The organism is Streptomyces sp. NPDC094448, assembly GCF_044763775.1.
Classification (GTDB): domain Bacteria; phylum Actinomycetota; class Actinomycetes; order Streptomycetales; family Streptomycetaceae; genus Streptomyces.
In genome coordinates this window covers 805,691-860,644 of the sequence record NZ_JBIWGU010000001.1, presented here as the reverse complement: position 1 = coordinate 860,644, position 54,954 = coordinate 805,691, and the positions used below count along the sequence as shown (strand labels likewise).

Below are 54,954 nucleotides of genomic sequence, written 5' to 3'. Positions count from 1 at the left end.
CGGGGCCGGTCTCGCCCGCGGCTACGCACACCGGCCGGACCTGACGGCGGAGCGCTTCGTGGCCTGCCCGTTCGGTGGTCCCGGCAGGCGGATGTACCGCACGGGCGACCTGGCCCGGTGGAACCGCCAGGGGCAGTTGGAGTTCGTGGGCCGGGCCGACGACCAGGTCAAGATACGCGGGTTCCGGGTGGAGCCGGCGGAGGTGGAGACCGTCATCGCCCGGGCCCCCGGGGTCTCGCAGACCGCCGTGGTGGTACGGGAGGACGTTCCCGGTGACAAGCGGCTCGTGGCCTATGTGGTCCCGGCGGCCGAGCCCCGGCCCACCCCGGCGGAGCTGCGCGACCGAGTCGCCGGGGTGTTGCCCGAGTACATGGTCCCGGCGGTCGTACTGATCGACTCCCTGCCGCTGACCCCGAACGGCAAACTGGACCGGGACGCGCTGCCCGCTCCACGCCGCGCCGAAGACGGCGGCAGCAAGGCCGTCACCCCGAGGGAGCAGATCCTGTGCGAACTGTTCGCCCAGGCGCTGGGCCTGGATCAGGTCGGCACCGACGAGAGCTTCTTCGCCCTCGGCGGCCATTCGCTGCTGGCCACTCAGCTGATCGCGGGCATCCGCAGGGCGTTGGGCCTGCGCGTGTCGATCCGCGACCTCTTCCAGGCACCCACGGTTGCGGGTCTGCTCAAGCACCTGGACGCGGAGGGCAGCAAGGACGCGTTCTCCGTACTGCTGCCGCTGCGGGCGGGCGGTGGGCGCACCCCGCTGTTCTGCCTCCACCCGGCCCTCGGCCTGGGCTGGTGCTACGGCCGTCTCACCGCCCACCTGCCTGCCGCGCTCCCGGTGTACGCGGTCCAGGCACGCGGTCTGCTCGGGCAGGACGCCCCCGCCGCAAGCCTCGACGAGATGATCGACGACTACTGCGCCCGGATCCGGGAGGTCCAGCCCGAGGGCCCGTACCGGCTCCTGGGCTGGTCCATGGGCGGTCTGCTGGCCCACCGGGTCGCCACCCGGCTGCAGCAGGCGGGACAACAGGTGGACGTCCTGGCGATCGTGGACGCCTACCCGGTCGCCTCGGTCCGTAAGGACTGGGACTCGACGGAGATGCTGGCCCGGATCAGCGCGGACCTCGGTTTCGACGTCGAGCGGATAGGTCCCGACCAGGAGGAGGCGGTGCTGACGGACCTGCGGTCCAAGGGTCACCCCCTCGGGCATCTGCCCGGCGGCGATATCGGCGCGGCGGTCCGCGTGTACGTCAACAGCTCGCGGCTGACGAGGAACCTCCGGCCGGACGTCTTCACCGGAGATGTGCTGTTCTTCTCGTCCGGTGCGTCGTTCCCCGGAGACGACCCCGTCAACAGCGCGGCCGCCTGGCAGCCGTACGTCTCCGGTGAGATCACCGAACACGTCGTCGACCACCTGCACGAGGACCTGCTGACCGAACCGGAGTCGGTGACGACGATCGCCAAGGCCCTGGTCACGCAACTACGGGCGGCCGGACGGCCGCGGCGGTAGGGACCGCCGAAGCCGAACCGGCATCCCGGCACCCGGGCATCCCGGCGCAGGAGAACGACCGCGGTGCGAACAGCTCAACCCGCGGAATCCCCAGGAGAGGAATCACCATGAGCAGCAACCCGTTCGAAGACGCGGAAGCCGGCTACGTCGTGCTGGTCAACGACGAGGGCCAGCACTCTCTGTGGCCGTCGTTCGCCGAGGTACCGGCGGGCTGGTCGGTCGCCCTGCCGGAGACGGACCGTCAGGCCTGCCTCGACTACATCAATGAGAACTGGACCGACATGCGGCCCAAGAGCCTCGTGGAGGCGATGTCGGCTTCCGGGCAGGACATCGCTTGAGCGACGGGGCCATGATCAGGGCCGTCGGCGTTCGCAAGAGCTTCGGCGATGTCCACGCCCTGAGGGGCGTGGACATCGAGGTCGCGCGAGGCAGGGTACTCGGGCTGCTCGGCCACAACGGGGCGGGGAAGACGACCCTGGTGGACATACTCTCCACGGTGTCCCCTGCGGACGCCGGCACGGTCACCGTGGCCGGTCACGACGTGGCGTCCCAGGGTGCCGAGGTCCGTGCCCGGATCGGCGTGACCGGCCAGTTCGCCTCGGTGGACGAGTACCTCAGCGGATTCCGCAACCTCCTCCTCATCGGCCGGCTCCTCGGCGCGGGGCGGCGGGAGGCGACAGCCAGGGCGAACGAGCTGATCGAGCTGTTCGGGCTGACGGGAGCCGCCCACCAGCGTTCCGGCACCTACTCGGGCGGTATGCGCAGACGGCTCGACCTCGCGGCCAGCCTGGTGGGCCGGCCGGATGTGCTGTTCCTCGACGAGCCGACGACCGGACTGGACCCGGCGACCCGGATCGCCCTGTGGGAGACGGTCGAGAAGCTGGTAGCGGACGGCACGACCGTCCTGCTCACCACCCAGTACCTGGATGAGGCCGACCGCCTCGCCGACTGGATCACGGTACTGGCGAAGGGCAGGGTCGTGGCATCGGACACCGGCGACCGGCTCAAGGGGGAACTGGGGCACCGGGCCGTGCATGTGGTGCTCGACCCCACGGCCGATATGTCCGCCGCGGCGACGGCCCTCACCACCGCCGGGTTCCGCCCACGGACCGGCACGGAACCGCATGCGCTGTCCACCCCTGTGGACACCTCGGCCGATATCGCGGGTGTCATCCGCGCACTGGACGCCGTCGGAACGCACGCTGTCGAGCTGACCGTCAAGGAGCCGTCCCTCGACGATGTCTACCTGGCACTCACCCAGTCCCCCGCCGCCGTCGACGACGCGGCCTGATCCCCGGGAGTCCCGTTGGCCATCCAGGAACGCACCGCGAGGGAGGTGACGGACGAAGCGGGTGCCCCAGCCGCCTCCGGGTGGCGTGGCGCCGGTGCCACCACTCAGCTGCGGGTGCTCACGGCACGGCAGATCCGTTCCATGTACGGCGACCGCCGCCTGGCCCTGTTCAGTCTGATGCAGCCGGTGATCATGCTGCTCCTGCTGAGCGAGATCTTCGGCAGCATGGCCAACCCCGGCGACTTCCCGCACGGCGTGCGCTACATCGACTACGTCGTGCCCGCCCTGCTCGTCACCACCGGCATCGGCTCCGCCCAGGGCGCCGGAGTGGGGCTGGTCAGGGATATGGACAACGGTATGGTGGCGCGCTTCCGGGTACTGCCCATCAGGCTCTTCCTGGTACTCGTGGCCCGTTCCGCAGCCGACCTGGTCCGTGTCCTCACCGAACTGCTCGTCCTGCTGGCCGTCGGCGTCGGCTTGCTGGGCTTCCGCCCCTCCGGGGGCGTCCCGGGCACGCTGGCCGCCCTGTTCGTCACCGTCTTCGTCATCTGGTCGCTGATCTGGGCGTTCATCGCTCTCGCGGCCTGGTTGCGCAGTGTGGAGGTGATGTCGAGCCTCGCGGTCCTGGTGATGTTCCCGCTGATGTTCGCCTCCAGCGCGTTCGTTCCCTTGGACGCCCTTCCCGAATGGCTGCGCGTGGTGGCCCGACTCAATCCCGTGACGTATGCGGTCGACAGCGCCCGCTCCCTCGCACTGGGCTGGGACCCGGGATGGAGCGTCACCGGGGCCGTGGCCACCAGTGCCGTGCTCATGGCCTTGGCGATGTACGTCGCCGCACGTGCCTTCAACCGGCCCCCGAAGGAGTGAGAGGCCCTGGCCCCGTCTGCAGGGAGCGAGTCGTGGGGGTACCGGCCCAGGCTCTCGGTCCGCAGCCACAGGCGGGCGCGGAAGCAGGATCGGACTCATCGGAACAGTGTTGCGAGCCGAGAGGCGAAGACCGCCTACGGGTTACCTGCCGAGGTCACCGAAGGATGATGCTGACACCTCGTTCCTCGAAGGTCTCCGGGAACAGATCGAACAGCACAAGCTCGCGATCACCGACGGGACCGGCGCCGTCGGCGGAGGGCTCGACGTCGATGACGGTGACCTCGTTGACGAAGTAGGACCCCATGGGGGCACCGTCACGGCCGAGGAGCCCGATCCAGCCGTTCCCCGCCACAGCACGACGACTGCCGAGGCGGTCAACGCACCTCAGCAGGCCACCCTGCGGTGGACATCCCGCGAAGTGCACTCGGCGCGCGCCCTCCTCGCCCGGCAGGGGTGTGAACAACCCCTCTGCCTCGTGGCGGTCAGCGGCCCAGCCGGGACTGGAGCCACGTGCGGATCTCGGGGGTGGCGGGATCGGTGATGTCCGCGAACTCCCGGTGTTTGGTGAGGAACTTGGCCACGTAGGGGCAGACCGGGACGATCCGCATCCCGGAGGCGCGGACGTCGGTGAGCGCCTGCTCGACGAGGATCCCGGCGAGTCCCCGGCCGGCGTATGCGTCGTCGATCTCGGTGTGGAAGAAGACCCGCTGGTCGCCGCGGTCGCGGTAGGCGGTCAGGCCTGCGCGGTCCTCGTCGACGAGGATCTCGTAGCGGTGGCGGGCGTCGACACGGCGGACGACGGGGGCGTCGGCGGTCTGCTCGTTCATGAGGGCGGCCTTCCGGTTCGGGTCAGCGAGGGGAGGGGTTGTTACGGGGTGTGATGACGGCGTTGGGCAGGGCGGGGGCGGGCAGCCGCTCGCCGGGGTAGCCCTCGACGGTGCCGAAACGGCCGGAGGCTCGCTCCCAGTCTTCCCGCGCCTCGACGATGTCCCGGTGGCTGCGGCCGATGAAGTTCCACCACATCACGATCTCCTCCTCGAACGGCGGACCGCCCAGGAGGACCGCCCGCGCCGGGCGGCCGGAGGCATTGGTGAGGGTGAGGGTGGTGCGGCCGGGGGCGGCATAGCCGAGTTCCGCGGGGCGCAGGGGGGTTCCGTCGAGGCGTACGTCACCCTCGTCGACGAGGAGTCCGTGTTCGAAGCCGGGGTCGACGTCGAGGGTGACGGTGGCATCGGCGTCGATCAGGACCTCGGCGCCGAGGAGTGGGGTGAAGGTACGCACGGGGGAGGTATCGCCGGCGAGGGTGCCCAGGAAGACCCGCAGTTCCGCGCCGTCGACGCGGAGCGGTACGGGTGCGTGGTGCTGGAACTCGCGCGGTGCGTGGCGGTGTTCGCCGGGGAGGGCCACCCAGAGCTGGACGCCGTGGAGCACGGTGGTGCCGGGGGTGGACACCTCCGTATGGCTGATGCCGTGGCCCCCGGTCATGAGGTTGATCTCGCCGGGCCGCACGAAGGCGTGGGTTCCCGCGCTGTCGCGGTGCTCGATCTCCCCGCTGAACAGCCAGCTGACGGTCTGGAGCCCGGTGTGGGGGTGGGGTGCGACATCCATGCCGCCGGACTCGGCCACCCGGTCGGGGCCGTAGTGGTCGGCGAAGCACCAGGCCCCGATGAGGGTCCGGGCGCGCTGGGGCAGGGTGCGCCGTACGGTCATCGCGCGCGGTCCGCCCAGCGGGACGTCCCGGGCGCCGAGGACCTCGACGCCGGCCTCGATACCGATATCCGTGTGATCCATCTCCCGGCCCTCCCCGAGCAAAGTAGTTTCGTTTTCAACAATTATGGGTGATCATAGATCCGAAGGCAACCCGGGACAACAGACGGAGGAGTACAGGTGATCGACACCGCACAGGCCGCGGAAGCCCAGCGGCCCCATGGACGGATCTACCTCGACAAGCAGAGCCCCGCCGCGTACCAGGCGCTGGTCAGGACTGCCGACGCCGTTCGAACGGCGGCCGCCGAGGCCGGCCTGGACCGGATCCTGGTCGAGTTGGTGAACCTCCGCGTCTCCCAGCTCAACGGCTGCGCCTCCTGCCTCGATGTCCACACCCGGGCCGCGCTGCGCGCCGGTGAATCCACGCGGCGCCTCGGGGTGCTCGCGGCCTGGCGGGACACGGAACTCTTCACCGCCCGGGAGCGCGCGTCCCTCGCCCTGGCCGAGGCCACCACGCACCCCGCCGACGCCCTCGCCCAGGAGCGGGCGTACGCGGAGGCGAGGCAGGTGCTGAACGACGACGAGATCGCCGCCGTGGCCTGGGTGGCGATCACGATCAACGCCTTCAACCGGGTCTCCATCCTGAGCAAGCACCCGGTACGGGGGACTCCCGCCCGCTGAAGCCCCACGGGACCGTCACCGTGCCCGCCGAACGGCAACCGGACCGCGCCCGCCCGGCGGGAGCGGATCACCCACCGGACCTTCCACCTGCCGTCCCTGGCTGGTCAGCGCCTTCGCAGGGCCCGGCCCGCGTCAGCCGTGCCGTGAGAGGGCGGGAGGCCCCGGCCGAGGACGCCGCGGACCCGCAGATCATCGAGTGACGGGATGTCCGGCCAGTACAGCAGCCCGGCGTCCAGATCCGCGTCCGTCGCCTGAATCCGGGTCGGCGCGGAGGCGGCATCGTGTTCGTCGGGTTCCGGTGACCGGTGCGACTCGGGGCCGGAGCCCAGGATCCTGCGGCGGGTTGTCATGGCGGGATCCTACGGGCCGAGAGTGTGCCGGGCGGATCAACAGCCTTTGCCGGTACGGGCGTTCCCTGCTGGAGTGCGTCCGGCGGCTCCCGTCGGCCGTCGGTCCCGCCGGAAACCTGCCGCCCCGACCGTCCGGGCCGGACTGCCGGTCGGGCCGGTGCCGGGTCAGTCGCCGACCGCGACCCCCTCGACGACCGAGGGCACCGTCTCCGTGACGATCACACGCGTGAGGTGCAGCCCTGCCGCGCGGAAGAGTTCCCGGAACTCCGCCTCGGTCCGTTCCCGTCCGACGAGCGAAGCCATCATCATCAGGTCGAGGTGCTTGCCCTGGTGAGGGGTGTTCCCGGTGGGCAGCACCGAGTCCACGACGAGGACCCGGCCGCCCGGCGCCATCGCCTTCCGGCAGTTGCGCAGGATCGTGACGCACTGCTCGTCCTTCCAGTCATGCAGGATGCGCTTGATCACGTACGTGTCGGCACCCGGGGGTACGGACTCGAAGAAGTCGCCGGCCGCCAGCTCCCACCTGCCGCGCGTCGCGGGGATGTCGAGCCGGTGGCCGGGCAGGACGTGCGGCCGGTCGAAGAGCACCCCGCGCACCTTCGGGTGGGCCGTGAGCACCTCGCGCAGCAGACCGCCCTGACCACCGCCGACGTCCACCACGGTGCTGCCGGGCGCGAACGAGCACACGGTGACGGAGTGGCCGTCCTCGGCACGGGAGATCTCGGCCATGCCGTCGTCGAAGAGAGCGGTGACCTCGGGGTTCTGCGCGAAGTGTTCGAAGAACGGCTTTCCGAAGACGGACTCGAACACCGACCCGCCCCCGGTGACGCACCGTGTCAGCTCCCCGGCCGGCAACCACATCTCCGGCCCGGTAATCATCAGGATCGCGGCGCGTACGGAGGCCGGGGCGTCGCTGCGCAGCGCGTCCCCGGCCACGGTCAGACGGAAGGTGCCGTGCTGGACCTCGTCGAAGAGACCGCGCGTCGCCAGCAGCCGCAACACCCGGTAGAGGCTGTCCGTGTCGGCCTCGGCCGCTCTTGCCAGTGCGGCGACGTCCCGGGGGCCGTCGGCGAGGTGGTCGGCTACCCGGATGGCCGCCGCGGCCCGCAGTGCGGCCGGGAAGAGGTAGCTCTCGGCGAGGTCGATCAGAAGCGCCGCGGAGCGCTTGCCGTCCGGGTCGGCATCGAAGGGCGCGGCAGCGGTCTCGGCCGTCATGGCGGGGCTCCGTTCCACAGTGCAGTCATATCGTCGGGTCCGGTGGGCCGTCGCTCGTTACCGCAAGGTCTCCGTCCCTGATCACCCGACGGCGGTCACCCCTTATGTGCTGCCCGGCCCCCACAGCGTTCGCACCACCGAAATCTCCTGGCGGGGCGGTGCCCGAGTCGGGCAGAGTTGCGAATGATGAGCTATGAGGACGAATGGGCATACGCCCACCCCGACTCCGTCGAGGGCCTGCTGCAACGAGGGCGTGGCCTGGGCGCGGTACGCGCGCTCCGGGACCCACAGGATTCCGCCGTCTTCGTCGACGACGGGATCCGCCATGACCAACGCTGGGACGGGACCGACGACCGGTCTCTGTACCTGGCGCGGCTGGTCCGGGATCTGGAGCTGTCACCTGCCCCGGTCGTGAACCGGCTGGCGGGCGACGAGGAGTCCTGCCTGCGGGCCTGTGGGGTACTGGAGCTGCTGGCTCTTGCCGGATCGGACGAGGCACGGGAGGGGCTTCGCGCCTATGTCCGGACGGGCGGGCAGTGGGTCCGCGTACTGGAGTCGGTATCAGCCGTCTGGCCGGCGGAGTGGTGGGAGGACCTCGGTGACATCGCCCACGCCCGGATCGGCGGAGAAGCGGAGCTTCCATGGTTCTCCGAGCCGTGGACCCGGTTCGGGATCGAAGTACAGAGCCGCCCGTACGCGAAACGGCCGTCACTGAACGGGCTCGGGACCGGGGATCTCCTCCTCCTGCTCGCCGACGGCCGTACGGAGAACGCCACGAAGACCGACGCACTCCGGGCACTGACCGGCCGTGAACCCTCGGAAGAACTGATCCCGCTGATCCCTTCGCTCGGCACCCCGGACGGCTGCCGGCCTCTGCCTCTGCTCAGGCGGGCCGTTGAGCGCCTCGGCGCCGCCGCCGTACCCGCGGCCCGCAGCTGGGCGCGGGACGAACGCCCCTGGCTGGCCGGGCTGGGAGCCGACGTCCTGGCCGACCACCCCGGGCCCTCCGCACTGCCGGGACTCGTGGCAGAACTCGCCGGCCAATGGGCGGCACGGGCCTGGTGCGGCCCCGACCGGACGGCCCGGCGCCTGGCCCGGTTCGGGCCCGACGCCGCCGACGCAGTGCCCTACCTGCGGCGCTTCTGGCTCCACACCCCGCACTCCTACGAGCGGGCCGCATACCTGGAGGCACTCGCCGCCATCAACGGGGACGGCCTGGACTACATCTACACCGAGTCCCTCTGGGGCTGCGAAGAGACCGAACGGCTGCTGGGGATCGCATCCGCACCCGCCAACCAGGAGACCCACGGGCAGATCGCCCGGCTGCGCGACGATCCGATGGAGACGCACGAGGTACGCGCCGCAGCCCGAGCACGGCTGGTGCCCGCATGCGCCTCCGGAAGCGGTGGTTTCACCGTCGGTCCCGGAGCTTCTTGTCCAGGAATCGGGCGCCCCGACGATTCCCCTCTGGTGACCCCGAGTCTCAGCGACGGGATGGTGGAACAGGCGATGGGCATCCGCAGGGCCGAGCAGGTGTCCCCCGGACACCGCCCCTGACGCTCCTGAGCCGGGCCCCGGCGGCCCCGCACCGCTCGGGGGCCGCTCGACCGCGTGGTCCCCCACCGGTCCCCGGATTCACTGCACCGACGGCCACGCTCACGCCCGGCCGGCCCGCCCCTTCCCGGCTGCCGCCGGAGGCGCGACGCGCACCTCGGCGCCGCGCTCGGCATCGGCCACCTCCGTACCCTCCCGGCCTCGGCTGCGCGGCAGCAGCGCAGAACCGTCGACGCCGTCCCCCTCCGGCAGGTCGATTTCCGGGCCGCCCAACCGCGACCGAATGACCATCAGTCGTCACGCTGCGTACGCGACCACAGAAAGCGTGGACCAGAGCAGCAGGCCACTGACAAAGCCGGGCTTCGGCGGTCCTGGGCGGTGAGACATGCGCAGGGTCGTGGTGCGGCCGACGCCGAGAGCCGCGCGGGAACGAGTCCGTCACCGGCCGGACGGCGAGACGGCTGACGTGAGTCCGTCGCTGGTAAAATCGAGGGCACGCTCGCAGACAACCGGGGCCCGTGCCGGACAAGGCACGGGCCCCGGCCCGTTCGGCGCACCGAGATGAGGAAGGACCCCATGAAGGCGAAGCAGCCGTCATTCGGCCGCTCCGGACCGGACAGGTCCGATCAGGGGAGGGCCCCCCGGGGCGAACTCTCGGTGCCGGGGACGTCGGCCCCCGGCCTTCCGCCGGCCGTGTCCTTCGCGGAGCTGGAACTGCCGGTCGAACTGATGAGGGTGCTGGCGGAGCTAGGGGTACGGGATCCGTTCCCGATCCAGGCGGCCGTCCTGCCCAGCGCGCTGGCCGGCCGGGACGTCCTGGGCCGCGCGCGGACCGGATCGGGGAAAACCCTCGCCTTCGGGCTGGCACTCCTCGCCCGTACGGCAGGCCATCGCGCCGAACCGAAGCGCCCTCTCGCGCTGGTCCTGGTGCCGACGAGGGAACTGGCGCAGCAGGTGAGCGAGGTGCTGGCGCCCTATGCGGAGGCGCTCGGACTACGGTCGGCGACCGTGGTCGGCGGGCTGGCGATCAACCGGCAGGCGGCGGCGCTCCGGGCGGGTGCCGAGGTCGTGGTGGCCACCCCGGGACGGCTGGCCGATCTCGTGGCCCGGCGGGACTGCCACCTGGACCGGGTACGGATCGCGGTGCTGGACGAGGCGGACCAGATGTGCGACATGGGCTTCCTGCCGCAGGTGTCGCAGACCCTGGACCGGGTTCCCCACGGCGGGCAGCGGATGCTGTTCTCCGCGACGCTCGACCGGAATGTCGATCAACTGGTCAGGCACCATCTGACGGAGCCGGTGCTCGCCACGGTCGACCGGGCGGAGGGTTCGGTCGCGACGATGGAGCACCACGTGCTGAACGTCCATCCCGCCGACAAATACGCGACAGCCACCGAGATCGCGGCCCGGGACGGGCGGGTGCTGATGTTTCTGGACACCAAGCACGCTGTGGATCAGTTCACCCGGCATCTGCGGAGCAGCGGCATCGAGGCAGGTGCTCTGCACAGCGGGAAGTCGCAGCCGCAGCGAACGCACACGCTGGCCCGGTTCAAGGACGGCGCGATCACGGTGCTGGTGGCCACCAACGTCGCCGCCCGTGGCATCCACATCGAGCACCTGGACCTCGTCGTCAACGTCGATCCGCCCTCCGACCCCAAGGACTACCTCCACCGCGGCGGGCGCACCGCGCGTGCCGGCGAGTCCGGCAGCGTGATCACACTGGTCACGCCCGGCCGGCGCCGGGACGTGAACCGGATGATGTCGGATGCCGGCATCCGGCCCACGGTCACCCAGGTTCGCTCCGGCGAGGAGAAGCTGACGGCCATTACCGGCGCGAAGCGTCCGCCGGTACAGGACAGGGCAAAGACCGGCAACGCGGCGTTCCGGGGTCTGGGCACCCACCCGGGCCGCCCGCCGAAGGAATCCCGGAAGGCCGCGGAGGCCCGCAAGATGGCGGAGGCCCGCAAGGCCGGCCGGGTGCGCAGGGCCCGCTGACCGGCGGTGCGCGCCGCCGCGGTCAGCAGACACAAGGAGGCACCCACTGCCTCACGTCGAGTGCAGCGTCAAGGAGTGCCGATGGCGGACAGGGTCCATCAAGCCCAGGAAGAAGCCGAGTTCGAGTTCATCCTGGCGAGGGCGGACGTCCCGGTACTCGCGTACTTCCACGGTACGTGGCCCAAGGCCGTGGGGGCGTGCAAGGAAATGGAGCCCCTGGTGCGGGAGGTGGCCGACGCCTACCAGGGCCGGCTGATCGTCGTGCGGGCCGACATCGCCAGGTGCCCCGGCCCGGTACGGCGGTACGGCGTCACCGGCGCGCCCTCCTTCGTGCTGATCGCTCGGGGCGAGGCAACCGCGGCCGGGAGCGGCCCGATGGCCAGGGCCACGCTCGGGGAGTTCCTGGACGCCCACCTGTGAGCAGGCCGCGTACCGGTCGGCGGGATGGTGTCCCGCCGCTGGTGTCGGTACCCGTCACGCGGACCGTGGACAGTGCCCGTGCCGGGCATACGAGAGGCCCGTTCACCCTTCGAGCAACACCACAACGCCGACCAGGCCGAGAATCGGCGCGCAGGTCAGGATGATTCCTCCGGTGAGTCTGAAGAACCAAGGCCCGATTCTCGACGGTTCCGTCAGTCTCAGGTCCATGGTCCGGGCCGCCGCAGCGGCCCGGACGGCATTGCGTCGTGCCGCGGCCTTGTCCGCCGCGCCGCGTATGTTGAAGACGGAGACGATTCCCCAGCTCGCGGCGGCCGACGCCAATACGAGCAACAGGATCCCCACAGCCATATAAGCCCTCCCCTGCACCTCTGCCATGCGGCAGTCTGTCCCGCCGCCGGACTCTGCCGGCCCGACGGCTTCGACGGTAACCGATCTTGGAGAGGTCGCTGTAGCGGGGCTCCGGGCGAGTGCAGCACAGTCGGCCGGAGGCCGTCAGGCCGGGGCCCGCCGCACCGTCGCCGCAGCACGGTGTGCAGCATGTCGTCGGAGGCTGAGACGGCTGGTCAGCCCGTTCCTCCGCCGACGTTTTCCGCAGTGGGACGCGGCGGGTCGTACGGAGCCCGGCCGGGGCGCCCGCTGCGGGCGAACGCGACCCAGGCGCCGTGTACCTGGGCTGCTAGTCCGGCAGGGGCGGGGGCGGGCCCGAGCAAGCCGGTGTCTCCGTGCTGTGTCAGCCGTGTGGTGCTGATCGGCCGTCCGGGGCCGTCCGCGGGGGAAGAGCCGTCGAGACGGTGTCAGGGCGCCGATGGCCGGATGGCTCTTGCGGTTCGCCGCGCCGGTGCGGGCGAGGCGGGCGACGGGCTCAGGCGACCGGACGGGGGCGTCGCCGGGGTGGAGACGTGCTTTCGGCCCGCCGTCGGGCGGTTCGTTTCCTCCGTTCATGCGGAGGCCGGAGGATTGGCGCCCCGACCGCAACCTCCCGGGGCAATGCAACTGGTTTCCGGCGGCACGGGGTGGGGGCGGGGCGCCCGGGTGCCTGCAACGGGCCCCGGGGCTCCGGTTCACCACCGCTCGCGCGGTGGCGTTGTCGGCGGGCGGGCCGGTCAACCGTCCGGGGTGTCGCCACGGTTCGGACAGTGTTCCGTCATCGAAAGCGCCACGATGGCACGAAGGGGTGATATCCCGATGATGGCGTTGTGTGGCTGTATCACTGTCTGCTCTCATGCTGGTGTGCTCATGGAGCGATCACGAGCACACCCTGTTGAACCAGGGCGTCCCTGCCCGGGTCCGCTGAGATCGCGGACCGAAACAGGACGTTCACCGGTCATCGGAACCCGCCGGGTTCCCCGAATCGCCCACCCGGCCGTCGTCGGCCGAACGGCAAGCGCCGTGGGTGGGTCCGTCGGTCCCCGCTGCACCAGCTACGGGGCACGGTCCCCATCCCGCTTCACTCGCTTGGTCTTTCCCCGCTCCGCGCCAGGTCGGCACATATCTCTTACCTTCGGCAACTCCCCCCACAGGAGACGTATGTCCAGTTGGTCGTCCGCATCGCGGACACGCTACGGCGGCCGTCGGCCCGCCGCCCTGCTTGTGGCCCTGGCCGGCCTCGTGGCCCTGTGCGCCGCCGCCCCGGCCTCGGCCGAGGGCCGGGCGGCCGCCGCCCCGAGCTGCCTCAAGACCATCCGCACCATCACGGCGGTCGGCGGTGACATCAAACTCTGCCGCCTGAGCAACAAGAAGGATCTCTATCTGTCCTTCGTCAATACCAGCCGTACCCCCCGTGACCTGTCGGCCGTGGTCTACGACTGCAACGGCCAGTCCGGAACGGACCAGTCGGAGGCGTTGTGCCGTAAGAGCATCAAGGCCACCTACGACATCATCTGGCGCCAGGTCGAACCCAAGGAGACCGTCGAGGTCACCCTCCCCGCTCTGACGCCCCAGTCCCATCTGTACTGGACCCAGGACGCGCCCACCGCGGCCACCAATCTGAAGTGGGAGAAGGCCGCATGGATGTACTGATCGAGGCCCCCGCCCGACCGCGGCGCCCCCACCGCACCCGCCGGGCCCTGGCCACCGCGCTGGCCTCGGCCCTGACCGCGGGACTGCTCGCCGCCGCCTCCGCCGCGCCCGCGACGGCCGACCCGGGCACGGTCGCCTGCGACGGCAAGTGGCACTTCGTCGCGACCGGCAGTCCGGTCCAGGAACGGATCACCGCCGAGCGGTTCACCTTCGACAACCGCCGGAGCAAGAGTCCGAAGAAGTACACCGAGCGCACCAAGACGACCACCACCAGCTCGTTCACCCACTCGGTGGACATCGGCATCGAGGTCAGCGCGGGCTTCGACGCCTTCGGCGCCAGCATGTCGGCGTCCCTCAAGACGAACTACGGTTTCACCACCACCCGCGAGAACAGCATCGAGCGGGAGACCGAGGTCGCCTACGAGGTGGGCCCCAACGAGGGCTATATCGTCTACATCGGCATCGAGACCATGAAGGTCCGCGGCTACTACGAGCGCATCAACGGCTGCGACACCCCCGCCGAGCGCTACCAGCAGGTCGGCCCGGTCACCGTCTCGGTACCCGGTTCCGGCAAGGTCGTCTGGTCCGAGGACCTCCCGCCCCTGAACGGAGCGAAGTGAACACCCTTCCCGTGTTGTTGCGCCGTCCGCTCCGCGCCCTGGCCGCGCTCGTACCGGCCGTCGTCGTCTCGCTGACGGGCTCCGCCGCACCGGCCGCCGCGGCCGCGTCCAACCCGCCCGGCGTGCACATCCTCAGCGAGTGGGGCGATGCGCCCGGCTGCCCCACCGGCTGGCTCTGCCTCTTCAACGCCCCGAGCTACAACACCTTCGCCGTCGGCGTACTGCCCGGCATCGAACTGCCCGAGGTCAAGCGGGTGTCGAACAGCGATGGTTACGTCATGTACGGAGCCCTGTCCGTGGTGAACAACACCAGCCTGACCTACTGCGCCCACCCGAACGAGAACTACGGCGGCACCGCGGTCAAGGTCAAGCCGGGCGACAAGGTCCCCGACACCAAGGTCGAGTGGAAGTCGCTCCGCCCGTGCTGAGCCGTCACCCCACCCCCGTACCCGGGAAGGAGTCACCCGTGCATCCGACCATCCGGCACCGCGCGGGCATCGCCCTCGCCGCCGTCACCCTGGCCGCGGCCGGTGCCGCCCTCACCCCCATCGGGGCCCTCGCGGCCCCCGCGGCCCCCGCCGCCCCCACCGCGGCCCCAGCCGCCCCCACCACGGTCCCGGCCGCCGCCGCGGCCGTCCCCGCCGTCGCGCATCTGCGGGCCGTCTCCGGCGACAGCCAGACCGTCGCCCGCGGCAAGCCGACCGGACAGCCACTGACCGCCAAGGCGCTGGACGCCTCCTTCCAGCCCGTCGAAGGTGCCACCGTCACCTTCACCAGCCCCGCCGAACTCACCTTCCCCGGTGGCGCCACCACCGCGACCGTGACCACAGGCGCCGACGGAACCGCCCAGGCCCCCGCCCTGACCGCCGGGAACAGCAGCGGAACGTTCCTGGTCATGGCGACCGCCGACCGCAGGACCCAGGCCGCCTTCGAAGTCACCGTCTCCTGACCGGCCAGGTCCCGGCACCCACGGGCCCGGTCCCCCGCCCCAGCCACGGGCGGGGGACCGGGCCCGCTTCGTACGTCCCGCAGGCCCCGGCCACAGCCACCGGACCCGCCCGCGGATCCACACGCGATCCCCGTGCGCCGGCCGCTGCCCCGGGAGCGAACCACCGCTCTCCGCCACCGGGCAGGACGACCCGCCCTGCGCCTGTCCTACGGCGCCGACCCCACATCATTCGCCACTTGGTGCGCCCGGGAGTGCCGTACTGCGGTTCCTGCAACCGGCGAAACGGTGCCGGACACGGGGTCGGCACCTGAGCGTCACCCCCCGCCTGCGCACCGGTGCGCAGGCCGGGCCGTCTTCGTCGGCGAGCATGTCGAGCAGGAACTCGCTGAGGCCGCCACCCCGGTCCCGTCCGATCCCACAGGCGGTACGGCAGCGACGGATCGCCGGTCTCCTCGACCCGGCCGAACGCAGCCCGGGAGGAGACGGCCGTGTCCCTACCCGCGGATGGTGGTTCTGGTGCCTACGTTGTTCTGCGTGACTGGTTCTCTGGGGCTTGCGGAGCTGGTGGGGCGGCCTTTGCGGGGGCGCGATGGGGAGGTGGTCGGGCGGCTTTCCGATGTCGTCGTGCGGTTGCGGGGTCCGGAGTATCCGCTGGTGACAGGTGTGGTGGGGCGGCTGGGGCGTCGTGAGGTCTTCCTGTCCGTCGAACAGGTGGCGGGCTGGGGTGGTGACGGGGTCACCCTTACCAGCGGGCGGGTGAACGTGCGGGTGTTCAGGCGGCGTGAGGGTGAGGTACTACTGCGCGCAGATGTGCTGGGGCACCGCTTGATCGACGTGCGTGAGGCCGAGTTCGCGCGGGTTTACAACGTTCTGTTGGAGGCCGGGCCCGAGGGGTGGGCGGTGACCCGGGTCAGCACCCGGCGGCGCTTGCCCCGTTGGCTGCCGCGCAGTAGCCGGCGCGCGGAGTCGGGCTGGCGGGACTGGAAGTCGTTCGAGCCGTTGATCGGGCACACCGCCCTGGCGCCGGGCCGTCGCGTCCTGGGCAGGCTCGGGCGTCTGAAGCCCGCCGACCTCGCGGACCTGCTGGAAGAGGCGGACCGGAGGGAGTCGCGGGAGATTCTGCGTGCGGTCGGCACGGATCCGGAGCTGGAGGCCGATGTGTTCGAGGAACTGGAGCCCGACGCGCAGACCCGGCTCCTGCGTGAGCGGTCGGACGGTGAGATCGCGGCGGTGCTGGGAAGGATGCGCGCCGATGACGCGGCCGATGCCGTGGGCGAGCTGCCGCAGGACCGCCGGCAGTCCGTCCTCGACGCCCTGGGGACGAAACAGCGCCTGCGGGTGCTGACGCTCCTGGGGTTTCATCCCTCCAGTGCCGGTGGGCTGATGTCCCTGGACGTCCTGAAGGTTCCCGGTTCGAGTACGGCCGAGGAGGCACTCGTGTCCGTACGGGCCGCGCGCACGCTCCAGTCGGAGGCATTGACCAGCATCTTCATGACACGGGAGGGCGATCGCCTGGCCGGGGTTCTGCCCCTGGTCCAGCTCCTCCAGTCGGACCCCGCCGCCCGGCTGGGCAGTCTCGCGGACGTGGATCCGGTGCGCGTCGGACCGGACACCGATGTCGAAGACGTCGCCCTGCTGATGACGGATCACAATCTCCTGGTCGTCCCGGTCGTCGATGACACGGACCGGATCCTCGGCGTGATCACCGTCGACGATGTGCTGGAGGTGATCGTGCCGCGGGACTGGCGGCAGCGGTCCGGCGCGCCGCGCCCATCCCCCCGCCCCCGGACTCCACCGCCCGGACGCGCCGGTCCTCCGGCCTCCGCATGAACGGAGGGAATGAACCGGCCGACGGTGAGCTGCCGCCCGGCCGGGGACGGCCCCCTCGCCCTGCCATCGGGCCGGAGCATTCGGCCTCCGCTCCGGGACGGGCCCCGCAGCCCGAGCCGGACACGGGGCAGAGGGCGCGGCCGGAGCCACAGCACGGCGGAGAGGCAGAACGCCACACAGGACGGCAGCCCTCGCGGCCACCGGCTGAAGGCGGGCCCCCGAGCCCGCCCGGACCGGCGCAGAAGGCATCGGGACAGCCGCCGCGGGCGCAGGCCGCGCGCCCTGCGCCCAAGGTTTCACTCCGGAAGGCGCCGGCCGAGGTGGACGAGATCCGCGGCGCGCTCGGCCGGGTGCGCGCCGACGCGGGCGACAGAGGCGGTCTGCGTGCCCGGATGATGACGATACTGGCCGTCACCGGCCCGGGACTGATCGTGATGGTGGGCGACAATGATGCCGGAGGCGTCGCCACCTACGCTCAGGCCGGGCAGAACTACGGCTACTCCCTGCTCTGGGTACTGCTCCTGCTGATCCCGGTCCTGGTGGTGAACCAGGAGATGGTGGTCCGCCTCGGCGCCGTCACCGGCGTGGGCCACGCCCGGCTCATCATGGAACGCTTCGGACGGTTCTGGGGCTGGTTCAGCGTCGGCGACCTGTTCGTCCTGAACTTCCTCACCATCGTGACGGAGTTCATCGGCGTCTCCCTCGCCGCCTCCTACCTCGGCGTGCCCCGGTACGTGGCCGTACCGCTGGCGGCGGTCCTGCTGATCGCGGTCACCACCAGCGGCGCCTTCCACCGCTGGGAACGGTCGATGTTCGTCTTCATCGCCATCAGCCTGCTCATTGTCCCGCTCACCCTGCTCAGTGAACCCCGCTGGGTAGAGGCCGCCCACGACTTCGTCGTCCCCGGCGTCCAGGGCGGCATCACCGGTGACGCCATCCTGCTCGTCATCGCCATCGTGGGCACCACCGTCGCGCCCTGGCAGCTCTTCTTCCAGCAGTCCAACGTCATCGACAAACGCATCACCCCGCGCTTCATCGGCTACGAACGCGCCGACACCTTCCTCGGCTCCCTCGTCGTCGTGGCCGGCGCCGCCGCGCTCATGATGATCGCCGACTTCGCCGTCCGGGGCACCCCGGCCCAAGGGCACTTCACCGACGCAGCCGGCATCGCCCACGCCCTCGGCGACCACAGCAGCGCACTCGGGGTGATGTTCGCCGTCGTCCTGCTCGACGCCAGCATCATCGGCGCCGCCGCCGTCACCCTCGCCACCAGCTACGCCTTCGGCGACGTCTTCCGCCTGCGGCACTCCCTGCGCAGGGGCTTCCGGGAAGCCCGCCCCTTCTACCTCTCCTACACCCTCCTCGTCCTCGCCGCCGCGTCCATCGTGCTCATCCCCGGCGCCCCCCTCGGGGTCATCACGGAAGCCGTCCAGGCCCTGGCCGGGCTGCTGCTGCCATCGGCCACCGTCTTCCTGCTGCTGCTCTGCAACGACCCCGAGGTCCTCGGCCCCTGGGCCAACCCCCGCTGGCTCAACGTCCTCGCCGGGCTCATCGTCGCCGTCCTCCTGCTGCTCTCCGGCACCCTGATGGTCTCGACGCTCTTCCCCGGCCTCGACGCCGGCCGGATCCTCCTCTGGCTCACCGGAACCTTCACCGCGGTCTCGGCGACCTTCTTCGCGGTCACCTACCGCCACCGCACGAGCCGCCCCCGTGCCTTCCCGGTGCCCGCCGTGGACAAGGCCGCCTGGCGCATGCCCCCCGTGGCGCTGCTCGCCCCCGCGCGGTGGTCAGCGGGCCGACGGGCCGGAATGATCCTGCTCCGCGGCTATCTGCTGCTGGGCGCCCTGCTCCTGCTGCTCAAGGCCGTCCGCCTGGGCACCGGCTGACCCGGCGGACGCGCCGGCCGCCCGCTCACGGGCCGCGCGCACCAGCGCTTCCGCCACCTCGTGAGGAATCTCCAGATGACGGGTCAGCCATCCCACTCCGTAGCCGTGCCGGGCGAAGACCCACGCCTCCTCGACACGGACCGATCCGGCACCCCCGCACGCCTCGCCGGCCGGAAGGCCCTCCAGGTACCCGGGAGGGAACCACTCACCACCCTGGTCTCCCTCATAGCCGCCGGTACGGTCCGCCGTCCGGCTCCGGTGCCTCGCCGCCGCACGGCGCCTGATCGTCCTCGCGCACCACAGCAGCACCAGCAGTGCCACCGCGATGCCGGTGGCCAAGCCCGTCCGCGGGCGGACCGGCGCCGGAACGATGAAAGCCACCGCCTCGGCCGTGATCGCGAGCGCCCCGACCACCAGCGGCACGGCGCCTTCGGGCAGACGGCGTGTTCCGTCCATGCCCACCACCTCCACATCTCCATCATCACCCCGCCAGCGCTGAAGCAACGGCCGGCTGCGGTCATTTCCCGGCGGGCGGGTCCGGAGGCCGGCTGTTTCCAGCGCGGCCACAACCTCCCGGCCGATGGCTGCGGTGGTTTCGGACAGTTTCCGGCGCCCTCGAACGTCCCCCAGGGAATGAGCCCGGCTCCGCCGTCGTCGACTCCGGCGGGCCGGGGCTCTCCTGAGGCCCGAGGTTCACCGAGGACCGTGCTGCGTTCCCGGGTCTGCACCAGGAGAGCGCAGTCCCTGTCCGCCTCCTGCTGGTCCGTGGTGAGCCGGCGCGCTCCGGTCCGCCTGCCGGGTGCGACGGGCGGACCGGAGCCATCGGGGGATCTCAGAGGGTCCTGATGTCACATGTCGTCGTGACCGTGCACGGGAACAGGCCGAGGTCGGCCTCCTCCTCCTGCAGCATCTGCAGGGCGTCCACGCTGTACTCCGGTTCGGTGTCCATGGTCTTCACCTCCCTTCTCTTGTACGGCGGCTGAGGGTGGGTGACCGTGCCGCAGCGGGTCGGCCCGCGGTGGCACGGGTGGGGCGGCCGGTCGGGAACGGCCGGTCAGAAGGTGGCTGCCGGGGCGTGACCGGTCAGCAGGCCGGGTTGCCACAGGCGCGGTCCGCCGTGGCGGAGACGGAGGTGGAAGGCGAGGACGCCGCTGAGACCGGTGGCGTAGTCGGCCACCACGGCCGTGCCGGTTTCGTCCGGGGCGAGGCGCCGTCCGTGGTGCAGGGCGTACCGGTGGTGGATGCAGGCGGCGAGCCGGCCGGCCGCGTCGCGATAGTGGTCGTCGCCGGTGGCCTGGGCGAGGTCGAGGAGGAAGTCCCCGTCACCGGCCAGTCCGTGGCACTGGGCGGGCGATACATGCCGGCGCGCCCGGAACACCGCTTCCGCCGCCTGAGCCGCCAGGTCCAGGTACTGCTGCTCGCCGCTGGTCTGCCAGTACCTCAGCAGGAAGGTGCCGATCCCCGAGGACCCGCTGCACCAGTGGGTCTTGTACCGCCGGTCGTTTTCTGCCGTCGGCCAGTGGGCGGCGCCGTCCTCGACCTGGGCTGCGGCTGCCAGGGTCCGGGCCGCGGCATCGGCCTGTTCGGCGTACGTACCGTCCCCGGTGGCTCGGGCCGCTGCCAGCAGGAACGCGCCCACACCGGCTGTCCCATGGGCGAAGCCGTAGTGGCTCACCCCGGCGAGGGCGGACGGGTAGTCGGCGGGGACGGGCCAGTGGATTCCGCCGTCGTGGTGTTCGGCCGCGGCGGTGACGGTGTCGGCCGCTTGGCGGGCCCGGTCCAGGAAAGCGGCCTCGCCGGTAGCCTCCCAGAACCTCAGCAGGGCCAGTCCGGCCCCGGAGGCACCGTGGCAGACGTCGGGGTTCGGGCAGGCCGTGGGTATGCGGAAGCTCAGATCGCGGGCCTGCTGAACCAATGCCGGAGCGTCCAGGGCCAGTCCCGCGTCCAGCAGTGCCCATGCGGTGCCGGACCGTCCGAAGTGAAGACCGGGCAGCGTGCGCGGTTCACGCGTCACGTGGCGGCCGATCCACGTCGCAGCGGTGGTCACCGCCTGCCGCAGTGCTGGGTCCGGCTCGGCCTGATAAGCACGGACGAGGACCTCAAGTATCCCGGCTGCGCCGTGTTGCACGGCGAACGGGTCGGTGGTGGCGCCGAATGTCCCCGAGGGCCAGAGCCGATCCGGATCCTGGGGGTCCATCGTCGCGAGGAGGTACTCGACGGCATCGGCGATGAGGGGTTTCAGGTCCGCCTCGGTGAACGCGGCCTCGGTTCGGCCTGCTGCTTCCTGGGCGGGCTCTCGGCAGGGCGGAGGGTGCGGCTGTGAGGTGTCGGCGAGGCGGGTCGACACCTCCTCCAGCGGGGGCCGCCGCCCGGGGTCCTCGCGCATCAGTTCCAGGATGATCTCGCTGAGCTGCAGGGCTGCCGGGTTGGTGACGGCGAGCCGCTCCAGCCACGTTCCGATCCGGTCTCCGGTCGGGCGGATTGGCGGTTCGTCGGCGGGCAGGACCGGGTCCAGGCCGGTCACCAGGTAGAAGAAGGTGGCGCCCAGGCCGTGCAGGTCGGCGGGCGGGCCCGGTGCAGGCCCGAAGGAGAGCGCGTGGCGCTGTTCGGGCGCGGCGTATCCGGGAGTGCCCGCGCGACCTACGCAGTCCCCGGGGCGCGCCACCAGTTCCAGGTCGATCAGCCGTACGGAGCCGTCCGGGGCGACCATGACATTGCTGGGGTTGAAGTCCCGCAGGACCAGGCCCTGCGCATGCGCAGCCGACATCAGCGCGGCCAGCCCGTGCGCCAGCCGTCGGGCCTCCTGCGGGGCGGGGCCCCAGGTGTCGCCGTTGAGGGTGAGGTTCTGGACCACCCATCGGCGCAGTGAGACACCGGGTAGGGCTTCCTGGACCAGGAACAGGTCTCCTTGTTGTTCGAACAGCCCGAGGGGGCGGGCGCTCAGTCCGGTCGGCTCCAGCAGTTCCAGCATCCGGGCCTCGTGTCGCCGCAGATCGCGAACGTCGCTCCCGGTCAGCTCGGCGCCGGTGTGCGGCCGGGCTTGTTTGATGATGACGTCGGTGCCGGTGCGGCGGTCGGTGCCGCGGTACACCCCGCCGTGGTACGAGTGCCGGATGACCCCTCGGACCAGGTATCTGCCGTCGAGGAGTACGGGTCCGGGACGGGGGCGTGAAGCGGAGGCACCTGGGTCCTGGGCAGGAGTCTCTGCCGGGCCGGCAAGGAGGAAGGGGTCGCGCGGCGCCCAGGACGGTGGAGTGAACCAGGCCTTGCGCTGATCCGGTACAAGGGACCCGTCCGGAGCGATCAGGAAGGACTCGTAGGTCCCGTCGTTCCCCAGTACGGGTACGCCGCCGAAGGCTCCGTACCGGTAGTGCAGGAGGCTGTCGGCGCGGTACCGCCGGTCCGAGAGGATGCCGGGTCCCGGGAGGCCCAGGGTGGCCTGGTGCAGCGCTTCGGCGAGTTCACGGAGCCGGTCGTCGTCGCACTCGGGGTAGACGGTGAGGAACTTCCCGCCACTGCTGCGGCCCGCATGCCGGGACACCAGCTCGCGCACCCGGTCCACGGTGGTGGCGAATTTGAAGGCGACGCGGTGCCGGATCAGGACGTCGGCGGCCCGGGCCAGGACGTACGGTGCGGACAGCGGTGTGGCGGAGAGGTGCAGTTTCCACCCCTGGGGGCGCAGCGGGCGGCCTGCGGGGGTCACCCGGCACCAGAACCCGCTGTCGTCGATCACCCGCCATCGGTTCCTGTCCGCGCGGCTTTCGAGCCGCGCCCGCACGATGCCGGTCAGCAGTTGGTCGGGGCCGGTCCCGTCGGAGCGGTCCAAGGAGTCCACCGGGTTTCTCATCCGGAGTCAGCAGCCGGGTGCCGCGTAGGCGGGGCGGCGGTCGATGCGCGCCAGGTCTTCCGGTGCGGCGAAGCGCTGGTCGAGAGCGCGGGTGGCCTCCGCCCAGCCGGCCATGGTCCGCACCGGGGCGAGGGTCTCGACGACGTAGGGGTCGCTCCAGCGCGCGACCGCCCGCTGCCAGAGTTCGGCGGGTGGGTCCGTCAGCAGGCTGCCCACCGTGCCTTCGTAGATCGGCATGGCCCGCACCGCGCCGTCGGGCTCCACCTGGAGGGCGTGGAACCCGCCGCCCTCGGTGACGGCAACGTCGTACATCCAGAGGAAGGAGTTGTCCGTGGTGCGTACGGTGAGGTTGTCGGGTACGAGGGTCTGCAGCCGGGCGGCGAGTTCGCCCTCGGCGAGTTCTCCGGCCTGTGCGTCGGAGATGAGCTGGTGGTGCTGGAATCCGGTGCGGCTGGCCAGGCCGGCGGGCACGGCCGCCCCGAAGAAGACGAACCCGAGTTCCGGGAAGCGGTCCGCGACGGTGGTGCACAACTGGCCCATCTGGGGGAAGTTGGTTCGGACGACGACGTAGTCGATGCCGAGCCACGGCTCCCGCTCCTGTGTCCCGCGGCGATGGCGGGCCGCTTCGTCCAGCAGGCCGAGGGCCCGCATGGCGCGGTCGTACGAGCCGGACCGGCCCCGGATCCGGTCGTGCACCTCGGGGGTGCCGCCGTCGATGCTGACGCTGACCCGGGAGAAGAGGCGGGCGATGGGCTCGGTCATCCACGGCTCCAGTGACCAGCCGCCGGTGTAGAGGATGATCTCGATGCCTGCCTGCGCGAGTCGTTCCGCCACGTCGAAAACCCCGTTGACCAGGAGGGGTTCGCCGCCTGCCAGGGCGATGCTGTCGGGTCCGAGTTCGATGAGTCCGTCGGCGACCCGCAGCATTCCGTCGAGGTCGAGTTGGCGCGCCGGGCGCCGTCCGGATTCGGAGTAGCAGTGGACGCAGCGCAGTGGACAGGTGTACGTAATGTCCCAAACGATCTGAGCAGGGCCGTTGCGGGTCATGCGTCCCCCTGGTTGTTGTGCGACGAGCAGGTAGCAGAGCTGATGAGCAGGAAACCCCGCGCCCGGCCGGCGTCTCGCCGTGCCGGCCGGTGTGGTCGTCCACCTCCCCCACCGGCTACGAGTCCTTCATCTCGGCAGCGGCGACCGCACCGGCCACCGGGGCCGCGCCAACTCCTCTGTTCACAAGTACTCCTCCTTCCAGTGACGAAGGCCGGTCCTGGGGCCGTCGGACCGTGGATACTGCCCGCCCCTGCTGTCCGGCTGACCCGCCCTCGGAATATGGCGTAGCGCGAGTCCCGAACGCATGGGCCCGATGTCCCGATGTCCCGGGACATCGGGAGTCCCGGACTGGGGGGCAGCTGGATGGCACGCAGCAGGAAGGGGCGGTCACCCGGCTTGAGGTCCCGCCACCGCGCCGGCCTCTCTCAACCCCTGAAAGACACAAACCTCATCGGCACTTCACCTGGCAGTCCCCGAGGCCGAGCCGACCACCCGTCGCCGCGGGCCTCGCCTGTTGCCTGTGTGCCGCCGGCCCTCTGCCCAGCCCCGATAGAACTTTGTCGTCCCCGTCACCACTGCCCGCACCTGCACTTGGCGCACGGCCACCCGGTCGCGGTGAGACGAGCGTCTGGAGTTGGAGAAGCGTGTCCGCGAGGTGCCGGCCGGCGGTTACGCCGACCGCACCGGGCCGGCGGAGCCGGCCGAGGAGTACCTGGTCACTGCGGATCGTCGACCCGTATCGCGCAAGCAGGCTGAGGCGTTGGTCGGCCGAATGTGGCTGGATCGTCTCGCGGAGCAGGCCGAATGGCAGGGCGAGACCGACCCGGAGCGGCTCACCCGCGCGTTCGCCGCCCTGCGGGAGGCCGGTATCACCGCCCGTGGACGGGTTTCCGCCCCCACCCGTTGTGCGCCAGGCCAGGATCCGCCCAATGGTTGTGACGGAGTACTCCATCCGCCACTGAATGGCAGCCCGGACCCCTTTCTGCCGATGCGCTGCTCGCCGACCTGGCCACACTCGGCGTCCGCATGCCCGGCCCGGCCAAGCAGCGGGCCACACTGGCACAGGACAGCGCCATCGCACTGACGCTGATCGAAGAGGCCGCCCCGGGCCGGGTACGTGCTCACCCTGCCGGACGCCCGGTGCGCAGCCACCGCAGTGCGCCTGGAGGCCCAACTGGTTGCCTCAGCTCTCCTTGCCCCCACTCCCTCCGCAATGGGGCCTCCGGCCTTCGGGTCCGGCATGACTTCCCCCTTGCTTTTCATGATCCGGGGAGTACTGTCACCGGGCCCGGAACATCGACGGACCGCTGATGAGGGGCTTGAGCACCGGCTTTACCTGAAATCGAACGGATCGTCGGCGAGGACCAGGAGAAACAGGGAATCCGGCTCGGAGCATGGATCGGAAAGCAGTGCAGTCGGACCGCGGCACTCACACCGGAGCGGGTGGAGCAGCTGTCCGCGATCGGGATGCGGTGGGCTCAGCCGGGGGCAGCATCGCCGCGCCGCGCGCCTGTAGTTCAAGGAACAGTCTCTGCAGACGCCTGGCCAATCAGTGTTTGCGGGCGGGAAAAGCCGACTGGAAGGCCAGACGGCCGCCGGCGGCTGCGCCGATGCGGGTGAGAAGGTCGTCGAGAGCGAGGAACTCCTCCCAGGGCTCCCGACCCGCTGCCCCGGCCAGAGTCCGGGCGAGCCGTTCTTCGAGGACAGGGACGCGCTTGTCCTTCCACACCTTGTCGGCCGCGGCGACCAGAAGGTCCTCGATGGTCACGGCCGGAGCAGCCCATCCGGCATGAGTGGCGGCGAACCGGGCCAGGTCCGGAGGGAACCCGTAATCCAGCAGCAGGTCACGGCCGGCCTGTTCGTGTGCCGAGCCCGGGCCGGTGAGTTCTCCGGGGTGCCGGATCTTTCCCACATCGTGTGTGGCCGCGCCGAAGTGGACGGCGTCGCAGTCGAAGGCGAGACCGGGATGCCGCTCCCCCACCCAGTTGGTGAGTTCGACGGCGACGTCGTGAACCGCGCGCAGATGTGCCGCCAGACGTGGCGGGGCATCCAGAGAGCACAGAAGTTCAGCCACTGCCGGAGGCAGCAGCCGCAGAGGTGGCTCTGCCTGGGCATTGAGGGCCTGGGACAGGAGGTCGGCAGAAGTCGCGGTCATTCGCCCGATCCTATTCGGGGTGTTCAAGAGAAGCTCTCGGACAGTGTGGACACCAGGCGGCGGTCACTACTCCCCTCCCGGTCGGCCGCGAGGTGATCTTTCCGGCAGGGCCGCGGCCGTGGACGGCCATGTGAAGGTTCATTGCCGAGCCGGGCGTGCACATCGTCACCGTGCCTGTGGGAGAGAAGGACGAGCAGGAAGGACCACAACCGCCGATCATGGTCTTGCACAGTGAGGTGGGAAGCCGGGCCGGCGTCCTGGGAGGGACTGCGAGGACGGGCGAACGGCGAGTTCAAGCAGAGCGTGCCTTCAACCGCGGAGCCCGGTCAGGAGGCGGGCGGCATCAAGACCCGCGGTCAGATGGCGGCTGACAACAAGGTGGAACTCGCCACCGACGACGACCGGCTGGAGTTCACCGACCGGATCGGTCCAGTAGCCGGAGCGGCTACGGTCGCCACGTCGTCGTCTTCGCCGCAGCCACCGCAGCCCGCATCGGCGAAGTCTCCGGCATCCGCGTCGCCGACATCGACACCACCAAGTGAATCTGGACCGTCCGCCGGCAGACCACTCCCGCCCCCGGAAGGCGCCGCTGGACCATGTGGTCCCCAACCGCTCCCCAAAAACGGCGGAAAGGCGGTACCGGATTCCTCCGATACCGCCTGCGACCTGCAAAAACACAAGTCGGGACGACAGGATTTGAACCTGCGACCCCTTGACCCCCAGTCAAGTGCGCTACCAAGCTGCGCCACGTCCCGTTACCCGCCTGACCTGGGGTTTCCCCCGGGCCGAACGCGCATGAGAACAATACCGCACTCCAAGCCGTGGTCACGAACGGCTTACCGGCCGGGGCACGGCGTGACCGGGAGGTCACATTCGGTGGCGGCCCGAGGGCTCAGGGACGGGGTGGGGTGGCGAGGTCCGGGTGGGCCGTGAGGAGGGTGCGCGGGGCGGCCTGGCGCCAGGAGTCCAGCAGGATCGCGTACAGCTCGGCGTCGCCGTCCAGGGCCGCCAGGCGGACCCGCAGCCAGGCGTAGTTGTCGTCGTGGCCGGGGCGGAGGAAGAATTTGTCCGGTTCGGCGGCGATCAGCTCGGCCCGCTCGTCCTTGGGGCACTTCACCCCGATGGAGCGGTCGTCCTCGTCGAGGGCGGCGAAGACCCGGCCGCGGTCGGCCAGCCGGAAGGTCGGCATGCCCCAGGCGAGCTTCTCCAGGGCGCCGGGCAGGGAGAGCGCGATACGGCGTACGTCGTCGGCGGTGGCCATGGCACGACGGTACGACGCGGCACCGACACCCGCTCCCGAGCGCGGCCGGGAGCCCGCCCCGTACCCCACGGATCAGATCAGGCCCTCCTCGCGGCGGTGGATCTCCTCCACCAGCTCACCGGCCATGGCCTTGATGTTCTCCAGGCCCGCCCGGCCCCACGGGCGGGGCTCCGTGTCGACGACGCAGACGGTGCCGAGGGTCATACCCGTACGGTCGATCAGCGGGGCGCCGAGATAGGAGCGGACGCCGATCTCGTCGACGACGGGATTGCCGGCGAACCGGGGGTAGTCGCAGACGTCCTCCAGGACCAGGGCCTTGCGCCGGACCACCACATGCGGGCAGTAGCCGTGGTCCCGGGCCATGACCCGGCCGACACCGCCGGAGGAGCCCGCGGCGGCCGCGGCCGCCGCCGTGAGGTCACTGCCGCGGTGGGTGTCCGCGGGGGTGTGCAGCCCGGCGAAGAACTGCCGGTTCTCGTCGATGAAGTTCACGATGGAGTACGGAGCGGCGAAGACGTCGGCCAGCCGGTGGGCGAAGGCGTCGAAGCAGGCGTCCGGACGGTCACCGAGGCCCAGGGTCCGCAGCCGCCGGGTCCGCTCCGGTGCCTCCCGGTCGACCGGGGTGAGCAGCAGGCTGCTGGTCGGGTCGTAGATCACGAGGTCACTCCCCAGCTCCGGACGGAGGCCGGGACCGCGGCGGCGGTGAGCAGGTACTGGACCAGGGTGACCAGGGTGCCGATCCCGGAGCTGGCGATCCGGGCATCGCACAGCACGATCGGCACATCGGGCTTGAGGTCCATCGCCGTGCGTACCTCCTCGGCGCCGTAGCGGTAGGAGCCGTCGAATTCGTTGACGGCGACGGCGAAGCCGATACCGCGGGCCTCGAAGAAGTCGACCGCGGAGAAAGCGTCCGCCAGCCGTCGGGTGTCGGCGAGGACGACCGCGCCGAGCGCGCCCTCCGACAGTTCGTCCCACATGAACCAGAAGCGCTCCTGGCCGGGAGTGCCGAAGAGATAGAGGACATGGCGGTCGTCGAGGGTGATCCGGCCGAAGTCCATCGCGACGGTCGTGGTGGTCTTGGATTCGATTCCGTCGAGGTGATCGGTGGTGACACCGGCCTGGCTGAGCAGTTCCTCGGTGCTCAGCGGGTCGATTTCGCTCACCGCGCCCACGAATGTCGTCTTGCCGACGCCGAACCCGCCCGCGACGAGGATCTTCAGCGCGGCGGGGAAGGAGTCGCGGCCGGTGGTGGACACCGGGACGCCGCCGGCGGGACCGGGGGCCGGACCCGGAGCCGCGGGGTACGGCTCCGCGGAGCCGTACCGGGCGTCTTCGGTCCCCCGGCCCGCGGGCGGGACCGGGGTCCGGATCGGTGGGCCGTCCGGTTCACAGCCGTCGTCGTAGGCCATCAAGCACTGCCTCCAGCAGAGAACGGTCGGTGGGGTGGTCGTGGTGGTGCGGTGGCCGCACGGTGATCGCTCCCCCGTCGACGAGGTCGGAGACGAGGACCTTGGTGACGGCGACGGGCAGTTTCAGATGGGCCGAGAGTTCGGCGACCGTGAGGGCGCCGCGGCACAGGGCGAGCGCCTGGAGGTGCTCGGGGCCGGTCTGTGCGCCGGGGGCGGCTCCGGTCGCCAGGACCAGGCTGAGCAGATCCAGGGCGGCAGTGGGGTGGGTACGGCCGCCGCTGACGGTGTACGGACGGATCAGTTTGCCCGCCGCGTCGTCGAGCAACGGGCGGTCGAGGGGAAGCGGCACCGGCCTCAGTGCCCCGGGACGCCGACGGCTCCGGCCTGCTGACGGGCCGGAGTGATCAGATACGGCCGTACGCTCTTCACCAGCATCGCCATCTCGTAGCCGAGGACGGCCGCATCGGCCTCCCGGCCCGCGAGCACCGCGAGGCAGGTGCCGGAGCCGGCGGTGGAGACGAACAGCAGGGTGGAGTCCAGTTCGACGACCACCTGGCGGACCTCGCCCCCGTCGCCGAAGCGGGCGCCGGCGCTGCGGCCCAGGGAGTAGAGGCCGGAGGCGAGGGCCGCCATATGGTCGGCGGCGTCCTGGTCGAGACCGTGGACGGACTTCACCAGCCCGTCGGAGGACAGCAGGACCGCGTTCCGGGTGTACGGCACACGCTGGACGAGGCCGCTGAGCAGCCAGTCGAGATCCGGCACGGGGCCGTTCGGCACGTCGCTCGCCATCGTGCATCTACTCCTTGGTCGTGGTGTCGTTGCGCCGCGGATCACCCGGCGCGGTCAGGGGGGCGTGCGAGGCGGTCGGGGTTTCGAGGGGCGGCAGGGAGAGGTGCTGCTGCTCCTGGCGGTGTTCGGCGTCCGCTGCTTCGGCCAGGGTGATACCGCGTTGGAAGGCGGCCATCAGTCCGGGGTCGTGGACGGCGTTCTCGTCGGGCCGCCGGGGCGGCGGGGGGGTGCGCAGCTGCGGAACGATGTGTTCCTGGACACGCCGCCGGGGCAGCCGCGGCCGCTCGGGTTCCCCGGGGTCGGCCGGGGCGGCGTGGCGGGGTTCGTAGACCGGTTCGTAGCGGGGGAAGTCCTGCTCGGCGGAGGTAGGGAACGGGTGTTGGGGGGCGCCCGCAAGTGCGGCGGTGGCCGGGTTTCGCCGGACGGGGTTCTCGGTGCGCACGGGCAGCGGCCCGGCGGGCCGGGGCACGGTGTGCGGTGCGGTGCGGAGTCCCGTCCCGCGCTCGCCGGCCGGTGCCGGGATGCCTGCGGTTACGGGGAGGGGGGCGTCGAAGCCGGTACGGGCCCGGCGGGTGCGGCCCGACGGGGACGCCGCGAGACCGCTGCCGGTCCGCAGTCCCTCCGGGTCGGTGCCGAGCAGGCCCTGCGGCAGGACCAGGACGGCCTGCACTCCGCCGTAGATATTGGTCCGGAGCCGTACCGCGATGCCGTGGCGGCGGGCCAAGGCGGAGACGACGAAGAGTCCGATGCGCCCGTCCTGGAGGAGATGCGCGACGTTCACCTGGTCGGGGTCCGCGAGGAGGGCGTTCATCCTGGCCTGCTCGTCGGAGGGCATGCCGAGGCCGCGGTCCTCGACCTCGACGGCCAGCCCGGACGTGACGTACTGGGCGCGGAGCAGCACCTGGGTGTGGGGGGCGGAGAAGAGGGTGGCGTTCTCGACCAGTTCGGCGAGGAGATGGATGACGTCGGCGACGGCATGGCCGCGGAGGGTGCCGTCGATCGGCGGTACGAGTTTGACCCGGGGGTACTGCTCGACCTCGGCGATGGCGGACCGCAGCACCTCGGTCATGGTCACGGGGTGGGACCACTGCCGGCGCGATACGGCCCCGCCGAGGACCGCCAGGTTCTCGGCGTGGCGGCGGATGCGGGTGGCGAGGTGGTCGACGTGGAAGAGGCCCTTGAGCAGCTCCGGGTCCTCGACCTCGTTCTCCAGCTCGTCGAGGAGCTGGATCTCCCGGTGGACCAGCGACTGGAGCCGGCGGGCCAGATTGACGAAGACCTCGACCTTCTGTTCGTTGCCGACGCTGGTGGAGAGCCGGGACGCCTGGACGACGGCGGCGACGGCGGTCCGGCCGAGTCGGCCCAGCTCCCGAGCGAGCAGGTCGAACTCGTCGTCGCCTGAGGCCTCGGGTGCGGGGGTACGGGCCGGGGGCGGCCCCTCCCCGCGGCGGATGCTCTCGACGACGGCCGCCAGCTCCGTCTGGTCGCGTTCGGCGGTACGGCGCAGAGCGGCGGCGCGGGACAGTACGGCGGTCGCCAGCCGGTCGGCGCCGATCGCGGCGGCCGCGACCGAGGCCATGGCGAGGACGGCGGAGACCGCCAGGGTGGCCCAGAGACCGGCGGAGGGACGGGCGCCCGTGGTCTGGACGGTGAACGCTACGGCCGTGGCGCCGCTCAGTGCGGCGGCGAGCGTCGGGAGGACCGCCGTGCGCAGCAGCTGCGGGCGCAGACCGGGGGCCGGGTGCGGGGGGCGGGTACGCGCGGGCCGGGGTCCGTCCGTCTGCGGGCCGGGCCGGGTGGTCTGCCCGCCGTGCCGTCCGCCGCCGTCACGGCCGCCGGTCCGGGGGTCGGGTGGGCGTTGTTGAGACATCCCTGTCCTCGGTGCGTGGTTCCCCAGGCCTCGGCGTACCGCGTACTGGGTGATGGGCACGGTGACCGGGTCCCGCTGGTCGGCCGACGGCGTTTCACGGCCTCCGAGCTGACACACGTTGTTGATCACCGGCAACACACGGTAGTCGCGCCGGGGTGGGGCGCGGAGGGCAGTTGCCGAACTTGCCTGCCGTTCGTCCCGCCCTGGTATGAGGGCTCGTACCCCAGCGCGAATCCCGCGGGTAGCGGGTCGGTGGCCGCGGTGCGCCGGGGCGGGGTGCGCCGGATCCTCCGTGAGAGCCGCGGGTACGGCGCACCCGCCCGGCCCTCCGGCCGCCGCCGGGCGGAGCGGGGCGGGCGGGGAGTGCAGTGCCCGCGGGGCGCGCGGGGGCGCTCGCCCGATCCCGTACCGAACGCGGAATCGCGGCGCTCCGGGTCAGGGGCGGACGGGAATCGCCCGCCGCCGGGTGGCCGACACGGAGCGTCACTCACCCGGCCGGGTGATCCGGAGGGCGGCGAGCGGCCCAGGGTTTCCCTCGGATCGGGCCGGATGAACGGGTGGGGGCAGGCCGCCCCCCGGGCGTCGCGGGCCGGACGGGATTCGCCCGGACAGGGCCTAGGCGGAGGGGGCGACCTTCCGGCCGTCCGTGCCGGGCGACGGTCCGTCCGGTGCGGGGGCGGCCGGGGCGCGGCCGGGGCCGGACGGGGTGGGCCAGCCGTCGGCGGGTGCCGTGGCGACGGCTCGCCACCACTGGTCCTGCGGGATGTCCCCGGTGGTCGGTTCGAAGGGCCGGCCCGGGACCGGCAGGGCGAGCCGGGCGCCGACGGGGGCGGCCGCGGCGACGCTGCCCTCGGCGGGCTCGGCCCAGGGGTGCGGCGCGAGATTGAAGGTGCCCCAGTGGATGGGGAGCATCACTCCGGTGGGCTCGGTCCGCTGGAGGTCGAGATGGGCGCGCAGGCCCTCTTCGGGGGTCATGTGGATATCGGGCCAGTACTCGCTGTAGGCGCCGATCTGGATCATGGTGGCGTCGAAGGGGCCGTATGCCGCGCCGATCTCCCGGAAGCCGGGGAAGTAGCCGGTGTCACCGCTGTGGTAGACGCGGTGGCCGGCCCCGGCGACGACCCAGGAGGCCCAGAGGGTGTGCTGCTGGTTGCGGAGACCGCGGCCGCAGAAGTGCCGCGCGGGGGTGGCGGTGAACCGCAGTCCGGCGATGTCGGCGGATTCGTTCCAGTCGAGTTCGCGGAGCCGGTCGGGCGGCACGCCCCAGCGTTCCAGATGGGCGCCGACGCCGAGGGGGACGGCGAAGACCGTCTCGGACGAGGCGAGCGCCTTGATGGTGGGGAGGTCGAGATGGTCGTAGTGGTCGTGGGAGATCACCACGGCGTCGACCGGGCCGAGGGCGGCGAGGGGCAGCGGGGCGGGGTGGAGCCGTTTGGGGCCGGCGAAGGAGAAGGGGGAACAGCGTTCGCCCCAGACCGGGTCGAAGAGGACCCGGCGGCCGTCGATCTCGGCGAGGACGGTGGAATGCCCCATCCAGGTGAGCCGCAGTCCGGTCACGGGCGGCCGCGCGAGGTCGGCGGCGGTGGCGGGGTGGACCGGGATCCGCCCGGCGGGGGATCTGCGGGCCCGCGCCTCCTTGTGGAAGTAGATCTTCGCGAACTCGGCCATCGACGCGCCGGACGGCCTCGTCCTGGCCCCCACGGGATTCCGGAACGACCCGTCCTCGAAGTTCGGCGAGCTGAGGATCCGCTCCCGTCGCGCCCCGGAGGGGTCGGCGCCGAATGCCTCGGAGCGCAGGGCGCGCAGCCGGGATCGCAGTGTGCGGGGTGAGCCGGCTCCGGTCACGGCACCTCCTGTGTCGGGTCTTCTCATTATGTGCGCGGCATACGTCGGTGCGGGGGCGGAATCACCCGCACGGGCGGTCCGCCCCGTACGGCCGGGGTCCGCCGCCCGGATCGCCTCCGCCGTGATCCTTCAACGTCCGCGCCGGTACGGATGTTCCTGGTCGCGCACCGTGACCCGTCAACATCCGTACCCGCCCTCGCACTCCGTCCCGTGGGCGCCCCTTCTGCACATCCGCACGCCCATATGTCACTCCTACGGTCGATTGACGAGCGCATTGACACCGGACGAACCGGGTTCGGATACTGAACGGTGATTCAGCCGGGTGTCTGTGCGGCCATCCGGTTCTCCCCCTTCGCGCCGTCTTCGGGAAGGTCCGCCCGCCGGGCCGTTCCGGGGCGGGACCGGCCCGGTCGAGGCCGGGCCGCCGCGGGAGCGGGGAGCCCGATCCGCCGGGAACCCGCACGCCGGCCGCCCCGGGGGCCGGACGTGGCCCGGCCCTGCTTCCGGAGCCCCGCCATGACCGACCGTCCTCTGCTCTCGCTCACCTGGACCGATCCGGTCACGGGCCGGCAGGGCCATCTCGTCGTCGACCGTCTCGTCCGCGGTGTGGCGAGCGGCGGACTGCGGATGCGGGCGGGCTGCACGCTGGAGGAGGTGGCGGGCCTGGCCCGGGGGATGACGATGAAGGAGGCACTGCACTACGACCCCGAGGGCCCGGCCGGGAAGTATCTGCCGCTGGGCGGGGCGAAGGGCGGGCTGGACTGCGATCCCCGCGATCCGGAGGCGTACGGCGTCCTGGTCCGCTATCTGCGGGCCGTCCGCCCGTATCTGGAGACGGTCTGGGCCACCGGCGAGGACCTCGGTCTGACCCAGGACGTCGTGGACCGGGCCGTGCGCGAGGCGGGTCTGGTCTCGTCGGTCCAGGCCGTCTACCGGCTGCTGGACGACGAGGCGGCGGCCCGGCGCAGGCTCGCGGACGCCTTCGCGGTGGAGGTCGACGGTATCGGGCTCGACGAACTCGCCGGGGGCTGCGGGGTGGCGGAGGCGGTGCTGGCCGCGCTGGACCGCGCGGATGTGCCGTATCCGGGCACCCGGGTGTCCCTCCAGGGGCTGGGCACGATGGGCGGCGCGACCGCCCGCTTTCTTTCCCGGGCGGGACTGCGGATCGTCGCGGTCGCCGATCTGAAGGGCACCGTCGCCCATCCGGACGGGCTCGACGTGGAGGCACTGCTCGCGGCCCGGGACGCCTACGGCACGGTGGACCGCTCGGCCCTCCGGCCCGGTGACCTGGAACTGCCGGGCGACGCCTGGTTGTCGGTGGACGCGGAGGTGCTCGTTCCGGCGGCGGTGTCGTACGCGATCGACGCAGCCGACGCGGCGCGGATCGGGGCCCGCTGGGTCGTCGAGGCCGCCAATATGCCGGTGCTGCCGGAGGCGGAGGCGGTACTGGCCCGGCGCGGGGTGACCGTCCTGCCCGACGTGGTGGTCAACTCCGGGACGAACGCCTGGTGGTGGTGGACCCTGTTCGGGGACATCGGGGCGGACGCGGACGAGGCCTTCGCGCAACTCCGCGGGTCGATGCGCCGGCTGGTCGGCTCGATGCTGGCGCGGGCCGAAGCGGACGGCACGACTCCGCGGGCGGCGGCGCATGCGATCGTGGCCGAGCGGCTGCCCGTGATCACGGAGCGGTTCGGCGGTCCCGGCTGACGGACGGAACCGCCGCGATACGGTCCCGGCGGCCCTGTCCGGAAAGGGCTCAGGGGCCCGTCGGCCGGGGCGGACGGCAGAGCCCGCTGTGTAGGGTGAGGCCCGTGGCAAGAGTCCGGTTGAGCGTGGCACAGCGGCGCGAGGAACTCCTCGGTGCCGCCGTCGAGCAGATCCAGCTGCGCGGCGTCGCCCAGGTACGGATCGCCGATGTCGCCGCGTCCCTGGGGGTCAGCAACGCCCTGGTGCTCTACCACTTCTCGACCAAGGAACAACTGGTGGCGGCCGCCTTCGCGCATGCCGCGGACGCCGATCTCGCCCATCTGCGCAAGCTGCTGGGACGGCGGACGTCGGCGGTACGGAGACTGCGCGCGGCGGCCCGCTGGTACGCGCCGACCGGTGCGGCCAAGGGCTGGCGGCTGTGGATCGAAGGCTGGGCGGCGGCACTGCGCGAGCCCGCCCTGCGCGAGGTCGCCCGCGATCTGGACCAGCAGTGGAAGGCCGCGCTCACCGAGGTCATCGCCGAGGGCGCGGCAGCCGGGGAGTTCCCCTGCCCCGATCCGGCCGCGGCCGCCTGGCGATTGACGGCCTTCCTGGACGGACTGGCCGTCCAGATGACCTCGTACGCCGGTTCGCTGTCCCGCGCCGCGATGCTGGAGTGGACCGACGAGGCGCTCGCCCGCGAACTGGGCCTGGAGCGGGCGGAACTGGTCATGGCACTGCGCTGACGGCACCATGGGCCGGGCCCGGAGGTTCGACGCGCCGACGGTCCCCGCCCGCGTTCCCGGAGACCGGATCCCCGGCCGGCCGGGACCCGCCGACAGCTAGTCGACGAGGTGCCGCGAGGTTCCGGGAAGCTCCGCCAGGGGACGGTCGAAGTCCGCGTACCGGAACGGATCGGCGGGGCGCCGGGGTCCGCGAGCCGCACGAAGAGGCGGTTCCGGGTCCGGGTGGACGGGCCGCGCGCCCCTCGGCGGCGGCCCCGGTCCGCGTCAGGTCTGGCGCAGCGGCTCGTACTCCTTCTCGTCCAGACCGAAGGTCCAGGCCACGCCCTCCTTCGCGGTACCGGTCGACGGGGGGACCCGCAGCCAGTACGTACGGTAGGTACCGTCGGGCTCCGGAGTGGAGTTGACCACCTCGACCATCACCACGTCCTCGTCGCCGTTCATCGGGATCCGCCAGAGGATTCCGGCCTCGTCCCGGTGCACCGGCCGGGCGCCGGATTCGGCGAGATAGCGGTCGTACCCGTAGAACTCCAGCATCACGCGGCGGAGTTCGGCGTTCTCCTCCTCCCGTATCCGGGCGGGGTCCAGGGACGGGAGTTCGGCGAGGAAGCCGGCGGGGACCGGCATACCGCGCCAGGCGTGGAGGGCGAACCCGTCGGGGAAGCTCAGCGCGGGGCCCGAGCCGTGGTCGAGGCGGCCCGCTTCGTCGCGGTGGAGTTCGGTGGGGCGTTCGCAGATCACCACGGCCTTCTCGTACGGCCACCACCAGCCCGCGGCGGTCGCGATCCGCACCAGCCCTTCGAGCCGCTCGCTCCGTCCGTCGAAGGCGGCGAGCCACGCGGCGTCGTGCTGCCCGAGCACCGCGTCGAGCAGCAGCTGCCGGGTCTCGGTCGCCACGGCCAGCCGCGCATCCAGGGCGTCGTCGGACGTTTCGTCGATCCCGGCGGCCTCGGTCAGCCGCTCCAGGATTCCGGCCCTGATCCGGTCGGCCAGGGCGCGGGTGGTGTCCCAGAGCCGGGCGCCGGTGTCGCTCCACAGCTCCGTCCAGCCGCCGGGGCCCAGCGCGTCGTGGACCCGGCGCCGTTCGTCGGCCCACGGCTTGGTGCGCACCCGGTCCCTGGTGGAGGGTCCCTTCTCGTCCCCGAGGGCACGGACGATACCGATCGCCTCCAGCGGCGAACCCGCCCAGAGGATCCGCTCCGGCTCGGGCAGCCCCGCATCGCGGTAGACCCGGCGGACGCCCTCCTCGGCCGCGGCCCGGTCGGCCGGTCCGGTGGCCGCCGCCACGGCCCGCCACTTGCCCGTCGTGTCGATGTCCTCGACCTGTTGCATCGGACTCCCCGTCCCCTTGTACACCCGGCACCGGCCGGGTTCGTCGTCGTTCTCCTGTGCTGTGCTGCTGCTGTCCCCGGTCCGGCACCGGCGGGGCCGTTCGCCGTCGGGCGGATGCGCCCCCGACGAGCGCGGGGGCACGGGGGCGCGTGAGCGCGGTCAGTCGGCCACGATGCGGACCGCGCCCGGCAGATACTCGCGCTGGCGTATCACCCGGTACCAGCCGCGGGGGAGGTCGATGGCGGCGTGCTCCTCGTGCACGACCTTCCCGCCCTTGGGCAGATGCAGCACCAGGGGCCCGAAGGGGCCCGGCTCCCGCACCAGCCGGCCGGCGCCCAGCACCGCATGGGCGTGGCCGGTGACCTCTCCCAGGGCCAGCACCAGCCGCCCCCGGGGGTCGCGCGATTCGGCGGGGGCGCCGGCGACATGCGCCGGAACGCTCTCCTCGGCGACGGGCACGATCAGCACGTCTCCCTGGCGGTACATAGCTCTCCCCTCGACGCTCGGCACCGAGCGCGCCGAACTGGTGAAAACGCTAAGGGGAGGGTCTGACAACGGCCTCGGATCCGGCTCCGAACTGCCCTTTCACCGAGGGGATTCCGCTTCGGTCCGCCCGGCTGCGCGCAGAAGTTCCCGCCCGGTGCAGGAACGGCCGGGATCCTCGATGAGGCAGAGGGCGAAACCCGCTTCGTCCCGGCCCACGCCCAGCAGCACCGAGCAGCCGGCCCCGGCGCCGGGCGCGGTGAGGTCGATGGTGTCGCCCGCGGCCAGGCTGCCGTCGGGATTCTCCGGCGGTACCCCGCCCCCGGGGACCTCGATACCGAGGAACGCCCACGCCCCGCTCCAGGAATCGGGGCAGGCGGTGCTCCGCGGCAGGCTGCCGCGCAATCCGGTGCCGGCGACCGAGCCGTCGGCCCGGAAGGCGAAGCGGGTACCCGCCTCGTTCGCCCATTCCCCGGTGAGGCCCTCGGCCCCGATGGGTGCGCTGTCGATACCGTCGTCGCAGGCAGTGGACGCAACGGCCAGCAGCACCGCCAGGGCCGCCGTGCTCATCATCCTTCTTCTCATCCCCGTACCCCCTGTTCTCCGAACCAACTTTTGAACACGTTCAATACTTTAGTGGCGCAGGTCCCGCGGGCTGCGGGCGGGGTCGCGGCGCACGGACGCCGGATCCACCGGCCGGTCCGCCGCCGCCCGGCGGGTCCCGGACACCTGCCCCCGGGAGTACGGGTTGTCAGTGGGACTTGGTACAACTTCTGCCCATCGAACCGATCAGCTGATCGACCACCCTCGGTGTCTGGAGTTCTTCCATGAGCAATTTGCAGGAGTTGTTCGGCCTGCCCGTCTTCGATTTCCCCGCCGAGGGTGCGAAGACGAAGGAGACACCGCTGCCCGGAGCCGGGACGGTCGCCTGGCGGATCGCGGTCGACGCCTACGACAGCGACGTGTCCTGGGAGGACGTGTTCGCCCGCTTCCTGACCGAGGTGGAGACCACCGGGGTCCGGGCGTTCGCCGTCGGCGTCTGGTCGGAGGCGTACGACACCGCCCCCGAGCCGATCGTCAAGGCGCTGGTCGACGCCGCCGACCGGTTCCCCGCGCTGCGCTCCCTGTTCTTCGCCGACGTCTCGTCCGACGAATGCGAGATCTCGTGGATCAACCAGGGCCCGGTCACCCCGCTGCTGGAGGCCTTCCCGCAGCTGAAGGAGTTCGGCGTCCGCGGCGGTACGGGGCTGGAGCTGAAGCCGGTCCGCCACGAGCGCCTGCGCTCCCTGACCGTCGAGACCGGCGGGCTCGATGCCCGGGTGGTACGGGACATCGCCGCGTCCGACTTCCCGGAACTGGAGATCCTCGACCTCTGGCTGGGCACCTCGGAGTACGGCGCGACGGCCGCGCCGGAGGATCTCCAGCCGTTCCTGACCGGCGCCCGGCTGCCGAAGCTGCGCCATCTGGCCCTGCACAACAGCGAGATGCAGGACGCCGTGGCGCAGGCGCTCGCTGGCGCGCCCGTGGTGGCCCGGCTCGAAGTCCTCGACCTCTCCATGGGCACCCTCAGCGACGAGGGCGCCCAAGCGCTGCTGGAGGGACAGCCCCTGACCCATCTCAAGAAGCTCGACCTCTCCCACCACTATCTGACCGAGGCCATGGAGGAGCGGCTGCGCGCCACCCTCGGGGCCGCCGGGGTCGAGGTGAACCTCGACGAGAGCATGTTCGACGAGTGGGAGCAGGAGAGCGACTGGGACAACCGCTACGTCGCCGTGGGCGAATGACGCCATGACCGCTACGACGTCCGCCGCCGCACCGCACCGGGACCTCCGGATCGCGGTGGTCGGCGATCCGGAAGGCCGCCGGGTCACCCTCTTCCGGGAGGCCGCCGGGACCGCCGGGCTGCCCCCGGTGCGCGTGGTCCCCTGGTCCGACGTGCTGCACGGCAGGGCCGGATTCCGGACCGGCGAGTGGGTGCGGATCGAGTCCCCCGGCGAGGACCCGGCCGCCGACGCGGTCCTGCGCGGCGGCGACCCGACCCGGGTGGAGGGCAGCGCCCGCTGGTACGCCCGGTTCGTCGCCGCGGCCGCCGAGGTGTCGGCCGCCGTGACGGCCGCCGGTGCCGTCGCCCTGGACGACCCCGCCCAACTGGCCGTCCTCTTCGACAAGCGGCTCTGTCACGGGGTGCTCCGGGAAGCGGGGGTGCCGGTGCCCGATTCGCCGACTTCGGGCCCCGGAGCCCCGCCCGTCCTGGGCTGGGACGACGTCCGGGCCCTGGCCCGCGGCGCCGGGCTGCACCGGATGTTCGTCAAACTCGCCCACGGCTCGTCGGCGTCCGGGGTGCTCGCCGTGGAGACCGCGAGCGGCGGCCGGATCCGGGCCACCACGTCCGTGGAGCGCGACGAGCGGGGCAGGCTCTTCAACTCCCTGCGGGTGCGGAGCTACACCCGGGAGACGGAGATCGGCGCGATCGTGGACGCGCTCGCCCCCGACGGCCTGCATATCGAGCGGTGGCTGCCGAAAGCGTCCCAGCACGGCCGGAGCGCCGACCTGCGGATCGTCGTCACGGACGGCCGCGCCACCCATGCCGTGCTGCGCACCAGCCGCTCCCCCATGACCAATCTCCACCTCGGAGGCGCCCGCGGCGATCTGGCCGCCGCCCGCGAGGCGATCGCCCGCTCCGGGGGCGACTGGGCGGAGGCGCTGGAGATCTGCGAGCGGGCCGCGGGCCGTTTCCCGGGGGCGCTGCGCGTCGGCGTCGACCTCCTGCCGCTGCGGAACTGGCGGGCGTTCGCCGTCGGCGAGGTCAATGCCTTCGGCGATCTGCTGCCCGGTCTCACCGGACTGCCGGACGGGCCCGCCGCGGGACTCGACACCTACGCGGCGCAGATCGCCGCGATCCGGCGGCGGGCCACGGCCGTGCCGGGCCCCTCGGGCCCGGCCGGGAGCCCGGTGTCCGGCGCAACGCCGGCAGCAGCGGCGTTACGGGGCGGGCGGACCATGCCCCCGGATCCGGCACCGTCAGGTACGGCCACGGGCGGTACGGCACCGTCCGGTACGGCGCCCTCGGGTGCCGTACCGCCCGTGGCCGTACCGCGGAACACCCCGCTGCCGGAACCCCGTTAGCCGTCGCGGCCGGACCGGTCACGACGGCGCACGACAGCACCGCACCACCGAGCAGCAGCACCGCACCGCACCGCACCGCACCGCACCGAGAGCAGGGAACGAACGTGCCGACGTCTGACACCACCACCGGGGTCCGCCCGCCGGACCTCCGGTCCCCCGGCCCCGGGGGCTCCGGGGACCCGGATATGAACGAGGTCGTCGGCCGGGACGATCTGCTGTTCGTCACCCTCGACACCCTGCGGTACGACGTGGCGCAGGAACTGGCGGCAGCCGGCCGCATCCCGCATCTGGCCCGCCACCTGCCGGGCGGCGCCTGGCAGCGGCGGCATGCCCCGGGCAGTTTCACCTACGCCTCCCACCAGGCGATGTTCGCCGGATTCCTGCCCACCCCGGCCTCGCCGGGCCCTCATCCACGGCTCTTCGCCGCCCGTTTCGCGGGCAGCGAGACGACCGCGGGCCGCACCTGGGTCTTCGACACCCCCGATCTCGTGTCCGGTCTCGCCGCCGCCGGGTACCGCACGGTGTGCGTGGGCGGGGTCGGGTTCTTCAACCGGCAGGGGCCGCTGGGCTCGGTCCTGCCCGGGATGTTCCAGGAGAGCCACTGGGAGCCCGAGTTCGGCGTGGCCTCCCCCACGTCCTTCGCGTCCCAGGTCGCGCGGGTGGAGGAGATCGTCGCCGGCCTCCCGCGGGAGCAGCGGCTCTTCCTCTTCGTCAACGTCCCTTCCCTGCACCAGCCGAACTGGTTCCATCTGGAGGGCGCCACCCGTGCGGCGGGCGACTCCCGCGCCACCCACGCCGCCGCCCTGGAGTACGTCGACCGGCATATCGGACGGCTCTTCGCGGCCGCCGCGAGCCGCCGCCGCTGCTTCACGATCGTCTGCTCCGACCACGGAACGGCCTACGGCGACGACGGCTACACCGGCCACCGGCTGGGCCACGAGGCCGTCTGGACGGTGCCGTACGCACACTTCTTCCTCAACCCGCCGCCCGGTAGCCCCGGTGTCCGGCCGGAGGCCGCCGTATGACCACCGCACCGGCCCCCCGGCCGTACCAAAGCTATGTATACGCATATCCGCATAAAACTTGCTACCGCCCCCTCGGGGAGCGGCGCCCCCGGCTGCGCGAGCTGTGGGCCGGCGAGCGGAAGGACGCGCTCTCCCTCTATCTCCACATACCGTTCTGCGAGGTCCGCTGCGGCTTCTGCAATCTGTTCACCCGCATCGGCGCGCCCGGCGAGCTGACGACCCGCTATCTCGACGCCCTGGACCGCCAGGCCGAGGCGGTCCGGGACGCGCTGGGCGACGACGGACCGGTCCGGTTCGCCGCGGCGGCCTTCGGCGGCGGCACCCCCACCTTCCTCACCGCCGACGAACTCGACCGGCTCTGCGATATCGCCGAGAAGCGGATGGGCGCCGATCTGGCGGCGGTACCGCTCTCCGTGGAGACCTCCCCCTCGACCGCCACCGCCGACCGGCTCGCGGTCCTCGCCGCCCGGGGCGCCACCCGGCTGAGCATCGGGGTCCAGAGCTTCGTCGCCGAGGAGGCGAGGGCCGCCGTCCGCCCGCAGCGCGGGGCGGACGTCGAGGCCGCGCTCGGCCGTATCCGGGACAGCGGCGTCCCCGTCCTGAACATCGACCTGATCTACGGAATCGGCGGCCAGACCGAGCGGACCTGGCGCTACTCCCTGGACGCCGCGCTCGGCTGGCGCCCGGAGGAGTTGTATCTCTACCCGTTGTACGTCCGGCCGCTGACCGGTCTGGACCGGCGGGTCAGGGAGAGCGACCGGGAGTGGGACGCCCGGCGCCTCGCGCTCTACCGCCAGGGCCGGGACCACCTGCTGGCCCGGGGGTACGAGCAGGTGTCGATGCGGATGTTCCGCCGGACGGACGCGCCCGGGGCGGGCGAGGCGCGGGGCCCCGACGACTACGCCTGCCAGACCGACGGCATGATCGGGCTGGGCTGCGGTGCCCGCTCGTACACCTCCCGGCTGCACTATTCGTTCGACTACGCGGTGGGCGCTTCCGAAGTCCGGGGCATCATCGACGACTACACCCGCACCGAGGACTTCGGGCGGGCCGAGGTCGGCTTCGCCATGGACGGGGCGGAGTCCGGGCGGCGCCATCTGCTCCAGTCGCTGCTCCAGGCCAGAGGGCTGGTGACGGAGGAGTACCGGGACCGCTTCGGCACCGCGCCCGAGGACGACTTCGGCCCCGAGCTGGCGCGGTTCGCCGCGCTGGGCTGGCTGGACCGGGACGCGCCCGCCGGTCTCCTCCGGCTCGGGCCCGAGGGGCTCGCGCACTCGGACGCGCTCGGTCCCGAGCTGTTCTCGCCCGCCGTGCGCGCCCGCATGGCCGCCTACGAGCCGAAGTGAGGGCGGCGCCGTGGATCTGACGATGCTCTACCGGGGGCCGCTGGCCTCCTGCGACTACGACTGCCCCTACTGCCCCTTCGCCAAGCGGCGGGACAGCCCGGAGACCCTGCGCGCCGACCGCGCCGCACTGGAACGTTTCTGCGAATGGGTGGCCGACCAGCCGGCGGCTCCCGCCGGGGGCCGGTTCTCGGTGCTCTTCACCCCCTGGGGCGAGGGGCTGGTCCGCTCCTGGTACCGGCGGGCGCTGGTGGAGCTGTCCGGGCTGCCCCAGGTCCGGCGGGTGGCCGTGCAGACCAACCTGAGCTGCCGTACCGGCTGGCTGGCCGATGCCGATCCGGAGAAGGCGGCGCTCTGGTGTACGTACCATCCGGGTCAGACGCCGTACGACCGCTTCCTCGGCAAGGCCCGTGAACTGGCCGCCCTGGGGATCCGCTACAGCGTCGGGATCGTCGGCCTGCCGGAGCACCGGGAGCCCGCCCTGCGGCTCCGCGCCGAACTGCCGGAACACGTCTATCTCTGGGTGAACGCGGCCGAGGGGCACACCTACACCGATGCCGAGGCCGCCGGATGGGCCGCGATCGACCCGCTGTTCGCGTACAGCCGCCATCCGCACGCTTCGGCCGGGCTGCCGTGCCGTACCGGCGAGTCGGTGGTCTCGGTGGACGGCGAAGGAACGGTCCGCCGCTGCCATTTCGTCCCCGCCCCGCTGGGCAGCCTCTACGACGGCTCCTACCGCGCGGCGCTGCGGCCGCGGGCCTGTCCGCTGGCGGTCTGCGACTGCCACATCGGGTACGTCCACCTCGAATCCCTGCCGCTGTACGACGTCTTCGCGGGCGGGGTGCTGGAGCGGATACCCGCTCCGGGGGTACTCCCTTCCGGCGGCCCGGCCGGCCCCTGACCGCCGGAAGGGGTCACAGCGGCAGCAGATCGGGCCGCTTGGCCTCCACATGGTCGCCGGAGCTCTCGCCGCGCAGCCGCCGTCCGATCCACGGCCCGAGGTACTCCCGCGCCCACTGGATATCGTCGCGCCGCACTTCTAGGGTGCCCCGCACCGGTACGGGCGGCCACGCCCGGTCCGGGTCCGCGGACACCTCCAGGCCGAGGACCTGGGCGGCCCGCAGCGCGACCCGGGTGTGCCCTTCCGGCGACAGATGCAGCCGGTCGGGGTCCCAGGCCCGGCGGTCCTGTACGGACCGGAGCGACCACAGGTCGAGGACCGGGCAGTCGTAGCGGTCGGCGATGGCCCGGACATGGGCCGTGTACGTGGCGATCCTGCCGCGCAGATGGCGCAGGACGGGCACGTCCCGGGTGTCGAACCCGGTGGTCACCATGACCGTGCCGACGGCGCCGGTCAGTTCGGCGACGGCGCGTTCGAAGCGCTCCGCCACATCGTCGGGGTCGGTGCCGGGCCGGATGATGTCATTGCCCCCGGCGCAGAACGACACCAGGTCCGGGGCGAGTTCCTTCGCCCTGGGGACCTGCTCCTCGACGATCTGGTCGAGGAGTCTGCCGCGGACCGCGAGATTGGCGTAGCGGAAGCTGTGTTCGGGTCTGCGGTCGGCGAGCAGTTCCGCGAAGCGGTCCGCCCAGCCGATGTAGGTCCCCCCGGGTCCCGGGTCCCCCACGCCCTCGGTGAAGCTGTCCCCGATCGCCGCGTACGACCCGATTCCGGACTGGTCATAAGTTCTCGAATCGTCTCCCACGGACGCCATCCTCTCTCCGCGGATGTGACCTACGCGACCGTAGGGAGGGGTTGACGGACCGTGATCTATCCCACCGTGATCACCTGTGGTGGGGGGAATACGGGGAATCCCCCGCGACACGGGGTGTCGCGGGGGATTCGCCGGGCGCCGGGGCTGCGGGCCCCGGGCCGGAGCCGGGGTGCCTCAGAGGGAGACGCCGTGGCTGCGGAGATGGGCGACCGGGTCGATGTCGGAGCCGTAGGCAGGTCCGGTGCGGACCTCCAGGTGGAGGTGCGGGCCGCTGGAGTTGCCGGTGGAGCCGGAGAGGCCGATCTGCTGTCCGCCGCCGACGGACTGGCCCGCCGAGACGGAGAGGGAGGAGAGATGGGCGTACTGGGAGTAGGTGCCGTCGGTGTGCTTGACGACGACCTCGTTGCCGTACGCGCCGGCCCAGCCCGCGGAGACGACCGTGCCGGGGCCGATGGAACGGACGGAGGTGCCGGTCGGGACCGCGAAGTCGACACCGGTGTGGTAGCCGCTGGACCACATGGCACCGGAGGCGCGGTACGGGGTGCCGACCTGGGCGCCGGCGAGCGGGGCGGCCCAGACGCCGGAGGCGGCCTCGGGCGCGGGTGCGGCGGGAGCGGCCGGGGCGGGCTCCTGCTGCGCCGGGGCGGCGGGCTCGGCGGCGGCCGGGGCCGGGGCAGCGGCGGCAGGACGGGCGCCGTCGCGCGAGGCCCGCTCACCCTTCTCAACCGCCTGCGCCGCCTTCTCCGCGGGCTCGGCCGCCTTGGCGGCCTTCTGCCCGGCCTTCTCGGCGGCCGGGGCCTCGGGGGCGCGCTCGGCACCCTTGCCGTCGAGCACCAGCTTCAGGCCGGGGTGGATCAGGGAAGGATCGTCGCCGACCGCGGCACGGTTGTCCGCGTACAGCTGCTGCCAGCCGCCCTCGACGTCCCGCTCCGAGGCGATCTTGGACAGATGGTCCCCGGCCACCACGATGTACGTGGCGGATCCGGCGGGCTTCCCGGCAGCGGCGGCGGGCGCGGCGGCCGGGGCGACGGCGGCGGCCGGGGCAACGGCGGCGGCCGGGGCGGCGGGCGCGGCCTGTTCGGCGGCATGGGCGCCGGTGGCCCCGATCAGGGGCAGTGCGATGGCGGCGCCGCCGGTTCCGGCAGCGACGATTCCACGGGTGATGACCGTGGACTTGGGACGGCGGTGCTTACCCTTTGCGGGCATGGCGCGTTTCCTCTCCGGCGCCTGCGAGGTGAGCTGTCGGGTTCGGGCGGGAGGTGCCCGGTCGCGCACGGCGCGACTTCACCCCGAGCCGGACGGTTTCCCGTCCGGCGGACTACCTGGGTCCCCCGCTCCTGCCACGTGCTTCGGGTGAAGGGTTCCGGACGGCGGCAGGATTCGGCGGTCCGCCCGGATTGCGGTGACCGTAAACCGGCCGTAAGAGCGGGAACAAGCCACTCGCACCAGGGCGGGCGGAGCCGATCTTGAGGACGGGCCGGTGGCGGTGACCCTCCGTGGGTGCCGCTCCGTCAACTCCCGCCGGACGCCCGTATGCCCCTCCCGGGCCACCGCCACACACCGTCACGAATGTGATCCTGCTCATGAACCACCCCCCATCCCCCAACGAGACGGGGCATGTTCGAACGAAGAGTCCATGACGGACATAGGGGACAGAGGCTGTTCATTCGGCAGTCGCTCACCGCGCGGACGTCAATCACCCCTCGGACGTCGGCAGACGGTCCGACGGAATGATTGCCTGAGGAATCAATGTCGTATCGTCGGGGTCATGCCACCGTCGGCGACCGGCGCCGACGGGCCGTGACTGTGCAGGGAGCCGTTGTGACGCAGCAGGTGCCGCAGGTCCCGTCGACCGAGCCGGAGCTGGCCGGGATCCGCAACTTCCGCGACCTCGGCGGGCTGCCGACGGCCGACGGCCGTGCGGTGCGCGCCGGACGGCTCTACCGCAGCGGCCATCTGGCCCATGCCACCGCGAGCGACGCCGCTTTTCTCGCCGGTCTCGGACTGCATACGGTCTTCGATTTCCGCAATGCCGCCGATATCCGCCTGGAGGGCCCGGACGTGACCCTGCCGGGGGTCCGGAATCTCAACCTCCCGCTGAGCGACCCGGCGGACGGCGCCGAGTTCTGGCGGGTGGTGCAGCGCGGCGATCTGCCGCAGCTGCGGTCCCTGCTGGCGGACGGCCGGGCCGCGCAGCGGATGGTGGACTCGTACCGGGCGATCATCACCGGGCGGACGGCCGAGCACAGCCGGGTGCTGCACGCGCTGGCCGGGGACAGCGTCCCCGCGCTGATGCACTGCGCGGCGGGCAAGGACCGGGCGGGGCTGTCGATCGCGGTGACCCTGCTCGCGGTGGGTGTGGAGCGGGAGGCCGTCGAGGCGGACTATCTGAAGTCGAACGATCCGCACCGGCGCTACCGGGTGCGCCGGGCCGAGGACGCCCCGGAGGGCATGTCGCCGGAGGTGATGGAGCTGCTGAGTCCGCTGTTCGACGCGCGCGCGGCGTATCTGCACGCGGCCTTCGACGCCGTCGACTCGGTGTGGGGCGGCACACCGCGCTATCTCTCCGAGGGACTCGGGCTCTCCGCCGCGACCCGGGAGCGGCTGCGGGAGAGGCTGCTCGACAAGGGCTGAACCGCTCCGCGGGCGCCCAGGAGCACGTCCGCCCGGCCCGCCCGGAGCCGGGCGGGTCCGGCCCGCCCGGCGGGTCCGGCCCGGCCCGCCGCCGGCCGGACGGGTCTCCGCCTTCGCCCGCCGGGCCGGTGCCCGGTGGACCGCGGTACGGTTCCCGGCCGCCGGCCGGCCGGGAAGCGGCGGGGCGGCCTACTTCGCTCCGACCTCGAAGAGCAGGTAGAGGAAGCCGGCGAAGACATGCCCGGCGACCAAGTAGGCGAAGAGCCGGATCCAGATCCCCTTCGGGAACTTGCCCTCCTCGTTCTTCGCACGGGGCGCGGACCCGGGGGCCGGGGCGCCTTCCGAAGCGGTGGGGTTCTCGACCATGACGGCCTCTGCTTTCTCCGGCGCGACGGCCGGGTTCCTCCGGCACGGGGCCGGATCGCATCTGCACGGGCGGGACGGTGCGGACCGTCGCGCGACGGTCCTGGGCCTGCTCCCGGATCGGGCCGCATCAGCGGGATCCGGGCGTATGCCGCTAGAAGTGCGGATGGAAGATGTCGGGGCTCTGCAGCAGGGTGTGGACGAAGATCATCTCGGCGCCGTCGCGGGTGGCGGCGGCGATCCGGTGCGGGGTCAGCGAGTCGTAGTGCGCGCTGTCGCCGGGGCCCAGCTCGTGGACGGCGTCCCCGAGGCCGAGCCGGACCCGGCCGTCGAGGACATAGAGCCACTCCTCGCCGGGATGCCGGCGGACCAGCTCGCCCTGGGCGCCGTACGGCACGATGAGGCGGAGCGTCTGCATGGCCCGGCCCGGACTGCCGACCTGGTGGTAGGTCCAGCCGTCGGCCTGGGACGGTTCCCGGCTGCCGGCCCGGATCACGGGGTCGTGCTCGGGCGCCGGCTCGCCGAGCAGCTCGGCGACTGTCGTACCGTAGATCCTGGCGAGGCCGAGCAGCATCGGCAGCGAGGGCTGCCTGCGGCCGGTCTCCAGCCGGGACAGATGCGCGGGCGACAGTCCGGCGCGGTGGGCGGCGGCCTCCAGGGTGAGCCCGCGCCTGCGGCGCAGATCGCGCAGTCTGGGTGCCACGTCCGGCAGGGCGTCGGTCGCCTCCCCGGCGGCGGGGCCGCCGGGCGCCGTGGATCGGAGGTCCGGGGGGTGGCCCCCGGGAGGACTCTGCATGACTCCATTGCGCCAGGAAAATGCCTCCGAGGCAAGTTTCTTGCCCCAGAGGCAAAAACTTCCCGATCGTATGATCTCAGCGCTGCGCTACCGCCTGCTTGACCAGCGTCTTTCCAAAGTCCCAGAGGAGTCCGCCCCCGGCGTGGGCCTCGTCCATGACCGCTGTGAAGGCGGTCACGAAGCGGTCGACCTCCGGCTCCCCGATGGTCAGCGGCGGAATCAGCTTGATCACCTCCTGATGGTCGCCCGAGACCTGGGTGAGGATCCGGTGCTTCTGGAGCAGCGGGGCGACCACGATCTGGGCGAAGAGGCCCTTACGGGCCGCCTGGAGCACCGCCCACCGGCTGCGCAGGGCCAGCGAGCGGGGGCGGCCGAACTCGATGCCGGTCATCAGACCGCGTCCGCGGACCTCGTGGAGGAATTCGTACCGGTCGACCAGCGCGCCCAGCCGGGTCCGGAGCAGATCGCCGGTGGCGCGGGCACGGGCCACCAGCCCCTCGTCCTCGATGACCGCCAGGACGGCGAGCCCGGCGGCCATCGCCTGGGCGTTGGAGCCGAAGCTGGCGGAGTGCACCAGCACCCGGTCCATCGACGAGTAGACCTTCTCGAAGATCCACCCCTTGCCGAGGGTGGCGCCGACCGGCACATAGCCGCCGGAGAGCGCCTTGGCGACGCAGACGAGGTCCGGTTCCACCCCCGGTTCGTGCTGGTAGGCGTAGAAGTCGCCGGTCCGGCCGAGGCCGGTCTGCACTTCGTCGGCGATCAGCAGCGCCTGGTGCCGGTGGAGGAGTTCCTGCGCGGCCGCGAGATAGCCCGGCGGGGACTCGTACACCCCCTTGCCCTGGATCGGCTCCACCACCAGGGCCGCCACATCGCCCCGGGCCAGCTCGCGCTCCAGGGCTGCCACATCGCCCAGGGCGACGGCGGTGTCGGGCAGCAGCGGGGCGAAGCCGTCGCGGAAGCCGGACTCGCCGTTGACGGAGAGGGAGCCGGTGGTCAGCCCGTGGAAGGCGTGGTGGCAGTAGAGGATCCTGGGCCGGCCGGTGGCGTACCGGGCGAACTTCAGCGCGGTCTCCACCGCCTCCGTACCGCTGTTGGAGAAGAAGACCCGCTCCAGATGCGGGCTGTACGAAAGCAGCCGCTCGGCCAGGAGTCCGGGCAGCGGCGGGCAGTCGAAGCGGGTGAGGTCGGGGAGGGAGGCGTCGACGACGTCGTGCAGTGCCTTGCGGACCACGGGATGGTGGCGGCCCAGGCCCATCACCCCGAAACCCGCGAGCATATCCAGGTAGTCGTTGCCTTCGTCGTCCCAGAAGTAGGCGCCGTCGGCCCGTACGTAGGTGCGGTCGAAGCCGATGGTGCGCAGCATCCGCGGCAGCTGGGGGTTGAGGTGGCGGGCGTGCAGGGCGTACCGCTCGCCGCCGCGTTCCGCCAGCAGTTCGGCGAGGTCGAAGCCACCGGCCGGTGCGGCGGCCCGGGGCGGTACCGGTTTCGGAGGCGGGGGCGGGGTCGGTGTCATGCGGCGGGGTCCTCCTTGGCTGCCAGTACGGCGCTGATCCGGCCGGCGGTCTCCACCGGGGTGAATCCGATGTCGGCGAGTACGTCGCCGCGTCGGGCGTGGAGCGGGCCCCGTACGTCCTCCGGCCACGGCACGGCTGTCCCCTTCGGGTCTGCGTGCTCCGCGCGCGGTGGCGGCGGACGGCCGCCGGGGCCGCGGCCCGCCGCCGCTTCCTGCTCCGCCGCGGGCCGGGCCCGGACGGGCCCCGGGTCAGCCCCGGGTGCCCGACACGCTTTCGCGGGCGGCCCTGAGGGATTCCTTCAGGGAGCCCATGGTGGCCAGGACCGCGGTCGGTTCGTAGCCGCAGTGCGCCATGCAGTTGGCGCAGCGCGGGTCCTTTCCGCGCCCGTACTTCTCCCAGTCGGTCTCCTCCACCAGCTCCCGGTAGCTGGGGACGTAGCCGTCGCTCATCAGATAGCAGGGGCGCTGCCAGCCGAAGAGGGAGTAGTTCGGAATCGCCCAGGCGGTGCAGGGGAAGTCCGCCTTGCCCTCCAGGAAGTCGAGGAAGAGCGGGGAGTGGTTGAGCCGCCAGCGCTTGCGGTTGCCGCCGGCGAAGGCTTTGCGGAAGAGTTCCCTGGTCTGTTCGACGCCCAGGAAGTGTTCCTGGTCAGGGGCCTTCTCGTAGGCGTAGGCGGGGGAGATCATCATCTCGTCGACCTGGAGGTCGTCGTTGAGGTAGTTGAGGACCTCGACGACGGTCTGCGGGGTGTCGGTGTTGAAGAAGGTCGAGTTGGTGGTGACCCGGAAGCCGCGCCGCTTGGCCTCCTTGATGGCCTCGACCGCCTCGTCGAACACCCCCTCCTTGGCGACGGACTCGTCGTGCCGCTCCCGCAGACCGTCGATGTGCACGGCGAAGGCGAAGTACGAGGAGGGGGTGAACTTCTCCAGTTTCTTGCGGAGCAGTACGGCGTTGGTGCAGAGGAAGACGTACTTGCGCCGGGCGACGAGCTGCCGCACGATCTCGTCGATCTGGGGGTGCATCAGGGGTTCGCCGCCCGCGATGGAGACCATCGGCGCCCCGGACTCCAGCACCGCCCCGACGGCCTGGGCCACCGGCATCCGCTGCTTGAGCACGCCCGCCGGGTGCTGGATCTTTCCGCAGCCCTCGCATTTCAGATTGCAGGCGTAGAGCGGTTCCAACTCGACGATCAGCGGAAACTTCTCCCGCCTGCGGAGCTTCTGTTCGAAGAGATACGTTCCTACCCGGATGGTCTGACGGAGCGGCATGGCCATCTGGCTCACCTCCTGGGGAGCAGCAAAGAACGGTGCCATTCATGAAGAGCGGGAAGCACGGCACGGAGAACACGGAAGGCTGATATTCCACCGCGTACCGTGCCAATTCGGACGAGTTCATGCTCCGGGGCGTCCACGACCACCCGGACGGCGGCAACCGCACGGGGTCCGGCGGCCAGTGCGGTACGGAGCGTGGCCGCCGACTCCATATCGGCCGCGATCGCGCCGGTGGCCCGCAGTTCGGCCCGCTCCGGACCGCGGACGATATGGTCCGATCCGGCCAGCGGTCCACGGTGCACCCGGTGGCCGGGCAGGGCGCGGGCGACGGCGTCCGCGAGCCGTCCGGTGTCCGTGCAGACCACGGGGGAGCCGTCGCCGCCCCGGGTCTCCTCCGCGACGACGACGTCGCCGGGGTGCATCCCGGGCGCCAGTCCGGCACAGAAGCCGGAAGCGACCACTGCCGCGTCCCGCAGCGCTTCCCCGGTGAGCGCGGCCCGGACCGCGCGCTCCGCGTTCACCGGCCCCATCCGGGTGCGCAGCACCGTCACCGGCCCCCGGGCAGCGCGGTGGTCGCCCCCGCGCAGCGCCAGCCGCTCGATACCCAGCGCACAGGCGATCAGCAGCGGTGCTGTGGAATCCGGCGGGGCCGAGGGGCCCGAGCCGGCCATCAGCTTCCCTTGCGGGCGGGTACGGCGACGGCGTGCGGCGTCCCGGACCGCCGTACGCCGCCCACGGGCGGCTCGCCGTGCACATAGCGCCCGAGCGCGGTCAGCGGGAACACCTGGCGGTAGAGGTGGTAGTTGATGGAGAAGTCCCAGGGGAAACCGGTACCGGTGAAGTACGGCTCGTCCCAGCCGCCGTCGTCCCGCTGGGCGTCGACCAGCCAGCGCACCCCGCGTTCGGCGGATTCGGACTCCCGCTCCCCCGCCGCCAGCAGCGCCAGCAGCGCCCACGCGGTCTGGGAAGGGGTGGAGGAACCCTGTCCGGCCCAGGCGCCGTGGTCGTACGAGCGCAGATCCTCGCCCCAGCCGCCGTCGGGATTCTGCACCGAGCGCAGCCAGTCGACGGCGCGCCGCAGGGCCGGGTGGGCGGCCGGGATCCCGGCCGCGACCAGGGCCGGGACCACCGACCCCGTACCGTAGACGTAGTTGACGCCCCAGCGGCCGAACCAGGCACCGCCCGGCTCCTGGTGGGCGAGCAGCCAGTCGACGGCGCGCCGGGCCCGGGGGGTGCGGGCCCGGCCCTCGTACGCCAGCATCTCCAGCACATGAGCGGTGACGTCCGCCGACGGCGGGTCGATCACCTCCCCGAAATCGCAGAACGGCAGCCGGTTGGGGAACGGGCTGGTGTTGTCGGCGTCGAATGCCCCCCAGCCGCCGTCGCGCGACTGCATCCCGAGGGTCCACCGCCCGGCGCGGGCCACCGCCGCGTCGACCCGCGCCGGATCGGGATGGGCGACCCGGCGCAGCGCCAGCACCACCTCGGCGGTGTCGTCGATATCGGGGTAGTTGTCGTTGTGGAATTCGAAGGCCCAGCCGCCGGGGGCCAGTCCGGGGCGGCGCACCGTCCAGTCACCGGGGCGGACGATCTCCTCCCCCAGCATCCAGTCGGCGGCCCGCACCAGCGCGGGATGGTCGGGGGCGAGGCCGGCGTCGGCGAGGGCGACGGTGGCCAGACAGGTGTCCCAGACCGGTGACTGACAGGCTTCGATCATCCGGACCGGGGCGCCGGTCTCGGTCTTCTCCCAGATGGCGAAGCGGTCGAGGGACTCGATTCCGGCCCGCATCACGGGATGCCCCAGGTCGTAGCCGAGGAGATGGAGCGCGATCAGGGAGTACACGGCGGGCGGCTGGATGCCGCCCCAGCAGCCGTCGTTCTCCTGCCGCTCCACGATCCAGCGGGACGCCGCGGCGACCGCGGCCTCCCGCACCCTGCGCGGCGCCACCCGGTGGTAGCGGTGCAGGGCCCGGTCCGCACGCTGGAAGAAGCCCTCCCAGCTGGTCGCGGGTGCCAGCGGGCGGGGAGGGTTCGGCTGCCGTGGGTCGGTGTGGAGTTCGTCCAGGGCGAAGGGTGCCGGGCGTACCGGGCGCCGGGCCGAGACCACGGTCAGCGGCACGATGGTCTGGCGGGCCCAGCAGCCGAAGTCGTAGATGTTCAGCGGGAACCACTTCGGCAGGAAGATCAGCTCGGGGGGTACGACCGGCAGGTCCTCCCACCGCCACCAGCCGAAGAGCGCCAGCCAGATCCGGGTGAACACGCGGGCCGCGGCGATCCCGCCCTGCTCCCTGACCCAGGCGGCGGCCCTGGCCATATGGGGGTCCCCGGGCAGGTCCCCGGCGAGGCGGAGGGCGACGTACGCCTCGACGGTGGCGGACAGTTCACCGGGACCGCCGTAGAAGGTGGCCCAGGTGCCGTCGGCGCGCTGCCGGCCGCGGATGAAACGGGCCGAGGCCTCGGTGACGGCCCGGTCACCGATGCCGAGGAACTCACGGAGCAGCAGATCCTCGGCGTCCATCGTCACATTGGTTTCGAGATCGCCCTTCCACCAGCCCTCGGCGTCCTGACGGGCCAGCAGATGGTCCACGGCCCGGACGACGGCCCGCCGGGCCGGGCCGGTCCGCTCGTCCGCCGCGGTCCGCTCGCCCGGGCGGCCCACGGGAGCCGGGGCATTCGCTGTCTCACTGTCCGCGGCGGCGCGGGCCCGCACGGGCCCGCCGCTTCCGTCGGTCGTCGCTGTCATGGCTTCCCCTTCGGTGCAGTGGTCGTGCTGCGCTGTACTGGGGGTATGCCGTCGGCGGGTGAAACGGTTGTCCGGTCACCTGCCGGCGACTGCGATGCGTATCGGCGTATAGGTGATGAGGATCATCTCTTCCATGAAGGATTCCGTCATAGTTGCCCAAGGGGCGCTTTGTCGAGGGATCGGCCGGACGGACGGTCCATCCGTCCCCCCGGGCGGGCCCGGCCCCGGTCCGGGACCGGGCCGGTCAGCGCTTGCGGACCACGACGAAGTCGGCGAGGGCGATGAGCTGCTCCCGCACCCGGCCGGGCATCTCGACGGCGTCGAGTGCCTCGATGGCGATCGTGTGCTGGCGGCGCGCCTCCTGGGAGGTCCACTCACGGCCGCCCGCCGCCTCGATCAGCGCGGCCCTGGTGGCGAACTCCTCCTCCGAGAAGGAGTCGAAGTCGCTGCTCTTGGCATCAGCGGCGAGGAGCTCCCCGAGCCGCCGGGACGCCTCCCCGCCCTCGGCGAGCGCCGCCACCACGGGCAGCGACTTCTTCCGCTGGCGCAGGTCGCTCCAGGTCTGCTTGCCGGTGGCGTCCGGGTCGCCCCAGATGCCGAGGATGTCGTCCACGGCCTGGAAGGCGAGGCCGAGGTGGTAGCCGTAGCGTTCCAGGGCGTCGGCGGTCCGGTCGTCGGCACCGCCGAGTACCGCGCCGATGGACACGGCGCAGGCCAGCAGCGCACCGGTCTTGTTGCCCTCCATCTCCAGGCACTCCTCGACGCTGACGCGCTCGCGGTGCTCGTAGGAGATGTCCTGCGCCTGACCGTCGATCAGCTTCCGGGTCGCGGTGGTCAGCCGGCGCGTCGCCCGGCCCGCCTCCACCGTGCCCAGCTCCAGCAGCACCTCGTTGGCGAGCGCGAACAGCGCGTCGCCGACCAGGATGGCCTGGGCGGGTCCGTGGACCTTCCACACCGTGTCGCGGTGGCGGCGCTGCTCGTCGCCGTCCATCAGGTCGTCGTGGAGCAGGGAGAAGTTGTGGACCAGTTCGACGGCGACGGC

General features: G+C 72.1%; 53 protein-coding genes, 1 tRNA gene, 1 pseudogene and 1 riboswitch (2 of these 56 only partly in view). Of the genes and pseudogenes, 23 read left to right on the top strand and 32 right to left on the bottom strand.

Annotated elements, in window-relative coordinates; all coding sequences use genetic code 11:
- The 4 genes from ACIQ9E_RS03545 to ACIQ9E_RS03530 all read left to right on the top strand — a co-directional run.
- Window positions 1–1,510, top strand: the 3' portion of a protein-coding gene (locus ACIQ9E_RS03545) for an amino acid adenylation domain-containing protein (protein WP_403701365.1). The gene continues 3,401 nt to the left of window position 1, outside the view; only the last 1,510 of its 4,911 coding nucleotides appear in the window; the start codon falls outside the window, past its left edge; it ends in the stop codon at window positions 1,508–1,510.
- A gap of 107 nt (window positions 1,511–1,617) precedes the next feature.
- Entirely contained in the window at window positions 1,618–1,848 is a 231-nt protein-coding gene (locus tag ACIQ9E_RS03540) for an MbtH family protein (protein ID WP_403701233.1), read from the top strand.
- An 11-nt stretch (window positions 1,849–1,859) separates the two neighbouring features.
- The gene (locus ACIQ9E_RS03535; RefSeq protein WP_403701362.1) at window positions 1,860–2,801 is read left to right on the top strand and encodes an ATP-binding cassette domain-containing protein; all 942 of its coding nucleotides are present in this window, start codon (window positions 1,860–1,862) and stop codon (window positions 2,799–2,801) included.
- A 15-nt stretch (window positions 2,802–2,816) separates the two neighbouring features.
- The gene (locus tag ACIQ9E_RS03530; RefSeq protein ID WP_403701230.1) at window positions 2,817–3,668 is read left to right on the top strand and encodes an ABC transporter permease; all 852 of its coding nucleotides are present in this window, start codon (window positions 2,817–2,819) and stop codon (window positions 3,666–3,668) included.
- 154 nt (window positions 3,669–3,822) lie between these two features.
- Here ACIQ9E_RS03530 and ACIQ9E_RS03525 read toward each other — a convergent pair whose 3' ends face one another.
- The 3 genes from ACIQ9E_RS03525 to ACIQ9E_RS03515 form a co-directional block, all read right to left on the bottom strand.
- Window positions 3,823–3,972, bottom strand: a complete 150-nt coding sequence (locus tag ACIQ9E_RS03525) for a hypothetical protein (protein WP_403701228.1) — start codon at window positions 3,970–3,972, stop codon at window positions 3,823–3,825.
- Between the two features lie 178 nt (window positions 3,973–4,150).
- Window positions 4,151–4,495 carry a GNAT family N-acetyltransferase gene (locus ACIQ9E_RS03520; protein ID WP_403701225.1) on the bottom strand — a complete coding sequence of 115 codons (345 nt, stop codon included), beginning with the start codon at window positions 4,493–4,495 and terminating at the stop codon, window positions 4,151–4,153.
- A gap of 22 nt (window positions 4,496–4,517) precedes the next feature.
- The gene (locus ACIQ9E_RS03515) at window positions 4,518–5,459 is read right to left on the bottom strand and encodes a pirin family protein (protein WP_403701222.1); all 942 of its coding nucleotides are present in this window, start codon (window positions 5,457–5,459) and stop codon (window positions 4,518–4,520) included.
- 96 nt (window positions 5,460–5,555) lie between these two features.
- Here ACIQ9E_RS03515 and ACIQ9E_RS03510 point away from each other — a divergent pair, with 96 nt between their 5' ends.
- On the top strand, window positions 5,556–6,056 hold the full coding sequence (locus ACIQ9E_RS03510) for a carboxymuconolactone decarboxylase family protein (protein ID WP_403701219.1): 501 nt from the start codon (window positions 5,556–5,558) through the stop codon (window positions 6,054–6,056).
- 104 nt (window positions 6,057–6,160) lie between these two features.
- On the opposite strand, the gene ACIQ9E_RS03505 is transcribed toward ACIQ9E_RS03510, so the two are convergent.
- The gene (locus ACIQ9E_RS03505) at window positions 6,161–6,406 is read right to left on the bottom strand and encodes a hypothetical protein (RefSeq protein ID WP_403701216.1); all 246 of its coding nucleotides are present in this window, start codon (window positions 6,404–6,406) and stop codon (window positions 6,161–6,163) included.
- A 165-nt stretch (window positions 6,407–6,571) separates the two neighbouring features.
- The gene (locus tag ACIQ9E_RS03500) at window positions 6,572–7,621 is read right to left on the bottom strand and encodes a methyltransferase (RefSeq protein ID WP_403701213.1); all 1,050 of its coding nucleotides are present in this window, start codon (window positions 7,619–7,621) and stop codon (window positions 6,572–6,574) included.
- Window positions 7,622–7,804: 183 nt separating this feature from the next.
- On the opposite strand from ACIQ9E_RS03500, the gene ACIQ9E_RS03495 reads away from it, so the two are divergent.
- Window positions 7,805–9,178: a hypothetical protein gene (locus ACIQ9E_RS03495; RefSeq protein WP_403701210.1), complete on the top strand. Its 1,374-nt coding sequence runs from the start codon at window positions 7,805–7,807 to the stop codon at window positions 9,176–9,178.
- A 99-nt stretch (window positions 9,179–9,277) separates the two neighbouring features.
- Here the strand turns inward: ACIQ9E_RS03495 and ACIQ9E_RS03490 are convergent, their stop codons facing one another.
- Window positions 9,278–9,466, bottom strand: a complete 189-nt coding sequence (locus ACIQ9E_RS03490; protein WP_403701207.1) for a hypothetical protein — start codon at window positions 9,464–9,466, stop codon at window positions 9,278–9,280.
- A 285-nt stretch (window positions 9,467–9,751) separates the two neighbouring features.
- Here ACIQ9E_RS03490 and ACIQ9E_RS03485 point away from each other — a divergent pair, with 285 nt between their 5' ends.
- The gene (locus ACIQ9E_RS03485) at window positions 9,752–11,170 is read left to right on the top strand and encodes a DEAD/DEAH box helicase (protein WP_403701205.1); all 1,419 of its coding nucleotides are present in this window, start codon (window positions 9,752–9,754) and stop codon (window positions 11,168–11,170) included.
- Between the two features lie 81 nt (window positions 11,171–11,251).
- On the top strand, window positions 11,252–11,590 hold the full coding sequence (locus tag ACIQ9E_RS03480) for a thioredoxin family protein (protein ID WP_403701202.1): 339 nt from the start codon (window positions 11,252–11,254) through the stop codon (window positions 11,588–11,590).
- A 102-nt stretch (window positions 11,591–11,692) separates the two neighbouring features.
- Here the strand turns inward: ACIQ9E_RS03480 and ACIQ9E_RS03475 are convergent, their stop codons facing one another.
- A complete protein-coding gene (locus ACIQ9E_RS03475; protein WP_403701199.1) occupies window positions 11,693–11,986 on the bottom strand; it encodes a hypothetical protein in 294 nt (97 codons plus the stop codon).
- Between the two features lie 1,152 nt (window positions 11,987–13,138).
- Between ACIQ9E_RS03475 and ACIQ9E_RS03470 the strand changes: the two genes are divergently transcribed.
- The 6 genes from ACIQ9E_RS03470 (at window position 13,139) to ACIQ9E_RS03445 (ending at window position 18,915) form a co-directional block, all read left to right on the top strand.
- A complete protein-coding gene (locus ACIQ9E_RS03470; protein WP_403701196.1) occupies window positions 13,139–13,630 on the top strand; it encodes a hypothetical protein in 492 nt (163 codons plus the stop codon).
- Window positions 13,618–14,250: a hypothetical protein gene (locus tag ACIQ9E_RS03465; RefSeq protein ID WP_403701193.1), complete on the top strand. Its 633-nt coding sequence runs from the start codon at window positions 13,618–13,620 to the stop codon at window positions 14,248–14,250. Before ACIQ9E_RS03470 ends, ACIQ9E_RS03465 begins: the two co-directional genes overlap by 13 nt.
- A complete protein-coding gene (locus tag ACIQ9E_RS03460; RefSeq protein ID WP_403701190.1) occupies window positions 14,247–14,678 on the top strand; it encodes a hypothetical protein in 432 nt (143 codons plus the stop codon). The genes ACIQ9E_RS03465 and ACIQ9E_RS03460 overlap by 4 nt, the downstream gene beginning before the upstream one ends.
- Window positions 14,679–14,716: 38 nt before the next feature.
- Window positions 14,717–15,199 carry a hypothetical protein gene (locus ACIQ9E_RS03455; protein WP_403701187.1) on the top strand — a complete coding sequence of 161 codons (483 nt, stop codon included), beginning with the start codon at window positions 14,717–14,719 and terminating at the stop codon, window positions 15,197–15,199.
- A gap of 534 nt (window positions 15,200–15,733) precedes the next feature.
- Window positions 15,734–17,029, top strand: a complete 1,296-nt coding sequence (locus tag ACIQ9E_RS03450) for a magnesium transporter MgtE N-terminal domain-containing protein (RefSeq protein ID WP_403701184.1) — start codon at window positions 15,734–15,736, stop codon at window positions 17,027–17,029.
- 320 nt (window positions 17,030–17,349) lie between these two features.
- Complete coding sequence (locus tag ACIQ9E_RS03445; RefSeq protein WP_403701182.1) at window positions 17,350–18,915, top strand: NRAMP family divalent metal transporter; 1,566 nt, start codon at window positions 17,350–17,352, stop codon at window positions 18,913–18,915.
- Here ACIQ9E_RS03445 and ACIQ9E_RS03440 read toward each other — a convergent pair.
- From ACIQ9E_RS03440 to ACIQ9E_RS03430, 3 genes are all read right to left on the bottom strand, one after another.
- Window positions 18,817–19,371: a hypothetical protein gene (locus ACIQ9E_RS03440; protein WP_403701179.1), complete on the bottom strand. Its 555-nt coding sequence runs from the start codon at window positions 19,369–19,371 to the stop codon at window positions 18,817–18,819. The genes ACIQ9E_RS03445 and ACIQ9E_RS03440 overlap by 99 nt on opposite strands.
- 598 nt (window positions 19,372–19,969) lie before the next feature.
- Complete coding sequence (lanL, locus tag ACIQ9E_RS03435) at window positions 19,970–22,750, bottom strand: class IV lanthionine synthetase LanL (protein WP_403701176.1); 2,781 nt, start codon at window positions 22,748–22,750, stop codon at window positions 19,970–19,972.
- A gap of 18 nt (window positions 22,751–22,768) precedes the next feature.
- Window positions 22,769–23,809, bottom strand: a complete 1,041-nt coding sequence (locus ACIQ9E_RS03430) for a radical SAM protein (RefSeq protein ID WP_403701173.1) — start codon at window positions 23,807–23,809, stop codon at window positions 22,769–22,771.
- A gap of 622 nt (window positions 23,810–24,431) precedes the next feature.
- Between ACIQ9E_RS03430 and ACIQ9E_RS03425 the strand changes: the two are divergent.
- Window positions 24,432–24,716, top strand: a pseudogene (locus ACIQ9E_RS03425) (DUF6891 domain-containing protein); the annotation flags it as partial.
- Between the two features lie 642 nt (window positions 24,717–25,358).
- Here ACIQ9E_RS03425 and ACIQ9E_RS03420 read toward each other — a convergent pair.
- The 9 genes from ACIQ9E_RS03420 to ACIQ9E_RS03380 form a co-directional block, all read right to left on the bottom strand.
- Complete coding sequence (locus tag ACIQ9E_RS03420; RefSeq protein WP_403701170.1) at window positions 25,359–25,964, bottom strand: HD domain-containing protein; 606 nt, start codon at window positions 25,962–25,964, stop codon at window positions 25,359–25,361.
- Between the two features lie 681 nt (window positions 25,965–26,645).
- A tRNA-Pro gene (locus tag ACIQ9E_RS03415) sits at window positions 26,646–26,719 on the bottom strand.
- 137 nt (window positions 26,720–26,856) lie between these two features.
- On the bottom strand, window positions 26,857–27,225 hold the full coding sequence (locus ACIQ9E_RS03410; RefSeq protein ID WP_403701167.1) for an MmcQ/YjbR family DNA-binding protein: 369 nt from the start codon (window positions 27,223–27,225) through the stop codon (window positions 26,857–26,859).
- A 72-nt stretch (window positions 27,226–27,297) separates the two neighbouring features.
- Window positions 27,298–27,882: a GAF domain-containing protein gene (locus tag ACIQ9E_RS03405; protein WP_403701164.1), complete on the bottom strand. Its 585-nt coding sequence runs from the start codon at window positions 27,880–27,882 to the stop codon at window positions 27,298–27,300.
- On the bottom strand, window positions 27,879–28,634 hold the full coding sequence (locus tag ACIQ9E_RS03400; protein ID WP_403701161.1) for a GTP-binding protein: 756 nt from the start codon (window positions 28,632–28,634) through the stop codon (window positions 27,879–27,881). The genes ACIQ9E_RS03405 and ACIQ9E_RS03400 overlap by 4 nt, the downstream gene beginning before the upstream one ends.
- Complete coding sequence (locus ACIQ9E_RS03395) at window positions 28,612–28,983, bottom strand: DUF742 domain-containing protein (RefSeq protein ID WP_403701158.1); 372 nt, start codon at window positions 28,981–28,983, stop codon at window positions 28,612–28,614. The genes ACIQ9E_RS03400 and ACIQ9E_RS03395 overlap by 23 nt, the downstream gene beginning before the upstream one ends.
- Window positions 28,984–28,988: 5 nt before the next feature.
- A complete protein-coding gene (locus ACIQ9E_RS03390) occupies window positions 28,989–29,423 on the bottom strand; it encodes a roadblock/LC7 domain-containing protein (RefSeq protein ID WP_366257377.1) in 435 nt (144 codons plus the stop codon).
- 7 nt (window positions 29,424–29,430) lie between these two features.
- Window positions 29,431–31,293: an ATP-binding protein gene (locus ACIQ9E_RS03385; RefSeq protein ID WP_403701155.1), complete on the bottom strand. Its 1,863-nt coding sequence runs from the start codon at window positions 31,291–31,293 to the stop codon at window positions 29,431–29,433.
- 615 nt (window positions 31,294–31,908) lie between these two features.
- Entirely contained in the window at window positions 31,909–33,138 is a 1,230-nt protein-coding gene (locus ACIQ9E_RS03380) for an MBL fold metallo-hydrolase (protein ID WP_403701152.1), read from the bottom strand.
- Between the two features lie 516 nt (window positions 33,139–33,654).
- Here ACIQ9E_RS03380 and ACIQ9E_RS03375 point away from each other — a divergent pair.
- On the top strand, window positions 33,655–34,845 hold the full coding sequence (locus ACIQ9E_RS03375) for a Glu/Leu/Phe/Val dehydrogenase dimerization domain-containing protein (RefSeq protein ID WP_403701149.1): 1,191 nt from the start codon (window positions 33,655–33,657) through the stop codon (window positions 34,843–34,845).
- Window positions 34,846–34,949: 104 nt separating this feature from the next.
- Window positions 34,950–35,570: a TetR family transcriptional regulator C-terminal domain-containing protein gene (locus ACIQ9E_RS03370; protein WP_403701146.1), complete on the top strand. Its 621-nt coding sequence runs from the start codon at window positions 34,950–34,952 to the stop codon at window positions 35,568–35,570.
- Window positions 35,571–35,834: 264 nt separating this feature from the next.
- Here ACIQ9E_RS03370 and ACIQ9E_RS03365 read toward each other — a convergent pair whose 3' ends face one another.
- The 3 genes from ACIQ9E_RS03365 to ACIQ9E_RS03355 form a co-directional block, all read right to left on the bottom strand.
- On the bottom strand, window positions 35,835–36,899 hold the full coding sequence (locus ACIQ9E_RS03365) for a DUF6745 domain-containing protein (RefSeq protein ID WP_403701143.1): 1,065 nt from the start codon (window positions 36,897–36,899) through the stop codon (window positions 35,835–35,837).
- Window positions 36,900–37,058: 159 nt separating this feature from the next.
- The gene (locus ACIQ9E_RS03360) at window positions 37,059–37,385 is read right to left on the bottom strand and encodes a hypothetical protein (RefSeq protein ID WP_403701140.1); all 327 of its coding nucleotides are present in this window, start codon (window positions 37,383–37,385) and stop codon (window positions 37,059–37,061) included.
- A 99-nt stretch (window positions 37,386–37,484) separates the two neighbouring features.
- Window positions 37,485–37,955, bottom strand: coding sequence for a hypothetical protein (locus ACIQ9E_RS03355; protein ID WP_403701137.1), 471 nt, complete (start codon window positions 37,953–37,955; stop codon window positions 37,485–37,487).
- 254 nt (window positions 37,956–38,209) lie between these two features.
- Between ACIQ9E_RS03355 and ACIQ9E_RS03350 the strand changes: the two genes are divergently transcribed.
- The 5 genes from ACIQ9E_RS03350 (at window position 38,210) to ACIQ9E_RS03330 (ending at window position 43,777) form a co-directional block, all read left to right on the top strand.
- Window positions 38,210–39,166 (top strand): STM4015 family protein, encoded by a 957-nt coding sequence (locus ACIQ9E_RS03350; protein ID WP_403701135.1) that lies wholly within the window; start codon window positions 38,210–38,212, stop codon window positions 39,164–39,166.
- Window positions 39,167–39,170: 4 nt separating this feature from the next.
- Complete coding sequence (locus tag ACIQ9E_RS03345; protein ID WP_403701132.1) at window positions 39,171–40,508, top strand: STM4014 family protein; 1,338 nt, start codon at window positions 39,171–39,173, stop codon at window positions 40,506–40,508.
- Between the two features lie 185 nt (window positions 40,509–40,693).
- Window positions 40,694–41,533, top strand: coding sequence for an STM4013/SEN3800 family hydrolase (locus ACIQ9E_RS03340; protein ID WP_403701359.1), 840 nt, complete (start codon window positions 40,694–40,696; stop codon window positions 41,531–41,533).
- Window positions 41,530–42,879, top strand: coding sequence for an STM4012 family radical SAM protein (locus ACIQ9E_RS03335; RefSeq protein WP_403701129.1), 1,350 nt, complete (start codon window positions 41,530–41,532; stop codon window positions 42,877–42,879). Before ACIQ9E_RS03340 ends, ACIQ9E_RS03335 begins: the two co-directional genes overlap by 4 nt.
- A 10-nt stretch (window positions 42,880–42,889) precedes the next feature.
- Window positions 42,890–43,777 (top strand): STM4011 family radical SAM protein, encoded by an 888-nt coding sequence (locus ACIQ9E_RS03330; RefSeq protein ID WP_403701127.1) that lies wholly within the window; start codon window positions 42,890–42,892, stop codon window positions 43,775–43,777.
- Window positions 43,778–43,790: 13 nt separating this feature from the next.
- Here the strand turns inward: ACIQ9E_RS03330 and ACIQ9E_RS03325 are convergent, their stop codons facing one another.
- Together ACIQ9E_RS03325 and ACIQ9E_RS03320 are read right to left on the bottom strand one after the other, a co-directional pair.
- The gene (locus ACIQ9E_RS03325; RefSeq protein ID WP_403701124.1) at window positions 43,791–44,591 is read right to left on the bottom strand and encodes an SGNH/GDSL hydrolase family protein; all 801 of its coding nucleotides are present in this window, start codon (window positions 44,589–44,591) and stop codon (window positions 43,791–43,793) included.
- 174 nt (window positions 44,592–44,765) lie between these two features.
- Window positions 44,766–45,797: a peptidoglycan DD-metalloendopeptidase family protein gene (locus ACIQ9E_RS03320; RefSeq protein ID WP_403701122.1), complete on the bottom strand. Its 1,032-nt coding sequence runs from the start codon at window positions 45,795–45,797 to the stop codon at window positions 44,766–44,768.
- Between the two features lie 5 nt (window positions 45,798–45,802).
- Window positions 45,803–45,954: riboswitch (cyclic di-AMP (ydaO/yuaA leader) on the bottom strand.
- Between the two features lie 458 nt (window positions 45,955–46,412).
- Here ACIQ9E_RS03320 and ACIQ9E_RS03315 point away from each other — a divergent pair.
- Entirely contained in the window at window positions 46,413–47,225 is an 813-nt protein-coding gene (locus tag ACIQ9E_RS03315; RefSeq protein WP_403701119.1) for a tyrosine-protein phosphatase, read from the top strand.
- Between the two features lie 189 nt (window positions 47,226–47,414).
- On the opposite strand, the gene ACIQ9E_RS03310 is transcribed toward ACIQ9E_RS03315, so the two are convergent.
- From ACIQ9E_RS03310 to ACIQ9E_RS03275, 8 genes are all read right to left on the bottom strand, one after another.
- Window positions 47,415–47,591 (bottom strand): DUF6126 family protein, encoded by a 177-nt coding sequence (locus ACIQ9E_RS03310; RefSeq protein ID WP_403701116.1) that lies wholly within the window; start codon window positions 47,589–47,591, stop codon window positions 47,415–47,417.
- 151 nt (window positions 47,592–47,742) lie between these two features.
- Complete coding sequence (locus tag ACIQ9E_RS03305) at window positions 47,743–48,384, bottom strand: XRE family transcriptional regulator (RefSeq protein ID WP_403701113.1); 642 nt, start codon at window positions 48,382–48,384, stop codon at window positions 47,743–47,745.
- Window positions 48,385–48,460: 76 nt separating this feature from the next.
- Window positions 48,461–49,900, bottom strand: a complete 1,440-nt coding sequence (locus ACIQ9E_RS03300; RefSeq protein ID WP_403701110.1) for an aspartate aminotransferase family protein — start codon at window positions 49,898–49,900, stop codon at window positions 48,461–48,463.
- Window positions 49,897–50,034, bottom strand: a complete 138-nt coding sequence (locus tag ACIQ9E_RS03295) for a hypothetical protein (protein ID WP_403701370.1) — start codon at window positions 50,032–50,034, stop codon at window positions 49,897–49,899. The genes ACIQ9E_RS03300 and ACIQ9E_RS03295 overlap by 4 nt, the downstream gene beginning before the upstream one ends.
- Before the next feature lie 115 nt (window positions 50,035–50,149).
- Window positions 50,150–51,172, bottom strand: a complete 1,023-nt coding sequence (hpnH, locus tag ACIQ9E_RS03290) for an adenosyl-hopene transferase HpnH (protein ID WP_403701107.1) — start codon at window positions 51,170–51,172, stop codon at window positions 50,150–50,152.
- A gap of 5 nt (window positions 51,173–51,177) precedes the next feature.
- Complete coding sequence (locus ACIQ9E_RS03285) at window positions 51,178–51,840, bottom strand: hypothetical protein (RefSeq protein WP_403701104.1); 663 nt, start codon at window positions 51,838–51,840, stop codon at window positions 51,178–51,180.
- Entirely contained in the window at window positions 51,840–53,912 is a 2,073-nt protein-coding gene (gene shc / locus ACIQ9E_RS03280; RefSeq protein WP_403701102.1) for a squalene--hopene cyclase, read from the bottom strand. The genes ACIQ9E_RS03285 and shc overlap by 1 nt, the downstream gene beginning before the upstream one ends.
- Window positions 53,913–54,156: 244 nt before the next feature.
- Window positions 54,157–54,954: the 3' portion of a polyprenyl synthetase family protein gene (locus tag ACIQ9E_RS03275; RefSeq protein ID WP_403701356.1), read on the bottom strand. 342 nt of this gene lie beyond the right edge of the window; the window shows 798 of its 1,140 coding nt (coding positions 343–1,140); its start codon lies off the right edge, out of view; the stop codon is at window positions 54,157–54,159.

What these genes read in the sequence shown, in the direction of transcription:
- ACIQ9E_RS03540 (WP_403701233.1), top strand. Translation starts at nt 1,618, where the DNA reads ATGAGCAGCAACCCGTTCGAAGACGCGGAAGCCGGCTACGTCGTGCTG.
- ACIQ9E_RS03535 (WP_403701362.1), top strand. Translation starts at nt 1,860, where the DNA reads ATGATCAGGGCCGTCGGCGTTCGCAAGAGCTTCGGCGATGTCCACGCC.
- ACIQ9E_RS03525 (WP_403701228.1), bottom strand. Translation starts at nt 3,972, where the DNA reads ATGGGGTCCTACTTCGTCAACGAGGTCACCGTCATCGACGTCGAGCCC.
- ACIQ9E_RS03520 (WP_403701225.1), bottom strand. Translation starts at nt 4,495, where the DNA reads ATGAACGAGCAGACCGCCGACGCCCCCGTCGTCCGCCGTGTCGACGCC.
- ACIQ9E_RS03515 (WP_403701222.1), bottom strand. Translation starts at nt 5,459, where the DNA reads ATGGATCACACGGATATCGGTATCGAGGCCGGCGTCGAGGTCCTCGGC.
- ACIQ9E_RS03505 (WP_403701216.1), bottom strand. Translation starts at nt 6,406, where the DNA reads ATGACAACCCGCCGCAGGATCCTGGGCTCCGGCCCCGAGTCGCACCGG.
- ACIQ9E_RS03500 (WP_403701213.1), bottom strand. Translation starts at nt 7,621, where the DNA reads ATGACGGCCGAGACCGCTGCCGCGCCCTTCGATGCCGACCCGGACGGC.
- ACIQ9E_RS03495 (WP_403701210.1), top strand. Translation starts at nt 7,805, where the DNA reads ATGATGAGCTATGAGGACGAATGGGCATACGCCCACCCCGACTCCGTC.
- ACIQ9E_RS03490 (WP_403701207.1), bottom strand. Translation starts at nt 9,466, where the DNA reads ATGGTCATTCGGTCGCGGTTGGGCGGCCCGGAAATCGACCTGCCGGAG.
- ACIQ9E_RS03485 (WP_403701205.1), top strand. Translation starts at nt 9,752, where the DNA reads ATGAAGGCGAAGCAGCCGTCATTCGGCCGCTCCGGACCGGACAGGTCC.
- ACIQ9E_RS03480 (WP_403701202.1), top strand. Translation starts at nt 11,252, where the DNA reads ATGGCGGACAGGGTCCATCAAGCCCAGGAAGAAGCCGAGTTCGAGTTC.
- ACIQ9E_RS03475 (WP_403701199.1), bottom strand. Translation starts at nt 11,986, where the DNA reads ATGGCAGAGGTGCAGGGGAGGGCTTATATGGCTGTGGGGATCCTGTTG.
- ACIQ9E_RS03470 (WP_403701196.1), top strand. Translation starts at nt 13,139, where the DNA reads ATGTCCAGTTGGTCGTCCGCATCGCGGACACGCTACGGCGGCCGTCGG.
- ACIQ9E_RS03465 (WP_403701193.1), top strand. Translation starts at nt 13,618, where the DNA reads ATGGATGTACTGATCGAGGCCCCCGCCCGACCGCGGCGCCCCCACCGC.
- ACIQ9E_RS03440 (WP_403701179.1), bottom strand. Translation starts at nt 19,371, where the DNA reads ATGGACGGAACACGCCGTCTGCCCGAAGGCGCCGTGCCGCTGGTGGTC.
- ACIQ9E_RS03430 (WP_403701173.1), bottom strand. Translation starts at nt 23,809, where the DNA reads ATGACCCGCAACGGCCCTGCTCAGATCGTTTGGGACATTACGTACACC.
- ACIQ9E_RS03420 (WP_403701170.1), bottom strand. Translation starts at nt 25,964, where the DNA reads ATGACCGCGACTTCTGCCGACCTCCTGTCCCAGGCCCTCAATGCCCAG.
- ACIQ9E_RS03410 (WP_403701167.1), bottom strand. Translation starts at nt 27,225, where the DNA reads ATGGCCACCGCCGACGACGTACGCCGTATCGCGCTCTCCCTGCCCGGC.
- ACIQ9E_RS03400 (WP_403701161.1), bottom strand. Translation starts at nt 28,634, where the DNA reads ATGGCCTACGACGACGGCTGTGAACCGGACGGCCCACCGATCCGGACC.
- ACIQ9E_RS03390 (WP_366257377.1), bottom strand. Translation starts at nt 29,423, where the DNA reads ATGGCGAGCGACGTGCCGAACGGCCCCGTGCCGGATCTCGACTGGCTG.
- ACIQ9E_RS03385 (WP_403701155.1), bottom strand. Translation starts at nt 31,293, where the DNA reads ATGTCTCAACAACGCCCACCCGACCCCCGGACCGGCGGCCGTGACGGC.
- ACIQ9E_RS03375 (WP_403701149.1), top strand. Translation starts at nt 33,655, where the DNA reads ATGACCGACCGTCCTCTGCTCTCGCTCACCTGGACCGATCCGGTCACG.
- ACIQ9E_RS03365 (WP_403701143.1), bottom strand. Translation starts at nt 36,899, where the DNA reads ATGCAACAGGTCGAGGACATCGACACGACGGGCAAGTGGCGGGCCGTG.
- ACIQ9E_RS03360 (WP_403701140.1), bottom strand. Translation starts at nt 37,385, where the DNA reads ATGTACCGCCAGGGAGACGTGCTGATCGTGCCCGTCGCCGAGGAGAGC.
- ACIQ9E_RS03355 (WP_403701137.1), bottom strand. Translation starts at nt 37,955, where the DNA reads ATGATGAGCACGGCGGCCCTGGCGGTGCTGCTGGCCGTTGCGTCCACT.
- ACIQ9E_RS03350 (WP_403701135.1), top strand. Translation starts at nt 38,210, where the DNA reads ATGAGCAATTTGCAGGAGTTGTTCGGCCTGCCCGTCTTCGATTTCCCC.
- ACIQ9E_RS03345 (WP_403701132.1), top strand. Translation starts at nt 39,171, where the DNA reads ATGACCGCTACGACGTCCGCCGCCGCACCGCACCGGGACCTCCGGATC.
- ACIQ9E_RS03340 (WP_403701359.1), top strand. Translation starts at nt 40,694, where the DNA reads ATGAACGAGGTCGTCGGCCGGGACGATCTGCTGTTCGTCACCCTCGAC.
- ACIQ9E_RS03335 (WP_403701129.1), top strand. Translation starts at nt 41,530, where the DNA reads ATGACCACCGCACCGGCCCCCCGGCCGTACCAAAGCTATGTATACGCA.
- ACIQ9E_RS03325 (WP_403701124.1), bottom strand. Translation starts at nt 44,591, where the DNA reads ATGGCGTCCGTGGGAGACGATTCGAGAACTTATGACCAGTCCGGAATC.
- ACIQ9E_RS03320 (WP_403701122.1), bottom strand. Translation starts at nt 45,797, where the DNA reads ATGCCCGCAAAGGGTAAGCACCGCCGTCCCAAGTCCACGGTCATCACC.
- ACIQ9E_RS03310 (WP_403701116.1), bottom strand. Translation starts at nt 47,591, where the DNA reads ATGGTCGAGAACCCCACCGCTTCGGAAGGCGCCCCGGCCCCCGGGTCC.
- ACIQ9E_RS03305 (WP_403701113.1), bottom strand. Translation starts at nt 48,384, where the DNA reads ATGCAGAGTCCTCCCGGGGGCCACCCCCCGGACCTCCGATCCACGGCG.
- ACIQ9E_RS03300 (WP_403701110.1), bottom strand. Translation starts at nt 49,900, where the DNA reads ATGACACCGACCCCGCCCCCGCCTCCGAAACCGGTACCGCCCCGGGCC.
- hpnH (WP_403701107.1), bottom strand. Translation starts at nt 51,172, where the DNA reads ATGGCCATGCCGCTCCGTCAGACCATCCGGGTAGGAACGTATCTCTTC.
- ACIQ9E_RS03285 (WP_403701104.1), bottom strand. Translation starts at nt 51,840, where the DNA reads ATGGCCGGCTCGGGCCCCTCGGCCCCGCCGGATTCCACAGCACCGCTG.
- shc (WP_403701102.1), bottom strand. Translation starts at nt 53,912, where the DNA reads ATGACAGCGACGACCGACGGAAGCGGCGGGCCCGTGCGGGCCCGCGCC.